48 protein-coding genes, 8 tRNA genes, 3 rRNA genes and 1 pseudogene (2 of these 60 only partly in view) are annotated in these 56,665 nt (G+C 64.5%); 40 read left to right on the top strand and 20 right to left on the bottom strand.

Features of this window, described 5'->3' with window-relative positions; translation table 11 throughout:
- A protein-coding gene (gene yhbY / locus IEJ03_RS00785) for a ribosome assembly RNA-binding protein YhbY (RefSeq protein ID WP_192035873.1) crosses the window boundary here: on the bottom strand, positions 1-221 show its 5' portion. The gene continues 106 nt to the left of window position 1, outside the view; the window shows 221 of its 327 coding nt (coding positions 1-221); the start codon lies at positions 219-221; its stop codon lies off the left edge, out of view.
- Between the two features lie 151 nt (positions 222-372).
- Here yhbY and rlmE point away from each other — a divergent pair, with 151 nt between their 5' ends.
- The 15 genes from rlmE (at position 373) to pnp (ending at position 15,916) form a co-directional block, all read left to right on the top strand.
- Positions 373-1,035: a 23S rRNA (uridine(2552)-2'-O)-methyltransferase RlmE gene (gene rlmE / locus IEJ03_RS00790; protein WP_242458010.1), complete on the top strand. Its 663-nt coding sequence runs from the start codon at positions 373-375 to the stop codon at positions 1,033-1,035.
- Between the two features lie 207 nt (positions 1,036-1,242).
- On the top strand, positions 1,243-3,237 hold the full coding sequence (gene ftsH / locus IEJ03_RS00795; RefSeq protein WP_192035874.1) for an ATP-dependent zinc metalloprotease FtsH: 1,995 nt from the start codon (positions 1,243-1,245) through the stop codon (positions 3,235-3,237).
- Between the two features lie 194 nt (positions 3,238-3,431).
- Positions 3,432-4,223 carry a dihydropteroate synthase gene (folP, locus tag IEJ03_RS00800; protein WP_192037127.1) on the top strand — a complete coding sequence of 264 codons (792 nt, stop codon included), beginning with the start codon at positions 3,432-3,434 and terminating at the stop codon, positions 4,221-4,223.
- On the top strand, positions 4,220-5,566 hold the full coding sequence (gene glmM / locus IEJ03_RS00805; protein ID WP_192035875.1) for a phosphoglucosamine mutase: 1,347 nt from the start codon (positions 4,220-4,222) through the stop codon (positions 5,564-5,566). Before folP ends, glmM begins: the two co-directional genes overlap by 4 nt.
- 99 nt (positions 5,567-5,665) lie before the next feature.
- The gene (gene tpiA, locus IEJ03_RS00810) at positions 5,666-6,415 is read left to right on the top strand and encodes a triose-phosphate isomerase (RefSeq protein WP_192035876.1); all 750 of its coding nucleotides are present in this window, start codon (positions 5,666-5,668) and stop codon (positions 6,413-6,415) included.
- Between the two features lie 5 nt (positions 6,416-6,420).
- Complete coding sequence (secG, locus tag IEJ03_RS00815) at positions 6,421-6,780, top strand: preprotein translocase subunit SecG (protein ID WP_192035877.1); 360 nt, start codon at positions 6,421-6,423, stop codon at positions 6,778-6,780.
- 27 nt (positions 6,781-6,807) lie between these two features.
- Positions 6,808-6,894 (top strand) — tRNA-Leu (locus IEJ03_RS00820).
- Positions 6,895-7,019: 125 nt separating this feature from the next.
- Positions 7,020-7,096: transfer RNA gene (locus tag IEJ03_RS00825), tRNA-Met, on the top strand.
- Positions 7,097-7,298: 202 nt separating this feature from the next.
- Positions 7,299-7,760, top strand: coding sequence for a ribosome maturation factor RimP (rimP, locus tag IEJ03_RS00830; protein ID WP_192035878.1), 462 nt, complete (start codon positions 7,299-7,301; stop codon positions 7,758-7,760).
- Between the two features lie 40 nt (positions 7,761-7,800).
- Entirely contained in the window at positions 7,801-9,294 is a 1,494-nt protein-coding gene (gene nusA, locus IEJ03_RS00835; protein ID WP_192035879.1) for a transcription termination factor NusA, read from the top strand.
- Positions 9,295-9,322: 28 nt separating this feature from the next.
- Entirely contained in the window at positions 9,323-11,821 is a 2,499-nt protein-coding gene (gene infB / locus IEJ03_RS00840; RefSeq protein WP_192035880.1) for a translation initiation factor IF-2, read from the top strand.
- 20 nt (positions 11,822-11,841) lie between these two features.
- Entirely contained in the window at positions 11,842-12,273 is a 432-nt protein-coding gene (gene rbfA / locus IEJ03_RS00845; RefSeq protein WP_192035881.1) for a 30S ribosome-binding factor RbfA, read from the top strand.
- A complete protein-coding gene (gene truB, locus IEJ03_RS00850) occupies positions 12,273-13,208 on the top strand; it encodes a tRNA pseudouridine(55) synthase TruB (RefSeq protein ID WP_192035882.1) in 936 nt (311 codons plus the stop codon). Before rbfA ends, truB begins: the two co-directional genes overlap by 1 nt.
- A 107-nt stretch (positions 13,209-13,315) precedes the next feature.
- Positions 13,316-13,585, top strand: coding sequence for a 30S ribosomal protein S15 (rpsO, locus tag IEJ03_RS00855; RefSeq protein ID WP_192035883.1), 270 nt, complete (start codon positions 13,316-13,318; stop codon positions 13,583-13,585).
- A 201-nt stretch (positions 13,586-13,786) separates the two neighbouring features.
- Positions 13,787-15,916 (top strand): polyribonucleotide nucleotidyltransferase, encoded by a 2,130-nt coding sequence (gene pnp / locus IEJ03_RS00860; RefSeq protein WP_192035884.1) that lies wholly within the window; start codon positions 13,787-13,789, stop codon positions 15,914-15,916.
- Between the two features lie 111 nt (positions 15,917-16,027).
- On the opposite strand, the gene IEJ03_RS00865 is transcribed toward pnp, so the two are convergent.
- The 10 genes and pseudogenes from IEJ03_RS00865 to dksA form a co-directional block, all read right to left on the bottom strand.
- Entirely contained in the window at positions 16,028-17,206 is a 1,179-nt protein-coding gene (locus tag IEJ03_RS00865) for an acetyl-CoA C-acetyltransferase (RefSeq protein ID WP_192035885.1), read from the bottom strand.
- A gap of 271 nt (positions 17,207-17,477) precedes the next feature.
- Entirely contained in the window at positions 17,478-17,858 is a 381-nt protein-coding gene (gene panD / locus IEJ03_RS00870; RefSeq protein WP_192035886.1) for an aspartate 1-decarboxylase, read from the bottom strand.
- Positions 17,859-17,871: 13 nt separating this feature from the next.
- Complete coding sequence (gene panC, locus IEJ03_RS00875; RefSeq protein WP_192035887.1) at positions 17,872-18,732, bottom strand: pantoate--beta-alanine ligase; 861 nt, start codon at positions 18,730-18,732, stop codon at positions 17,872-17,874.
- Positions 18,732-19,523, bottom strand: coding sequence for a 3-methyl-2-oxobutanoate hydroxymethyltransferase (gene panB, locus IEJ03_RS00880; protein ID WP_192035888.1), 792 nt, complete (start codon positions 19,521-19,523; stop codon positions 18,732-18,734). The genes panC and panB overlap by 1 nt, the downstream gene beginning before the upstream one ends.
- A gap of 135 nt (positions 19,524-19,658) precedes the next feature.
- A complete protein-coding gene (folK, locus tag IEJ03_RS00885) occupies positions 19,659-20,150 on the bottom strand; it encodes a 2-amino-4-hydroxy-6-hydroxymethyldihydropteridine diphosphokinase (RefSeq protein ID WP_192035889.1) in 492 nt (163 codons plus the stop codon).
- Positions 20,151-20,154: 4 nt separating this feature from the next.
- Positions 20,155-21,567 carry a polynucleotide adenylyltransferase PcnB gene (gene pcnB / locus IEJ03_RS00890; protein ID WP_192035890.1) on the bottom strand — a complete coding sequence of 471 codons (1,413 nt, stop codon included), beginning with the start codon at positions 21,565-21,567 and terminating at the stop codon, positions 20,155-20,157.
- Between the two features lie 912 nt (positions 21,568-22,479).
- Positions 22,480-23,871 carry a sigma-54 dependent transcriptional regulator gene (locus tag IEJ03_RS00895; protein WP_192035891.1) on the bottom strand — a complete coding sequence of 464 codons (1,392 nt, stop codon included), beginning with the start codon at positions 23,869-23,871 and terminating at the stop codon, positions 22,480-22,482.
- Positions 23,849-24,343 (bottom strand): annotated as a pseudogene (locus IEJ03_RS15985) (HAMP domain-containing sensor histidine kinase). The gene IEJ03_RS00895 and the pseudogene IEJ03_RS15985 overlap by 23 nt, the downstream one beginning before the upstream one ends.
- Before the next feature lie 104 nt (positions 24,344-24,447).
- Entirely contained in the window at positions 24,448-25,341 is an 894-nt protein-coding gene (gluQRS, locus tag IEJ03_RS00905; protein ID WP_192035892.1) for a tRNA glutamyl-Q(34) synthetase GluQRS, read from the bottom strand.
- A gap of 177 nt (positions 25,342-25,518) precedes the next feature.
- Positions 25,519-25,956, bottom strand: a complete 438-nt coding sequence (gene dksA / locus IEJ03_RS00910) for an RNA polymerase-binding protein DksA (protein WP_192035893.1) — start codon at positions 25,954-25,956, stop codon at positions 25,519-25,521.
- Positions 25,957-26,174: 218 nt separating this feature from the next.
- Between dksA and IEJ03_RS00915 the strand changes: the two genes are divergently transcribed.
- Positions 26,175-27,362 (top strand): aminotransferase class I/II-fold pyridoxal phosphate-dependent enzyme, encoded by a 1,188-nt coding sequence (locus IEJ03_RS00915; protein WP_192035894.1) that lies wholly within the window; start codon positions 26,175-26,177, stop codon positions 27,360-27,362.
- Entirely contained in the window at positions 27,362-28,129 is a 768-nt protein-coding gene (gene sfsA, locus IEJ03_RS00920) for a DNA/RNA nuclease SfsA (protein WP_192035895.1), read from the top strand. Before IEJ03_RS00915 ends, sfsA begins: the two co-directional genes overlap by 1 nt.
- Here the strand turns inward: sfsA and IEJ03_RS00925 are convergent.
- Positions 28,082-28,414 (bottom strand): Rieske 2Fe-2S domain-containing protein, encoded by a 333-nt coding sequence (locus tag IEJ03_RS00925; protein WP_192035896.1) that lies wholly within the window; start codon positions 28,412-28,414, stop codon positions 28,082-28,084. The two genes, sfsA and IEJ03_RS00925, sit on opposite strands and share 48 nt — an antisense overlap.
- A gap of 68 nt (positions 28,415-28,482) precedes the next feature.
- On the opposite strand from IEJ03_RS00925, the gene IEJ03_RS00930 reads away from it, so the two are divergent.
- On the top strand, positions 28,483-29,376 hold the full coding sequence (locus IEJ03_RS00930; RefSeq protein WP_192035897.1) for a ChaN family lipoprotein: 894 nt from the start codon (positions 28,483-28,485) through the stop codon (positions 29,374-29,376).
- Positions 29,377-29,412: 36 nt separating this feature from the next.
- Here IEJ03_RS00930 and IEJ03_RS00935 read toward each other — a convergent pair whose 3' ends face one another.
- From IEJ03_RS00935 to IEJ03_RS00960, 6 genes are all read right to left on the bottom strand, one after another.
- A complete protein-coding gene (locus IEJ03_RS00935; RefSeq protein ID WP_192035898.1) occupies positions 29,413-29,892 on the bottom strand; it encodes a DUF4426 domain-containing protein in 480 nt (159 codons plus the stop codon).
- Positions 29,893-29,927: 35 nt separating this feature from the next.
- Positions 29,928-30,530, bottom strand: coding sequence for a methionine biosynthesis protein MetW (gene metW / locus IEJ03_RS00940; protein ID WP_192035899.1), 603 nt, complete (start codon positions 30,528-30,530; stop codon positions 29,928-29,930).
- Positions 30,530-31,681, bottom strand: a complete 1,152-nt coding sequence (locus tag IEJ03_RS00945) for a homoserine O-acetyltransferase (protein WP_192035900.1) — start codon at positions 31,679-31,681, stop codon at positions 30,530-30,532. The genes metW and IEJ03_RS00945 overlap by 1 nt, the downstream gene beginning before the upstream one ends.
- A gap of 87 nt (positions 31,682-31,768) precedes the next feature.
- Positions 31,769-32,359: a YggT family protein gene (locus tag IEJ03_RS00950; protein WP_192035901.1), complete on the bottom strand. Its 591-nt coding sequence runs from the start codon at positions 32,357-32,359 to the stop codon at positions 31,769-31,771.
- Positions 32,360-32,506: 147 nt separating this feature from the next.
- Positions 32,507-33,337, bottom strand: a complete 831-nt coding sequence (gene proC / locus IEJ03_RS00955; RefSeq protein ID WP_192035902.1) for a pyrroline-5-carboxylate reductase — start codon at positions 33,335-33,337, stop codon at positions 32,507-32,509.
- A 70-nt stretch (positions 33,338-33,407) separates the two neighbouring features.
- The gene (locus IEJ03_RS00960) at positions 33,408-34,118 is read right to left on the bottom strand and encodes a YggS family pyridoxal phosphate-dependent enzyme (protein ID WP_192035903.1); all 711 of its coding nucleotides are present in this window, start codon (positions 34,116-34,118) and stop codon (positions 33,408-33,410) included.
- 37 nt (positions 34,119-34,155) lie between these two features.
- Between IEJ03_RS00960 and IEJ03_RS00965 the strand changes: the two genes are divergently transcribed.
- A complete protein-coding gene (locus IEJ03_RS00965) occupies positions 34,156-35,184 on the top strand; it encodes a type IV pilus twitching motility protein PilT (RefSeq protein ID WP_192035904.1) in 1,029 nt (342 codons plus the stop codon).
- A gap of 50 nt (positions 35,185-35,234) precedes the next feature.
- Positions 35,235-36,371, top strand: a complete 1,137-nt coding sequence (locus IEJ03_RS00970) for a PilT/PilU family type 4a pilus ATPase (RefSeq protein ID WP_192035905.1) — start codon at positions 35,235-35,237, stop codon at positions 36,369-36,371.
- A gap of 121 nt (positions 36,372-36,492) precedes the next feature.
- Here IEJ03_RS00970 and IEJ03_RS00975 read toward each other — a convergent pair whose 3' ends face one another.
- Positions 36,493-37,650, bottom strand: coding sequence for an anhydro-N-acetylmuramic acid kinase (locus IEJ03_RS00975; protein ID WP_192035906.1), 1,158 nt, complete (start codon positions 37,648-37,650; stop codon positions 36,493-36,495).
- A gap of 136 nt (positions 37,651-37,786) precedes the next feature.
- Here IEJ03_RS00975 and tyrS point away from each other — a divergent pair, with 136 nt between their 5' ends.
- A complete protein-coding gene (gene tyrS, locus IEJ03_RS00980) occupies positions 37,787-38,986 on the top strand; it encodes a tyrosine--tRNA ligase (protein WP_192035907.1) in 1,200 nt (399 codons plus the stop codon).
- A 111-nt stretch (positions 38,987-39,097) separates the two neighbouring features.
- On the opposite strand, the gene IEJ03_RS00985 is transcribed toward tyrS, so the two are convergent.
- Positions 39,098-39,343: a hypothetical protein gene (locus IEJ03_RS00985; RefSeq protein ID WP_192035908.1), complete on the bottom strand. Its 246-nt coding sequence runs from the start codon at positions 39,341-39,343 to the stop codon at positions 39,098-39,100.
- A 311-nt stretch (positions 39,344-39,654) separates the two neighbouring features.
- Here IEJ03_RS00985 and IEJ03_RS00990 point away from each other — a divergent pair.
- From IEJ03_RS00990 to rpoC, 19 genes are all read left to right on the top strand, one after another.
- Positions 39,655-41,195: ribosomal RNA gene (locus IEJ03_RS00990) — 16S ribosomal RNA — on the top strand.
- Positions 41,196-41,294: 99 nt separating this feature from the next.
- Positions 41,295-41,371, top strand: a tRNA-Ile gene (locus IEJ03_RS00995).
- A 16-nt stretch (positions 41,372-41,387) separates the two neighbouring features.
- A tRNA-Ala gene (locus IEJ03_RS01000) sits at positions 41,388-41,463 on the top strand.
- Positions 41,464-41,675: 212 nt separating this feature from the next.
- Positions 41,676-44,561, top strand: a 23S ribosomal RNA gene (locus IEJ03_RS01005).
- 115 nt (positions 44,562-44,676) lie between these two features.
- Positions 44,677-44,792 (top strand): 5S ribosomal RNA (gene rrf, locus IEJ03_RS01010).
- Together the 16S, 23S and 5S rRNA genes with 2 tRNA genes alongside form the textbook arrangement of a ribosomal RNA operon.
- Positions 44,793-45,242: 450 nt before the next feature.
- Positions 45,243-46,223, top strand: coding sequence for a biotin--[acetyl-CoA-carboxylase] ligase (locus IEJ03_RS01015; protein WP_192035909.1), 981 nt, complete (start codon positions 45,243-45,245; stop codon positions 46,221-46,223).
- Positions 46,220-47,059: a type III pantothenate kinase gene (locus tag IEJ03_RS01020; protein ID WP_192035910.1), complete on the top strand. Its 840-nt coding sequence runs from the start codon at positions 46,220-46,222 to the stop codon at positions 47,057-47,059. The genes IEJ03_RS01015 and IEJ03_RS01020 overlap by 4 nt, the downstream gene beginning before the upstream one ends.
- 108 nt (positions 47,060-47,167) lie before the next feature.
- Positions 47,168-47,251, top strand: a tRNA-Tyr gene (locus IEJ03_RS01025).
- Between the two features lie 47 nt (positions 47,252-47,298).
- Positions 47,299-47,372, top strand: a tRNA-Gly gene (locus IEJ03_RS01030).
- A gap of 21 nt (positions 47,373-47,393) precedes the next feature.
- Positions 47,394-47,468 (top strand) — tRNA-Thr (locus tag IEJ03_RS01035).
- Positions 47,469-47,612: 144 nt separating this feature from the next.
- Positions 47,613-47,688: transfer RNA gene (locus tag IEJ03_RS01040), tRNA-Trp, on the top strand.
- 71 nt (positions 47,689-47,759) lie between these two features.
- On the top strand, positions 47,760-48,128 hold the full coding sequence (secE, locus tag IEJ03_RS01045; RefSeq protein WP_192035911.1) for a preprotein translocase subunit SecE: 369 nt from the start codon (positions 47,760-47,762) through the stop codon (positions 48,126-48,128).
- An 8-nt stretch (positions 48,129-48,136) separates the two neighbouring features.
- Complete coding sequence (gene nusG, locus IEJ03_RS01050; RefSeq protein ID WP_192035912.1) at positions 48,137-48,670, top strand: transcription termination/antitermination protein NusG; 534 nt, start codon at positions 48,137-48,139, stop codon at positions 48,668-48,670.
- Between the two features lie 128 nt (positions 48,671-48,798).
- Positions 48,799-49,230, top strand: a complete 432-nt coding sequence (gene rplK / locus IEJ03_RS01055) for a 50S ribosomal protein L11 (protein ID WP_092845433.1) — start codon at positions 48,799-48,801, stop codon at positions 49,228-49,230.
- 2 nt (positions 49,231-49,232) lie between these two features.
- Positions 49,233-49,925 carry a 50S ribosomal protein L1 gene (gene rplA, locus IEJ03_RS01060; protein ID WP_192035913.1) on the top strand — a complete coding sequence of 231 codons (693 nt, stop codon included), beginning with the start codon at positions 49,233-49,235 and terminating at the stop codon, positions 49,923-49,925.
- Positions 49,926-50,182: 257 nt separating this feature from the next.
- Entirely contained in the window at positions 50,183-50,686 is a 504-nt protein-coding gene (rplJ, locus tag IEJ03_RS01065; RefSeq protein ID WP_192035914.1) for a 50S ribosomal protein L10, read from the top strand.
- Between the two features lie 92 nt (positions 50,687-50,778).
- A complete protein-coding gene (gene rplL / locus IEJ03_RS01070) occupies positions 50,779-51,150 on the top strand; it encodes a 50S ribosomal protein L7/L12 (protein ID WP_192035915.1) in 372 nt (123 codons plus the stop codon).
- Between the two features lie 234 nt (positions 51,151-51,384).
- Positions 51,385-55,461: a DNA-directed RNA polymerase subunit beta gene (gene rpoB / locus IEJ03_RS01075; RefSeq protein ID WP_192035916.1), complete on the top strand. Its 4,077-nt coding sequence runs from the start codon at positions 51,385-51,387 to the stop codon at positions 55,459-55,461.
- A gap of 120 nt (positions 55,462-55,581) precedes the next feature.
- Positions 55,582-56,665 carry the start of a DNA-directed RNA polymerase subunit beta' gene (rpoC, locus tag IEJ03_RS01080; protein ID WP_192035917.1) on the top strand. 3,134 nt of this gene lie beyond the right edge of the window, so 1,084 of the gene's 4,218 nt are visible here — the first part of the coding sequence; it begins with the start codon at positions 55,582-55,584; the stop codon falls past the right edge of the window.

Consider the following 56,665-nt stretch of genomic DNA (forward strand, 5'->3'; position numbering starts at 1 on the left):
TTCTCGGCGCGGGCGGCCTTGACCAGCTCCGCGATGACGGCGGCGCGATCGTCGCGCTCGGGAATCGCCAGCTTGACCTTGATCAGCTCATGGTCGCCCAGGGCGCGGTCGAGTTCCGCCAGCACACCCTCGGAAATGCCGTTCTCGGAGACGGTCACGACGGGATTGAGGTGGTGGCCGATGCTGCGCAGTGCTTTCTTTTGTGCCTGTGACAAGCTCATGATATCTTGATCGTTCCGGTTGTACTGACAAATGGTACTGAACACGTCATGGTACGTGGAAGTTGGCCTGTGCGAAAGCATGGCCGCCACGAAAGGCATGCGACCGGCCTTCCTTTCGGTATTAGATTCCCCAAGCATTTCAGGTGATGTCGTGGCACGCTCCACCAGTTCAAAGAGTGCCGGGTCACGTGGTGGCCAGGCCAGCAAGACCAGTGGCAACTGGCTCAAGGAACACTTCGACGACCAGTACGTGCAACGCTCCTGGCAGGACGGGTATCGCAGCCGTGCGAGTTACAAGCTGCTCGAGCTGGATGCCAAGGACAAGCTGTTCAAGCCGGGCATGACGGTCATCGACCTGGGCGCGGCGCCCGGCGGCTGGAGTCAGGTCGCCGCCGAGAAGGTCGGCGAGCGGGGGCTGGTGATCGCCTCCGATATCCTGGAGATGGATGCCCTGGCCGACGTGACCTTCCATCAGGGCGATTTCACCGAGGAGGCCGTGCTCGAGGCGATCCTCGAGACCCTCGGCGATCGGCGCGTGGACCTTGTGATGTCCGACATGGCCCCCAACATGAGTGGGATGGCCGCCATCGACCAGCCGCAGGCGATGTACCTGGTCGAGCTGGCCCTGGATCTGGCCCGCCAGACGCTGTCCCCGGGCGGACGTTTCCTGGCCAAGGTGTTTCAGGGCGAGGGCTTCGATGCCTACCTCAAGGAGCTGCGCGGCAGCTTCACCAAGGTTGTGACCCGCAAGCCGGAGGCCTCCCGCGCACGTTCCCGGGAAGTCTACCTGCTGGCGGACGGTTTTCGCGGCTGACCCATCGCAGGGTGGCCGCTGCGGGCGGCGGGCCGGGCGGTCCGCCGTCGATCATAGCGATTGGCTATGATTCTCATGTACGGACACGTACTGTCGAGTGTGCGATGCTGGTCGAGGCTTGCGCCGGGTGGTTGAACACGCCGGGCTCCTGTAGTGTCGAACGCAAAACCACCTTGGCAGTTTGATTTCAGCAATGAGGGTATTCCCTTGAATGATATGGCGAAGAACCTGATCCTGTGGTTGGTCATCGCGGCGGTGCTGCTGACGGTGTTCAACAACTTCAGTGTCGAGAACTCACCGCAGACGATGAACTATTCCCAGTTCGTCCAGCAGGTGCAGAATCAGCAGGTCCGTACCGTCACCATCGATGGTTACACCATCTCCGGTGAGCGCACCGACGGCTCGGATTTCCAGACCATCCGGCCATCGGCGGAAGATCCCAAGCTGATGGATGACCTGCTGGCGAACGACGTGACCGTGGTCGGCAAGAAGCCTGAGGAACAGAGCCTGTGGACCCGGCTCCTGATCGCCAGCTTCCCGATCCTGATCATCCTCGCCATCTTCCTGTTCTTCATGCGTCAGATGCAGGGCGGGGCCGGCGGCAAGGGCGGCCCGATGAGCTTCGGCAAGTCCAAGGCCAAGCTGCTCTCCCAGGACCAGATCAAGACCACCTTCGCCGATGTCGCCGGCTGCGACGAGGCGAAGGAGGAGGTCGAGGAGCTGGTCGACTTCCTGCGTGACCCGTCCAAGTTCCAGCGCCTCGGCGGCACCATTCCCCGCGGCGTGCTGATGGTGGGCCCGCCGGGCACCGGCAAGACGCTGCTCGCCAAGTCCATCGCCGGCGAGGCCAAGGTGCCGTTCTTCTCGATCTCCGGCTCAGACTTCGTCGAGATGTTCGTGGGTGTCGGCGCCTCTCGCGTGCGTGACATGTTCGAGCAGGCCAAGAAGCAGGCGCCCTGCATCATCTTCATCGACGAGATCGATGCCGTGGGCCGCTCCCGTGGCGCCGGCATGGGCGGTGGCAACGATGAGCGCGAACAGACCCTGAACCAGCTGCTGGTCGAGATGGACGGCTTCGAGGCCAACGAGGGCGTCATCGTCATCGCCGCCACCAACCGTCCCGACGTGCTCGACCCGGCGCTGCTGCGCCCGGGCCGCTTCGACCGCCAGGTCACCGTCGGCCTGCCGGACATCCGCGGCCGTGAGCACATCCTCGGCGTGCACCTGCGTAAGGTGCCGCTGGCCGATGACGTCAAGCCGTCGCTGATCGCCCGAGGCACTCCGGGCTTCTCCGGCGCCGATCTGGCCAACCTGGTCAACGAGGCGGCCCTGTTCGCCGCGCGGCGCAACAAGCGTCTGGTGGGCATGGAGGAGCTGGACCTCGCCAAGGACAAGATCATGATGGGCGCCGAGCGCAAGTCGATGGTCATGACCGACAAGGAAAAGCTCAATACCGCCTATCACGAGTCCGGCCACGCCATCATCGGCCTGGTGATGCCCGAGCACGACCCGGTCTACAAGGTCACCATCATTCCCCGTGGCCGGGCCCTCGGCGTGACCATGTTCCTCCCCGAGGAGGACCGCTACAGCCTGTCCCGTCAGCAGATCATCAGCCAGATCTGCTCGCTATTCGGCGGCCGGCTGGCCGAGGAGATGACGCTGGGGCCGAACGGTGTCACCACCGGCGCCTCCAACGACATCAAGCGCGCCACCGAGCTGGCTCACAACATGGTGGCCAAGTGGGGCCTGTCCGAGGAAATGGGGCCGATCATGTACGACGAGGACGAGTCGCACCAGTTCCTCGGCGGCCCCGGCCAGGGCGGCGGCAAGTTCAAGTCCGGCGACACCACCACCAAGCTCGACCACGAGGTGCGTCGCATCATCGACGGCTGCTACGAGCAGGCCAAGCAGATCCTCGAGGACAACCGCGACAAGCTGGACGCCATGGCCGAGGCGCTGATGCAGTACGAGACCATCGATGCCGACCAGCTGGCCGATATCATGGACGGGCGTCCGCCGCGCCCGCCCAAGGACTGGGATGACCAGGGCGGCAGCGGTTCGCCGGCCGGCGGCGCGCCCAGCGCAGACGATCAGGCCAGCGGCAAGGCTGACGACCAGGATGCCGCGTCCGACGCCGACGAGGGCGACGACGAGCCCCGCCGCCGTCCCTCCGACCCCCTGGGTGGCCCCGCCGGTCATTGAGGCAGGGTTTTCCCGTCAGGCAAGAGGCGCCCCCGGTGGGCGCCTCTTGCGTTTATTGGGTATCATGCCCGCCAGCATCCCCCACGCGGGGCCAATCGCCAGTCAGCAGGATCGAGCAAGCCATGAATGACGGACAAGGCGCCGGTGCGCTGCAATGCGGCCGGCATCGCCTGGATATCTCCTATCCCCGCGTGATGGGGATTCTCAACGTGACCCCGGATTCGTTCTCCGACGGCGGCCAGCATGTGGCCATCGATGATGCCCTGCGCCATGCCGAGCGCATGCTGGCCGAGGGCGCGGCGATCATCGATGTGGGCGGCGAATCGACCCGTCCCGGAGCGGCCGAGGTCAGCCCGCAGCAGGAGCTCGACCGGGTCGCCCCGGTGGTCGAGCGGCTGGTGCGCGACCTCGATGCGCTGGTGTCGGTGGACACCAGCGCGCCCGAGGTGATGCGCGAGACCGCGGCCCTGGGCGCGGGCATGCTCAACGATGTGCGGGGGCTGCGCCGCGAGGGCGCCCTCGACGCCGCGGCCCGCAGCGGCCTGCCGGTGTGTCTGATGCACATGGCGGGGGAGCCTGTGACCATGCAGGCGGCGCCCGCCTACGAGCAGCCGGTGGAGGAGGTCGTGGCGGCCTTTTTCGAGGAGCGGGTCCGTGCCTGCGAGGCAGCGGGGCTCAGGCGCGAACGGCTGATCCTCGATCCGGGCTTCGGCTTCGGCAAGAGCGTCGAGCATAATCTGCGCCTGCTCAATCGCCTGGCGGATTTCAAGGCGCTGGGTCTGCCGATCCTGGCCGGGATGTCGCGCAAGAGCATGATCGGCAAGGTGCTCGAGCGGCCTGTGGAGGAGCGGTTGTCGGGCAGCCTGGCGCTGGCGGCCCTGGCCGTAGAACGGGGCGCGCGGATTCTGCGCGTCCACGATGTGGGTCCCAGTGTGGATGCCGTGAACATGACATGGGCCGTAATGGAGGAGGGATTCACCCCATGAGCAGACGTTATTTTGGTACCGACGGCATTCGTGGCACCGTCGGCGATTACCCTATCACCCCCGATTTCATGCTCAAGCTCGGCTGGGCGGTCGGCCAGGTGCTGGGGCGCGAGGGGCGCACCAAGGTGCTGATCGGCAAGGACACCCGGATCTCCGGCTACATGTTCGAGTCGGCCCTCGAGTCGGGGCTCTCGGCGGCCGGGGTCGATGTCTCGCTGCTGGGGCCGATGCCCACGCCGGCCATCGCCTACCTGACCCGCACCTTTCGGGCCCAGGCCGGTATCGTCATTTCGGCGTCGCACAACCCCTTCGAGGACAACGGCATCAAGTTCTTCTCCGCCGAGGGCACCAAGCTTCCCGACGAGACCGAGGCGCGCATCGAGGAGATGCTCGAGGCGCCGTTGACCACCGTGGCGCCGGGCCGGCTCGGCAAGGCGGTGCGGATCGATGACGCCCCGGGACGCTATATCGAGTTCTGCAAGTCCACGGTGCCGGACCGGGTCAGCCTGCATGGCCTGAAGATCGTGCTGGACTGCGCTCATGGCGCCACCTATCACATCGCGCCCAACGTCTTCCGCGAGCTCGGCGCCGAAGTCAGCGTGGTCGGCGGTAGTCCCGACGGCCTCAACATCAATCACGAGGTCGGCTCGACGCATCCGGCCAGCCTGCGGGCGGCGGTGATCTCCCGGGGCGCGGATCTGGGCATCGCCTTCGACGGCGACGGCGATCGGGTGCTGCTGGTCGACGCCGACGGCCGCGAGCTCGACGGCGACGACATCCTCTACCTGATCGCCCGCGACCGCCATGCCCGCGGCGAGTTGGGCGGCGGCGTGGTCGGCACCCTGATGTCCAATTTCGGGCTCGCCGCGGCCCTCGAAGCGCTGGATATTCCCTTCGAGCGGGCCAAGGTCGGCGACCGTTACGTGATGGAGCGGCTGGCGGCCAACGGCTGGCAGCTGGGGGGCGAGTCTTCCGGGCACATCGTCTGTGGGCATATCCAGACCACCGGCGACGGCATCGTCTCCGCGCTGCAGGTGCTGGCCATCATGGTGCGCGAGGGGCAGACGCTGGCCCGGCTGCTGGGCGACTTCGAGAAGGCGCCCCAGGCGCTGGTCAATGTGCGCCTGGCCAACGGCACCGATCGCGGTGCCCTGATGGCCAGCGAGTCGCTGAAGCAGGCCGTGTCCAGCGTGGAGGCCGAGCTTGGCGACGAGGGGCGCGTGCTGCTGCGCCCCTCGGGCACCGAGCCGCTGATCCGGGTGATGGTCGAGGGTCGTCCCCACCTGGACGTGGATGGCCTGGCCCGTCGCCTGGCCGGCGAGGTCGAGTCGCTGGCCGATTGACGCGCCCGGCCTTGATGGCCGGCATGCCTTGTGGTGTGCTGGTTGTCATGCTATGAGCGCTCCTATACCATTTCGCCCCACCTTGAAAGAGGACTGTCTATGCGTACGCCGCTGATTGCCGGCAACTGGAAGATGAACGGCTCGTTGTCCCTGGTCGAGACCTTCGCCGATGCGGTTGCCGAGCGCGGCGTGCCCGCGACGGTCGAGGCGGCGCTGATGCTGCCGGCTCCCTTCCTGTCGGTGGCGACCCGAGCCTTCGCCGGCCAGCCGGTCGCGCTGGGGGGGCAGACCCTGTATCACCAGCCGAGTGGCGCCTTCACGGGTGAGGTGAGCGGCGGCATGCTCGTCGATTGCGGTGCGCGCTATGTGCTGGTCGGTCACTCCGAGCGGCGCGAGCTGTTCGGCGAGGACGACGCCGCGGTGCTGGCCCGGGTGCAGGCGGCGCTGACCGCCGGGCTCACGCCGGTGCTGTGTGTCGGCGAGACCCTCGAGGAGCGCGACGCCGGCCGCACCGAGGCGGTGGTGCTCGGCCAGCTGGCGGCGGTCTTCGATGCCCTTTCGCCGGACGAGCGCCCCCGCCTGGTGGTGGCCTACGAGCCGGTATGGGCCATCGGTACCGGGCGGACCGCCACTCCTGAGCAGGCTCAGCAGGTGCATGAGGCGCTGCGCGCGCACCTTGCGACCTATGACCCGACGCTGGCCGAGGGCCTGCGTCTGTTGTACGGCGGCAGCATGAAGGCTGCCAACGCCGCCGAGCTGCTCGCGCAGCCGGACATCGACGGCGGCCTGGTAGGGGGAGCCTCCCTCCAGGTCGACGATTTTCTAGCCATTTGCCAGTCAGCAGGTTGAACCCCATGCAAGTTGCCTTTCTCATGATCCACGTGGCGATCGCCATCGCCCTGGTCGTTCTCGTCCTGCTGCAGCAGGGCAAGGGCGCCGATGCCGGCGCCTCCTTCGGGGGCGGCGCTTCCCAGACCGTGTTCGGGTCCCGCGGCAGCGGCGGCTTCCTGTCCAAGTTCACGGCACTGCTGGCGGCCGGTTTCTTCGCCACCTCCCTGACGCTTGCGTACTTCGCGTCCGAGGCCGGTGAGGCGCCCGAGGCCGGCATCCCGAATGCTGAGGTGGTCGAGCAGCAAAACGGCCTGCCAACCCTTGACGACTCCTCATCCGATATGGATAATACAGCGCCAGTGCTCGAGGAGAACGGCAGCTAAGCCGTCTTCGTCGTGCACTCCCCTGATGCCGAAGTGGTGGAATTGGTAGACACGCTATCTTGAGGGGGTAGTGACCTTACGGTCGTGCGGGTTCAAGTCCCGCCTTCGGCACCATCTGAAACGCCTTGTACGTCGAGGCCTTCAGTAGCAAGATTGGCATTCAGGCGATGGCCACTGCCACGGCAAGGTAAGAGTCCTTGACGTGAACTAGAGTGGCGAGTAACATTGCCGGCCTGTGATGCGGGGTGGAGCAGTCTGGTAGCTCGTCGGGCTCATAACCCGAAGGTCATCGGTTCAAATCCGGTCCCCGCTACCATTTAGGCCGTCAAGCGACGCCAAATGGTTTATAAGGATTCTTGTGAAAGGCCCCTTCCAGTGAAGGGGCTTTTTGTTAGTAGCTCATCTGTTAGCCGTTCCCCTGTTAGCAGCCTTCGCTGGTAACACGCCAATCAGCCACCTCGCTTCCTCTTTATCTCCCGGCCAGGTGCCTGACGCAACGGCTGTAGGAGTCTTCGTCTGTGGCAATCAAGGACGCTGCGCTATACGCGTTAATCGAGCCGGTGGCCTCCGCCATGGGCTTCGAGCTCTGGGGGCTCAACTACCTGTCCCAGGGCAAACACTCCCGTCTGGTGATCTATATCGATGGCCCCGAGGGCGTGACCGTCGACGACTGTGCCGATATCAGTCGTCAGATCAGTGCGGTCATGGATGTCGAGGACCCGATCGCCGGCGAATATCGTCTCGAGGTGTCGTCGCCGGGCATGGATCGGCCGTTGTTCACCCTCGATCATTTCGAACGGTTCAAGGGCCATGTGGTGGCGATCAAGTTGCGCACCTCCTTCGATGGTCGGCGCAAGTTCCAAGGGCTGCTGGCCGGGATCGAGGGCGACGAGGTGTTGTTGCAGGTCGAAGGCGAGGAGTACTGCTTTCCCATCGACAGCATCGATCAGGCGCGTGTCGTGCCCCAGTTCGAGGATTGAGGTCGATGCATAAGGACAGGTTTTCTGGCGAGGCAAAGGCATGAGCAAAGAGATTTTGATGGTCGTGGACGCGATCTCGAATGAGAAGGGCGTGCCCCGTGACGTCATCTTCGAGGCCGTCGAGGCAGCGCTGGCAAGCGCGTCGCGCAAGCGCTTCGAGGGTCAGGAAGTCAACGTGCGGGTGGCGATCGACCGCGTCACCGGCGAATACGACACCTTCCGTCGCTGGGCGGTGATCGAGGACGACGAGTTCGAGAACCCGGATGCCGAGATCAAGCAGTCCTTCGCCGAGCGTCGCGATCCGCCGCTGACCCTGGGCGACGTGGTCGAGGAGCGCATCGAAAATGCCGCCTTCGGCCGTATCGCTGCCCAGACCGCCAAGCAGGTGATCGTGCAGAAGGTCCGTGAGGCGGAGCGTGCCGAGGTGGTGCGCCAGTACGCCGATCGCGAGGGCGAGCTGGTGGCCGGCATCGTCAAGAAGACCACCCGCGAAGGCCTGATCATCGATCTGGGCGACAACGCCGAGGCGTTCCTGCCCCGCAACGAGATGATCCCGGGCGAGCGCTACCGCATGAACGAGCGGGTGCGCGCGCTGCTGGTCAAGGTCGATGCCGAGGCGCGCGGCGCCCAGCTGATCCTGTCGCGGACCTGCCCCGAGCTGATCATCGAACTGTTCAAGATCGAGGTGCCGGAGATCGCCGAGCAGCTGATCGAGATCAAGGGCGCGGCACGGGATCCCGGCTCGCGCGCCAAGATCGCCGTCAAGACCAACGACCGCCGCATCGATCCGGTCGGCGCCTGCGTCGGCATGCGCGGATCGCGGGTGCAGGCGGTGTCCACCGAGCTGCAGAACGAGCGCGTGGATATCATTCTTTGGGACGACAACCCCGCCCAGCTGGTGATCAACGCCATGGCGCCGGCGGATGTCGCCTCGATCCTCGTCGATGAAGACAGCCATGCCATGGATGTCGCCGTCGCCGAGGACAACCTCGCCCAGGCCATCGGTCGCAGCGGCCAGAACGTGCGGCTCGCCTCAGAGCTGACCGGCTGGCGGCTCAACGTGATGACCGAGGAAGAGGCCGAAGGCAAGCGCGAGCAGGAAATCGACAGCCAGGTGGAATTCTTCATCAACCACCTGGAAATCGACGAGGAACTGGCACGTATCATGGTCGAGGAAGGCTTCACTTCCCTGGAAGAAGTGGCCTACGTGCCCCTCGAGGAAATGCTCGAGATCGAGGAATTCGACGAGGATCTCGTCGAGGAGCTGCGTGCACGCGCAAAAGATGAGCTGTTGAACCTGGCGATCGCTTCCGAAGAGGAGCTCGACGGCGCCCAGCCCGCCGACGACCTGCTCGAGATGGAAGGGATGGAACGTCACCTGGCCTTCATTCTGGCCAGCCGGGGCATTGTCACCATGGAGGACCTTGCCGAGCAGTCCGTCGATGATCTGAAAGACATCGAGGACGTGGACGAGGAGCGCGCTGCGGCACTGATCATGACTGCCCGTGCGCCTTGGTTCGAGAGCGAACAGTAAACAGGTCACGGGCTCAGGAGGGTCGTTAATGTCAGACATGACCGTAAAAGATTTTGCCGTAAAAGTGGGGCGCGAAGTGCCCCGCCTGCTGGAACAGATGAAAGAAGCCGGCCTACCCCATAAGGCCGAGAGCGACGCGGTGTCCGAAACGGACAAGAAGCGCCTGCTCGATTACCTGACCAAGAGCCACGGCGGTGCGACCAGCGACGCCGGGGCGAAGAATCGCGTCACCCTGACGCGCAAGACCAAGAGCCGGATCCGTTCCGGTGATCGCGGCAAGACCATCGAGGTCTCGGTGCGCAAGAAGCGCACCTACGTGAAGCGCGAGGAAGAGAAGCCCGCCGAGGAGCCGAAGGCTCAGGATCACGGGCCGCGTCAGCTGGTCGGTGACATGGCCGATTCCCAGGCCGAGCGTGCCGCTCGCGAGGCGGAGGAAGCCAAGGCCGCCAAGGCCAACGCCGAAGCCGCCAAGGCGGCGGAAGCAGCGAAGGCAACGGCCGCCGAGCCGGAGATTCCGGTGCCGGAACTCGAGACCGCCGAGCCTGCCGCTCCCGAGGTCAATGCACCGCCCAAGGAACCCCGTGGCGATACCCGCCGGGCGCCCAAGAAGGCCGGCGCCAAGGCCAAGAAGGGTCGTCATGAGCGGGACGATGACGATCGCGATGACCGCCGTCGCGGCGGCAAGAAGGCCAAGCGGGCCGAGCGTCGCGGCAGCCGTCGTGGCGGTCGCGAAGGTGGCGGCAAGCACGGCTTCCAGAAGCCGACGCAGCCGATCGTGCGCGAAGTGTCGATTCCCGAATCGATCAGCGTCGCCGAGCTGGCCGACAAGATGTCGATCAAGGCCAACGAAGTCATCAAGGCCATGTTCAACATGGGCGCGGCGGTGACCATCAACCAGACCATCGATCAGGACACCGCGGTGATCGTGGTCGAGGAAATGGGCCACAAGCCCAAGCTGGTCAAGGACGATGCCCTCGAGACCGAAGTGCTCGAGAACATCTCCTACGAGGGCGAAGAGATCACCCGCTCGCCGGTGGTCACGGTCATGGGTCACGTCGACCACGGCAAGACCTCGCTGCTCGACTACGTGCGTCGTGCCAAGGTGGCGACCGGCGAAGCCGGCGGCATCACCCAGCACATCGGTGCCTATCACGTCGAGGACAATCACGGCGGTGTGACCTTCCTCGATACCCCGGGCCACGCGGCGTTCACCGCCATGCGTGCTCGCGGTGCCAAGGCCACCGACGTGGTCATCCTGGTGGTCGCGGCGGACGATGGCGTGATGCCGCAGACCATCGAGGCGATCGAGCACTCGAAGGCCGCTGGCGTACCGATGGTCGTGGCGGTCAACAAGATCGACAAGCAGGGCGCCGATCCGGACCGGGTCAAGAATGAGCTGTCCCAGCACGGTGTCATCTCCGAGGAGTGGGGCGGCGACACCCAGTTCGTCCACGTTTCCGCCAAGTCCGGCGAAGGCATCGAAGACCTGCTGGAGTCCATCCAGCTGGTTTCCGAAGTGCTCGAGCTCAAGGCCGTGCCGGAAGCACCCGGCAAGGGCGTGGTGGTCGAGTCCCGTCTCGACAAGGGCCGTGGCCCGGTCGCCACCGTGCTGGTCCAGAACGGCACCCTGAAGAAGGGCGACATCGTGCTCGCCGGTCTGCACCACGGCCGCGTGCGTGCCCTGACCAATGAGCTGGGTCAGCAGGTCGACGAGGTCGGTCCGTCCATGCCGGTGGAGATCCAGGGTCTCGACGGCACGCCGGATGCCGGTGACGACTTCATGGTGCTCGAAGACGAGAAGAAGGCCCGCGAGATCGCCAACTTCCGTCAGGGCAAGTACCGCGAAGTGCGCCTGGCTCGCCAGCAGAAGGCCAAGCTGGAGAACATGTTCAGCCAGATGGGCAAGGAAGAGGTCGCCAAGGTCAATATCGTCCTCAAGGCCGACGTCCAAGGCTCGCTGGAAGCGATCAAGAGCGCTCTCGAAGAGCTCTCCACCGACGAAGTCGAGGTCGCCGTGGTGTCCTCCGGTGTCGGCGGCATCACCGGTACCGACGCCAACCTGGCGCTGGCCAGTGAGGCTATCGTGGTCGGCTTCAACGTCCGTGCCGACGCCGCGGCTCGCGAGATCATCGAGCGTGAAGGCCTGGATCTGCGCTACTACAGCGTGATCTACCAGCTGATCGACGAGGTCAAGCAGGCCATGAGCGGCATGCTGGCACCGGAGTGGAAGGAAGAGATCGTCGGCGTGGCCGAGGTTCGCGACGTCTTCCGCGCGCCGAAGATCGGCGCCGTGGCCGGCTGCATGGTCGTCGAGGGCACCGTGCACCGCAACAAGAAGATCCGTGTGCTGCGCGAAAACGTGGTCATCTACGAAGGCGAGCTGGAGTCCCTGCGTCGCTTCAAGGATGACGTCAACGAAGTGCGCAACGGCATGGAATGCGGTATCGGCGTCAAGAACTACAACGACGTCCAGGCCGGTGACAAGATCGAGGTCTTCGATCAGGTCAAGGTCGAGCGCACCCTGTAACCGACCGAGGAGAGCTGGTCATGCGCGAGTTCAAGCGTACCGACCGGGTAGCCGACCAGCTTCAGCAGGAGCTGGCGGTACTCATCCAGCGCGAGGTCAAGGACCCGCGCCTGGGCATGGTCACCGTCAGCGGGGTCACGGTCAGCCGTGACCTCGGCTATGCCGACGTCTATGTCACCCTGCTCGGCGAGAACGATGCCGAGCGGGTCAAGGACAACCTCAAGGTGCTCAAGCGCGCCGCGGGGTTCCTGCGCAGCCAGATCGCCCGGCGCATCAAGCTGCGTCACGTACCGGAACTGCGCTTCCACTACGACGAGAGCGTGGTGCGTGGGCAAAAGCTGTCCTCGCTGATCGAGGAGGCGGTCGCCAGCGACCGCGCCCAGCATCCTGATGATGACAGCGATGCCGCCGAGCCGGACGGCGAGGCGCGCCGCGACGAGGACGGCCGCTGATGGCGCGAAAGCGTCGCGGCCTGCCGGTCGATGGCGTGCTGTTGTTCGACAAGCCCAAGGGGGCGTCGAGCAACCACGTGCTGCAGCGCGTCCGACGGCTCTATCAGGCTCAGAAGGCAGGGCACACCGGCACCCTGGACCCGATGGCCACCGGCCTGCTGCCGATCTGCTTCGGCGAGGCCACCAAGTTCAGCTCCTTCCTGCTCGAGGCCGACAAGGTCTATGAGACTCGGGTGAAGCTGGGCGAGGTGACCGACACCGGCGATGCCGAGGGCGAGATCGTCGAACGCGCCCCGATACCGTCCTTGAACGAGGCCGATATCGAGGGCGTGTTGTCGCGTTTTCGCGGCGAGATCGATCAGGTGCCGCCGATGTATTCGGCGCTCAAGCACGAGGGGCGCAAGCTCTATGAGCTGGCCCGGGAAGGCAAGACGATCGAGCGTGCAGTCCGGCGCGTGAGCGTTTATGATAGCCGGCTGCTCGAGGCGAGTGCCGAGGGTTTTGACCTGCGGGTGCGGTGCAGCAAGGGCACCTACATCCGTACCCTTGCTGAGGATATCGGTCGCGCGCTCGGGTGCGGTGGCCATATCACGGCGCTGCGCCGGCTCAAGACCGGGCCCTTCGATGGCGACGGCATGCATACCCTGGACGCCCTGGAGGCACTGCCCGATCAGGACGCCCGGGAAGCGCTGTTGATGCCGGTCGACGTGCTGGTGGCGCATCTGCCGGCGCTTGACGTCGACGACGTGGCGGCCTCCCGGATCCAGCATGGCCAGCCGGCCCGCGTCGATACCGGTGAGCTCGCCGTCGACGACACCGCCAGACTCTATCGTGGCGAGGCCTTTCTGGGCCTGGTCACGGTCAGGGCGTCGGGGGAAATCGCTCCCCGTCGCTTGTTGAATACCGCCGCCGCCCAGTCGGGGGGCGATGCGTAACGCAACCCGCACCGCGTGGTACCTGCCACGCGGCGCAGGCGTGGAGACTGCAAATATGCGTGGTCTCCGACATTCATCACCAGGCATATTGCTTACTGGAGAAACAGATGGCACTTACCGCTGAAAAGAAGGCCGAGATCGTCAATGAGTTCGGCCGTGGCGAAAACGACACCGGTTCCCCCGAAGTTCAGGTGGCCCTGCTGAGCGCCAACATCGACGGCCTGCAGGATCACTTCAAGACCAACAAGCAGGATCACCACTCTCGTCGTGGCCTGATCCGCATGGTCAACCAGCGTCGCAAGCTGCTCGACTACCTCAAGCGCAAGGATTTCGAGCGTTACCAGTCGCTGATCCAGCGCCTGGGCCTGCGTCGCTAAGCGGCACCGGCAGCCAGACAGGGACGGGTCCACGGATCCTTCCCGGACCCGCGGCAGCGCCGCAGGGTCCTCGAGCAAGCAACCCCAAGGGGTTGCTTGTTCTTTTATGGGATCTTGGTAGCCCTTGCCCCGACGACCTCCTAAAATGGGCGTCGAGTCAAAAAGACCCAACATGAATTCGACAAGTTGAAGGAAGCCGCCGTGAACCCGGTCAAGAAAACATTCCAGTACGGTCGCAGCACCGTGACTCTCGAGACGGGCCGTATCGCCCGTCAGGCCACCGGTGCCGTGCAGGTCACCATGGGTGATACCGTGGTGCTGTGCACCGTGGTGGGCAAGAAGACCCTCAAACCGGGCCAGGACTTCTTCCCGCTGTCCGTGCACTACCAGGAAAAGACCTATGCCGTGGGCAAGATCCCCGGCGGCTTCTTCAAGCGTGAGGGGCGCCCCACCGAGAAGGAGACCCTCACCTCGCGTCTGATCGACCGTCCGATCCGCCCGCTCTTCCCCAAGGGCTTCATGAATGAAGTCCAGGTGATCTGCAACGTGATGTCCGCCGACCGCAACCAGGACCCGGACATCGCCGCCATGATCGGCACCTCCGCGGCGCTGGCCATCTCCGGTCTGCCGTTCAGTGGCCCGATCGGCGCCGCCCGCGTCGGCTTCGACGAGGAGAAGGGCTACTTCCTCAACCCGACCGTCGAGGAGCTGACCCAGTCCGAGCTCAACATGGTCGTCGCCGGCACCGAGAAGGCCGTGCTGATGGTCGAGTCCGAGGCCAAGGAGCTACTCGAGGACGAGATGCTGGGTGCGGTGCTGTTCGCCCACCAGGAGATGCAGGTCGCCATCACCGCCATCAACGAGCTGGTGGCCGAGGCGGGCAAGCCGAAGTGGGACTGGCAGCCGGCAGAAGAGAACGTGGCCCTCACGGAAGCCCTGGCCAAGGACTTCGAAGCCAAGGTCGGCGAGGCCTACCGCATCACCGACAAGATGGCTCGCCAGGACGCCCTGAGCACCGCCAAGGATGCCGCCATCGCCGCGCTGGCCGGTGAGGAAGAAGGCACCTTCGATGCCGACGAGGTGGCCAAGGCCTTCGCCGCCCTCGAGAAGCGTGTCGTGCGCTCGCGGGTGGTCAAGGGCGAGCCGCGCATCGACGGTCGCGACCTGAAGACCGTGCGTCCGCTGGACATCCAGGTTGGCATGCTGCCCAAGACCCACGGTTCGGCGCTGTTCACCCGCGGCGAGACTCAGGCCATGGTCGTCGCCACCCTCGGCACCCTGCGTGACTCCCAGCTGATCGAATCACTGGAAGGCGAGCGCAAGGATCGCTTCCTGCTGCACTACAACTTCCCCCCGTACTGCGTGGGCGAAGCCGGCTTCATGGGCGGCCCCAAGCGTCGCGAGATCGGTCACGGCCGTCTGGCGCGCCGCGGCGTTCAGGCCATGCTGCCGAGCGATGACGACTTCCCCTACACCATTCGCGTGGTCTCCGAGATCACCGAGTCCAACGGCTCCAGCTCCATGGCCTCGGTGTGCGGTACGTCACTGGCCCTGATGGACGCGGGCGTGCCTCTCAAGGCGCCGGTGGCCGGCATCGCCATGGGCCTGGTCAAGGATCCGGACGGCTTCGCCGTGCTGACCGACATCCTGGGTGACGAGGATCACCTCGGCGACATGGACTTCAAGGTGGCCGGCAGCGCCGAAGGCGTCACGGCACTGCAGATGGACATCAAGATCGAGGGCATCAACGAGGAGATCATGGAGCAGGCGCTGCAGCAGGCTCACGAGGCCCGCCTGACCATCCTCAAGCAGATGAACCAGGTGATCGGCGAGAGCCGCAGCGAAGTGTCCGACAACGCCCCGTCGATGGCCACCATCAAGATCAACCCGGACAAGATCCGCGACGTGATCGGCAAGGGCGGCGCGACCATTCGCAAGATCTGCGATGACACTGGCGCTTCCATCGATCTGGACGACGATGGCACCGTGCGTATCTATGCCGAGGATAAGACGGCCGCCAAGGCAGCGATCGATACTGTGCTTGCCATCACCGCCGAGGCCGAGATCGGCAAGCTCTACATGGGCAAGGTGGTGCGCATCGCCGACTTCGGCGCCTTCGTCAACATCATGCCGGGCACCGACGGCCTGGTGCACATCTCCCAGATCGTGCCCGAGCGGGTCAACGACGTGCGCGAGTTCCTCAACGAGGGGGACGACGTGATCGTCAAGGTGCTGGACATCGACAATCGTAACCGCGTGAAGCTCACCATCAAGGAGATCACGCCGGAAGAGAAGGCCGCCTTCGAGGCCGCCGAGGTGGTCGTCGACTAAGGTGGTCGCCGACGACTAGGCCTCCTGGCACGAGGCCTCAACGACAACGCCCCCGCAGCCTGGCTGCGGGGGCGTTTTTTTTGCGCCTTGCCTATAGGTGTCAGGGGCTCCTCAGCGCTCGATGGCCAGCGCCACGCCCTGACCGCCGCCGATGCACAGCGTCGCCAGGCCCTTCTTGGCGTCCCGGGCGATCATCTCGTGGACCAGGGTCACCAGCACGCGACAGCCGGAGGCACCGATCGGATGGCCGATGGCGATGGCGCCGCCGTTGACGTTGATCTTGTCGGCATCCCAGCCAAGCTCCTTGTTGACCGACAGCGCCTGGGCGGCGAAGGCCTCGTTGGCCTCGACCAGGTCCAGCTCGTCGATGGCCCAACCGGCCTTGTCGAGGCAGCGGCGGGTCGCCGGGGCCGGGCCGATGCCCATGATCGACGGCTCGACGCCGGCGTTGGAGTAGGCCTTGATGCGGGCCAGCGGCTCGAGCCCCAGCGCCTTGGCCTTCTCGGCGGAGCACAGCATGACCACCGCGGCGCCGTCGTTGATCGAGGAGGCGTTGCCGGCGGTCACGGTGCCGTCCTTCTTGAAGGCCGGACGCATGCCGCCGAGCTTCTCGGCGGTCACGCCGGCTCGCGGGCCCTCGTCGGTGTCGAACACCACCGGGTCGCCCTTGCGCTGGGGAATCTCGACCGGGACGATCTGGCTCTTGAACTTGCCGGCCTCGATGGCGGCCGTGGCCTTCTGCTGGGACGCCGCGGCGAAGGCATCCATCTCCTCGCGGGTGATGCCGTATTTCTCGGCCAGATTCTCGGCGGTGATGCCCATGTGATAGTCGTTGAAGGCGTCCCACAGGCCATCGTGGACCATGGTATCGACGGCCTTCCAGTCGCCCATGCGCTGCCCGCTACGGGAATGCGGCAGGACATGCGGGGAGGCGGACATGTTCTCCTGACCGCCGGCGAGGATCAGCTCGGCGTCGCCGCAGCGGATCGCCTGAGTCGCCAGATGCAGGGCCTTGAGGCCGGAGCCGCAGACCTTGTTGATGGTCATGGCCGGCACCGCATCCGGCAGGCCGGCCTTGATGGCTGCCTGACGGGCGGGGTTCTGGCCGACACCGGCGGTGAGGACCTGGCCGAGCAGCACCTCGTCGACCTGGTTGCCCGCGACGCCGGTCTGGGCGAGGATGTCCTTCATGACCAGGGCCCCCAGGTCGCTGGCAGGGATGCCGGCGAGCGAGCCGCCGAAGGTGCCAACGGCTGTGCGGCGGGCCGCGACAATCACCACGTCTTGCATACAGAGACTCCTCGAGAATGTCTTGGGACCTCCTAGCATAGGAGAGTCTTGTGCGCTGCGACAATGGCTAATCGCGTACACGGGACCAAAGCGCAAGGTGGCCAGAGCAGGATCGGGAAGGGCCGTGGACCGGCGTATGGCTAGGGCCCCGTTGAGGGGTGGCAAAGAGGCGCTGGCGAGGTGAGCTCGAGATGACGTCGCGGACGGCCGTCGACAGGGGCCGGCCGCGAGTGAGGTGGGCTCAGTCAGGGTGAGCCCAGTCAAGGTGAGCTTAGGCGAGCTGGACGGGGATGGCGTTGCTGGTGTGGCTGACGGCATTGCCTTCCTGCAGGTAGACCAGCGCCGGCTGGTGCTGCTCCACCTCGCGATCGTCATAGTGGGCATAGCTGCAGATGATGACCCGGTCGCCGACGCTTGCCAGGTGGGCCGCGGCGCCGTTCACCGAGATCACCTTGGTGCCTTCCTCGGCGCGGATGGCGTAGGTGGTGAAGCGCTGGCCGCCCTCGACGTTATAGATCTGGATCTGCTCGTTTTCGCGGATGCCGGCCAGGTCGAGCAGCTCGCCGTCGATGGCGCAGGAGCCTTCGTAATTGAGTACGGCGTGGGTGACGCGAGCCATGTGCAGCTTGGCCTTGAGCATGATGGTGTACATCGAAGAGGCTTCCTTATCCGTCGCGATGCGACAGGCGAATGGTCAGGTTGTCGATCAGGCGGGCCGGCCCGAGCTGGGCCGCGGCGAGAATCACCGCCTCTCGGGTGTTGGCGTCGACCTCGCCGAGATCATCGGCGCGGCGCAGCGCCAGATAGTCGGGCACGAAGCCGCGCGCGATCAGGCGTTGGTGGGCGGCCTCCAGTGCGGCGGCGCGAGGCTCGCCGGCGTCGAGAGCCTCGCGCAGCTCGCACAGGGTGCGGTAGAGCCCCGGCGCCAGTTGGCGCTCTTCCTCGCTGAGATAGCCGTTGCGCGAGGACAGCGCCAGGCCATCGGCGGCCCGCACGATCGGCACGCCGACGATCTCGATGGGGAAGTGCAGGTCGCGGGTCAGCTGGCGAATCACCGCCAGCTGCTGATAGTCCTTCTCGCCGAAGCAGGCCAGGTCGGGTTGCACCAGGTTGAAGAGCAGGCTGACCACGGTGGCCACGCCGTCGAAGTGGCCGGGGCGTGAGCCGCCGCACAGCCCCTCGCTGACGCCGGCCACGTGCACCCGGGTCTGGACGTCGAGGCCCTGGGGGTAGAGCTCCCGGCTCGAGGGCGCGAACACGAGATCGCAGCCGGCGCGCGCGAGGCCGGCCTGATCCTCGGCGAGGGTGCGGGGGTAGGCGTCCAGGTCCTCGTCCTCGCCGAACTGCAGCGGATTGACGAAGATCGTCGCCACCACCAGGTCGGCCCGCGCCCGGGCCTCGGCGACCAGTGCCAGGTGGCCGTCATGCAGGTTGCCCATGGTCGGCACCAGGGCGATGCGCTGCCCGGCCCGTCGCGGGCCGGCCAGGGCCTCACGCAGCGCCGGGATATGATACAAGGTATCCATCAGAAGCAGTGTTCCTCGGCCGGGAAACGGCGTGCCTTGACGTCTTCGTGATAGCGACGGAAGGCGGACGGGATGTCGTCGGCCTCGGCCATGAAGTTCTTGACGAAGCGCGGCGTGCGGCCGTGGGTGATGCCCAGCACGTCGTGCATGACCAGGATCTGGCCGTCGACGTCGGGGCCGGCCCCGATGCCGATCACCGGCACGTCGAGCGCCTCACGCACCGCGCGGCCGAGGCTCGCCGGCACGCACTCGAGCAGGATCACCGAGGCGCCGGCGTCCTGCAGGGCCTTGGCGTCATGGAGAATCTGCTCGGCGCGCTCGGCGTCACGGCCCTGTACCTTGTATCCGCCCAGCTGGTGAACCGACTGGGGCGTCAGGCCCAGGTGGGCGCACACCGGCACGCCGCGACGGGTCAGCTCACGGATGCCCTCGGCCATCCAGGCCTCGCCCTCGACCTTGACCAGCTCGGCGCCCGCGCGCATCAGGGCGCCGGCATCGTCGAGCAGCCTCGGCAGGCTCGAGTTGCTCATGAACGGCAGGTCGACCATTAGCAGGCTGGCGCCCTTGCCACGGGCCGCGCAGCGGGTGTGATAGCAGATATCCTCGAGGGTGACCGGCAGGGTGCTGTCGTGGCCCTGCAGCACCATGCCCAGGGAGTCACCGACCAGCAGCACCTCGATCCCGGCGTCGCTGGCGGCGCGGGCGAAGGAGGCGTCGTAGGCGGTCAGGCAGCTAAAGGTCTCCCCCGCCCGCTTGTGGGCCGAAAGCGTGCTCAAGGTGACGGTTTTCATAGTATTGCGATCTCGTCGATAGCGTCGTGGGGCCGAGTGGCGGCACTCGATCCCCTGGCTGGCGTCGGGGCCTGCCATCACGGTGTTACCCGACAGTCCCCGGAAGGGTGGAATGGTAACAAAAGACGGGCAACTCTACCTTTCGGGTAACAGGGCCCGCAAGTCGCCGGCGGACTGCCAGGCGGGGAGCGCCGCGACGGGGCCGAAGCCCGGCAGCTCGAGTCGAGGGGCCAGTTCATGCAGGGGCACGACCACGAAGGCGCGCGCGGCAAGCTCCGGGTGGGGCAGGCGGAGCCGGGGATGCTCGAGGCGCCGGTCGTCGTAGAGCAGCAGGTCGAGATCCAGGGTGCGTGGCCCCCAGTGGCGCCGGCGCACCCGGGCATGGCGCTGCTCGAGAGCCTGCAGCTGATCGAGCAGTGCGAGCGGCGACAGCCGGGTCTCGACGCGCGCCACGGCGTTGATGAAGTCGGGCTGATCTTGCGGGCCCACCGGTCGACTCGCGTAGCGGCGGGAGGTGGCCGTCAGGCGCGTCAGCGGCAGGCCATCGAGCTCGGCGATCGCCCGCTCGACATGGCCGCGCGGGTCGTCGAGATTGCTGCCAAGGCCGATGTAGGCGAGGGACGGCATCCGCTCAGTCCTGCTGGCTCGACGAAGGCTGGGCACTGCGCCGGCGCTTGCGGGGGCGGCGCTTGCGCTTCTTGCCGCCACCGCTGCCGGCCGGGTCGCTGCCGAGCTTCTGCAGCAGGCGGCGCTGCTCGTGCTCGTCGGCGTCCTGGAAGGCGGTCCACCAGGCGCCGAGGCCGGGCGTGATCTCGCCGGCTTCCTCGCGCAGCAGCAGGAAGTCGTAGGCGGCCCGGAAGCGCGGATGCTCGAGGGTCTGGAAGGCACGCTTGCCGTGACGCCTGGGCAGGTGCATCTGCAGGTCCCAGATCTCGCGCATCGGGATGCTGAAGCGCTTGGGGATCGAGATGTGCTTGAGCTGACGGCTGACCGCCTGCTGGGCGGCGGTATGCAGTGCCGGCACGGCGGGCATGCCGTCATCCATCAGCGCCGCATGGCGCATCGTCACTCCCGGCCACAGCAGGGCGCCGATCAGGAAGGCCGGCGTCACCGGCCGATCGCGACGGATGCGGTCATCGGTGTTTGCAAGGGCCCGTTCCATCAGCGCTTCGGCCCAGGGCAGGGCCTCGAGAGCCTCGTCGGCCTCCGGGAAGAGCATCGGGAAGAGGCCGTGGTGGCGCAGTGCTCGGAAGGTATCCAGGGCATGGCCCGCGAGGAACAGCTTGAGGATCTCGTCGAACAGCCGGGCCGGCGGAATCTGCAGCAGCAACGGTGCCAGCTCCCGGATCGGGGCCTCGGTGGCGGCGTCCATGCTGAAGTCGAGCTTGGCGGCGAAGCGCACCGCGCGCAGCATGCGCACCGGGTCCTCCCGGTAGCGGGTCGCCGGGTCACCGATCAGGCGCAGGGTGCGAGACTCGATGTCGCGTACGCCATTGGCCCAGTCATGGATCGAGAAGTCGGCGATGTTGTAGTAGAGCGCATTGACCGTGAAGTCGCGACGCAGGGCGTCTTCCTCGACGTTGCCCCAGACGTTGTCACGCAGCAGCAGGCCGTCCCGTGATTGCTGGGACTGCTGGCCGCCGTGATCGTCGTTGGGACGTCCGCGGAAGGTGGTGACCTCGATCACCTCGCGACCGAAGCGCACGTGCACGATGCGAAAGCGCCGCCCGATGATCCGCGAGTTGCGGAACAGGTCGCGCAGCTCCTCCGGGGTCGCGTCGGTGGCGACATCGAAGTCCTTGGGCGTCTTGCCGAGCAGGGAATCCCGGATGCTGCCGCCGACCAGGTACGCCTCGAAGCCCGCATTGTGCAGACGATAGAGGACCTTCAGCGCGGCATCGGAGAAGAGCTTGCGGGAAACGTCGTGGTCATCGCGGGGAATCACGCGCAGCGCGGGGGTCTGGCCGGAGCCGTCCTGAGAGCCGAACAGCGACTTCAGATGCTCACCGGGAGCTTGTAGAAAACGGGTAAATCCTTTGAACATGCAGCGAAATCGACTCGCTAAGGCAAAACCCAAGTGTAGCCGACCACCGACACCTTGGGAACCATTGCCTGTTGGAGGGACGTCCAGATAGGCCGGCCATTCGCGGTGGTTTGGCTTCCAGACGCAGAAAGGGGAGGCCAGTCGGCCTCCCCTGTAAGCATGAAGTCAGCATCCCTGCTGTTGGTTCTTCTTCGTGATGGCGCATCGCCTTGAATACGCACCACAGTCACCAAAGATGGTTCAGGCAAGCAAGATTCTTGTTGTTATCGACCTTCCTGATGGCGACCGTCTCGTATTCAAAACAATAGTCCAACCACGACGGCAACGGAGTTGCCTTCCTCCGGTGTCTTGTTGTTGTTACCGGAGGTGCATCGCATGAGGGCTTGTTGTTGTTGTGGCCCGTCGGGATGCGTGTCGTCCTGGTCAGCTTTCCGGACTCTCGACCGCAATTGTTGTTGTGGTGATCGAGTCGCACCGGGATGGCGTGTGGTTGTTCTTGTGAGAGTGATTGCCATCACGGGTGCCGTGTCGTGCCGTCAGCGTTGTTGTTGTTGGGCTGTCGGCGGTGTTCGAGTGCTCGTCGTTGTTGTTGTTGGCGCGAGGGCTCGATGACGTCCGGCTGTTGTTTTTCTTGCTCTAAACAGTGCACTGCTCGTGCCATGTTCAGAAAAGTTAAGTAAAAACAGAGTGTTGTATTTTTTCCAATCGGTTCCGCCTGATATGCACCGCTGTTGTGTTACCCCCTGTGCCGCATCCTGGGGCATTTCTTGTGTGGGATGGTAACAACTGGTGCAGCGCTGGCCGCCATGATGCGCAAAAGCGCCCGCAAAGGGAACTCGCGGGCGCTTAGACCATGGTCGGGTAGGGGCCGTTAAGGGGGCTATTAAGGGGGCCATGTAAGGCGGGAAGGCATCAGTCCCGACGGCCTCGGGCGCTGCGCTTGCGGGGGATGCCCAGGCGCTGTCGCCGCTCCCACAGGCACTTGCGACTGATGCCGAGCTTGTGGGCGAGCTCGGTCTCGCTCATCTGCTCCTGATGCTCGAGCACGAAGTGCTGGAAGTAGTCCTCCAGCGACAGGTCCTCCTCGCTGTCCTCGTCCGCCCGCGGCGTCGCATCATCCGCTGGCGTCGCGCCGCTCGGTGCCGCGGGCGAGGCCGGAGGCACGGCGGTCGGGCGCAGGCCCAGGTCATCGGGATGGATCAGGTGGCCCTCGGCGAGGATGACGCCGCGCTCCAGGGCGTTCTCCAGTTCGCGGACATTACCGGGCCAGAGGTAGTCGCGGATCTCCCGGCGGGCGCTGCGCGAGAGCCTCAGTCCCCGGCGCTCATGGCGTCGGCAGGCGGCCTCGAGCAGCACGTCGGCGAGGGCCAGGATATCGTCCTCGCGATCCCGCAGGGCCGGCAGGTCGATCTGCATCACGTTGAGGCGGTAGTAGAGATCGAGGCGAAACTCGCCGGTCTTCGACAGCGCCTGCAGGTCCCGGTGGGTGGCGGCGATCAGGCGCACGTCCACATGCCGGGTCTCCACCGAGCCGATCTTGCGGATCTCGCCCTCCTGCAGCACCCGCAGCAGCCGCGCCTGGGCATCCAGCGGCAGCTCGCCGATCTCGTCCAGGAACAGGGTGCCGCCGTCGGCGGCCTCCACCAGGCCGGTGCGGGCGGCGCTGGCGCCGGTGAAGGCGCCCTTCTCGTGGCCGAACAGCTCGGACTCGATCAGGGTCTCGGGAATCGCCGCGCAGTTGACGCAGATCAGCGGGGCCTTGGTGCGTTTGCTCTGGTTGTGGATGGCGCGCGCCACCAGCTCCTTGCCGGTGCCCGACTCGCCCTGGATCAGCACCGTGACGTCGGCTGGGGCGGTCTTGCGAATCCGGGTATAGACCACCTGCATGGCGGGGCAGTCGCCGATCATCGTCTGGGATGCAGCGTTCTCGAGGGGGGCGGAGGCAGCCGGTGCATCGTTCCGGGCGTCGAGCACCCGGGCCACCGTCTCGAGCAGCTCGGCATGATCGAAGGGCTTGGCGACGTAATCGACCGCGCCCTGTTTCAGGGCATCGACGGCGGAGCGCATGCTGGCATAGCTGGTCATGATCAGCACCGGCACCGGGGCGGCGCGGGCGATCATGGCGGTGCCGGGCTCACCGGGAAGGCGCAGGTCGCTGATCACCAGCGCGAAGCGCTGCGGGTCCAGGGCCTCGGCCTCGGCCACCGAGGCGGCCTCGCTGACCTCGTGGCCATGGCGTTCCAGCAGCCGCTTCAGGGCGCTGCGGATGATGCTTTCGTCTTCAACGATCAGAATCCGGCTCATGGGGCAGCTCGTCGTCCTCTTGACTCGGGGGCTGCCGTGGGCACGGCAGCCTCATGACGCATCGGGTACCGCGATCGCGCCCGTCGGGGGGCGATTCCACCTCGATGCGCCCCTGATGGTCGGCCAGGATGCCATGGACCAGCGCCAGGCCGAGGCCAGTGCCCTAGCCGGGCGCCTTGGTGGTAGTGAAGGGCTCGAACAGGTGGTCACGCACACGGAGGTCGAGGCCCTGACCAGCATCGGTCACGGACCATTCTATGCCATCTCGCCCCTGGCCATCGGCGCGGCGCCGGGCCTCGATCTCGATGGCGCCACCAAGTGGGCTCGCATCCCGCGCGTTGCCCAGCAGGTTGACCATCACCTGGACCAGACGCTGGGCATCCCCCGTCAGCCGGAGCGCCTCGGGGCAGCGGTTGCGGTAATCGACATCCTGGCCCTTGTGCGCTAGCCGGATCAAGTGAAGTGCCTCCATGGGCCTCTCCTCGTGGATCACTCCCTGGGATCGATAGCCCCCGGACTCTCTCCGTGGCTCGGCACACAAAGTGGCCAGGATTTAGGCGGCCAGGATTCAGGTAGCTAGGCCTCCGGCCAGTCAGGAGCGCGATGAGCGTCATCGGGCGTCAGCCGCATCGGGTCCCAGGCGGCGATGGCGGCGGTCAGCTGGTCCTCGACCGGTGCGGTGGCAAGCGCCGGGTCGGGTGTCTGCTGCAGGGCCGCGAGGGCCTGATGCAGCAGCGGGCGCACCCGTTGGTCCTCGGGCAGCGCCCGAGCCAGGTTCTGCTTGGAGAGCTTCTGGCCGTCGTCGCCGATGATCAGCGGCAGGTGCAGGTAACGGGGTTCGGGCAGCCCCAGGGCGGCCTGCAGCTGGCGCTGCCAGGGGGTGTTGTCGAGCAGATCGACGCCGCGGACCACGTCGCTGATGCCCTGGTCGGCATCGTCGACCACCACCGCCAGCTGATAGGCCCAGAGGGCATCCTTGCGCTTGAGTACCACGTCGCCCAGCGCGGCCGGGTCCAGGCACTGTCGCCCATAGAGCCGGTCCTGCCAGATCACCGGGCGCAGTCCACGGTCGCTGCGCAGCCGCCAGGCGAGGGGAGCGTCGGGGGCACAGGGGCCGTTGTGGCACCAGCCGGGGTAGACGGGGTGATCCCGCCACTGCTTGCGCGAGCAGCTGCAGGGGTAGGCGAGCCCCGCCTCGGCGAGCCGCTCGAGGGCCGCCGCATAGGCATCATCACGTGTCTGCTGGTAGCGCACCGGACCGTCCCAGTGAAGGCCGAAGGCCTCGAGCTGGCGCAGGATAGTGTCGCTTGAGCCGGGCGGGCAGCGGGGCGGATCGATGTCTTCGATGCGCAGTCGCCAGGTGCCGCCGGCGCGGCGGGCATCCAGGTAGCTGCCCAGCGCCGCGACCAGCGACCCGAAGTGCAGAGGGCCGGATGGGGTGGGGGCGAAGCGTCCGCAGTAGTCGATCATGGCTGAGGGCTCATCGGGGCGGTGGGGGCATCGGTGCTCGTGGCGGATGCCGCGCGTCGGGGCGGGGTGGGCTCGGTTCTGGCCTGCTGTTGGCCGGCTGAATACGCCGACGGGCACCCGAGGGTGCCCGTCGAAGATGGCCAATATTGCCGCGCGGGCCTGGCTGGCAAGCCTGTATCAGCCGCCGAGCTGCTTCTCCTTGAGCTCGGCCAGGGTCTTGCAGTCGACGCATTGAGTGGCCGTGGGGCGCGCCTCGAGACGACGGATGCCGATCTCGACGCCGCAGGCCTCGCAAAAGCCGTAGTCGTCCTCATCGATCTTGTCGATGGTTTCGTTGATCTTCTTGAGCAGCTTGCGTTCGCGGTCCCGGGTGCGCAGCTCCAGGTTGAAGCCTTCTTCCTGGGTGGCACGATCCGCCGGATCGGCATAGTTGTTGGCGTCTTCCTGCAGGTGGCGCACGGTGCGGTCCACCTCTTCCATCAGGTCCTTTTTCCAGTCGAGCAGGATCTGCCGGAAGTGCTCCAACTGTTTGTCGTTCATGTACTCTTCACCCGGAGCCGGCTCATACGGGGTGAAGCTCTTGAGGGCTTCCGTGGGTTGTGCTGCTGCTGCCATGTGGCTGCCTCATTACTCGAGTGACTGGGGCCATTACCCGATCGAAGGGGAGCTGTCCATCGCGGGCCCAAAGCCCAGTGTATTTAGCGAAAAAATGCCGCGAACGCAACCGTTGTGTCATCTTCTTTGCTGTAGAAGCGCATCGCCAAGCGGTTACCATACCGTTCTGACCGTACCGCCTGCCGGCGGTGCCCACTCGTTGCTACAGGGAGTCGCCCATGTCGTTCAGCGCCAGGCTGGATCGGGTCCAGCCGTTTCGAGTCATGAGCCTGCTCGAGGTCGCTCAGGCCCGCGAGGCGGCGGGCCACGACGTCATCCACCTGGAGGTCGGTGAGCCCGATTTCGCCACCCCGGAGCCGGTGATCGCCGCCGGGCAGCAGGCGCTGGCCGCGGGCCAGACGCGCTACACCCCTGCCGCCGGGCTGCCGGCGCTGCGGGAGGCCATCGCCGGCCACTATGCCGAGCACTTCGGCGCCCGGGTCGACCCGGGCCGGATCATCGTCACCCCGGGCGCCTCCGGGGCCCTGCTGCTGGCCAGCCAGCTGCTGGTGCAGCGGGGCGACCGGGTGCTGATGGCCGACCCCACCTATCCCTGCAACCGTCACTTCATGGCGCTGGCCGAGGCCGAACTCGATACCGTGGCGGTGGGCCCGGAGAGTGGCTGGCAGCTGGATGCCGGGCTGATCGCGCGCCACTGGCGCGAGGCGACCCGGCTCGCGATGCTGGCCACGCCCTCCAACCCCACCGGCCATACCCTGGACGCGGGCCAGATCGCCGCCGTGGCCGAGACCGTGGCCGCGCGTGGCGGAGCCCTGCTGGTCGACGAGATCTATCAGGGCCTGACCTATGACGTGGCGCCGGTGTCGGCGGCGGCCATGGCCCCCGAGGCTTATGTGGTGAACAGCTTCTCGAAGTACTTCGGCATGACCGGCTGGCGCCTCGGCTGGCTGGTGGCCCCCGAGGATGCCGTGGAACCGCTGACCCGGCTCGCCCAGAACGTCTTCCTGGCGGCGCCGACGCCCTCCCAGCATGCGGCCCTGGCCGCCTTCACGCCGGAATGCCGCGACGAGCTCGAGCGCCGTCGCCGGGAGCTGCATCGCCGCCGCGATGCCCTGCTCGAGGGACTGGCGGGCCTGGAGCTGGCGCCCTCGCTGCCGCCCCAGGGCGCCTTCTATCTATGGCTCGACATCAGCCGTTACAGCCGGGACAGTCAGGCCTTCTGCCGGCGTCTGCTGGAGGAGGAGAACGTCGCCATCACCCCGGGGATCGACTTCGCCGTCAGAGGGGGCGAGCACCATGTGCGCATCGCCTTCACCGCCGAGGTCTCGCGCCTCGAGGAGGCGGTGGCGCGCCTCGGGCGCTTCCTGGCCCGCCAGTCCGGCCCGTCGGTGAAGGCAAGCCCCTGATGGACTATCCCCACCTGGTGCCCGGCATCCTGATCCGTCGCTACAAGCGCTTCCTGGCCGACGTGCGCCTCGACGACGGCCGCGAGGTGGTGGCGCACTGCCCCAACACCGGCTCGATGCGGGCGGTCAACGTGGAGGGGGCTCGGGTCTGGCTGTCGCCGAGCGACAACCCCAAGCGCAAGCTCGCCTGGACCTGGGAGCTGATCGCATTGCCTCAGCCGGAGGGCGGGATGGCCCTGGCCTCGGTGCATACCGGGCGCACCAATGCGATCGTCGAGGAGGCGCTGCGCGCCGGGGCCGTCGCGCCGTTGGCCGGCTACGCCGAGCTCAAGCGCGAGGTGCGTGTCGAGGGCGCGCGGCTCGATTTCCGCCTGAGCGGTGCCCCCGAGGTGCCCGACGCCTATGTCGAGGTCAAGCAGGTCACCCTCAAGGAGCCCGATGGTCACGGCTATTTTCCCGATGCGGTCAGCGAGCGGGGCCGGCGTCATCTCGAGGTATTGAGTCGCCTGGCCGCCGAGGGCCATCGCGCGGTGCTTTTGTTCTGCGTGGCGCATACCGGCATTGCGGATGTCGCCCCGGCGGCGCATCTCGACCCGGCCTATGCCCAGGCGCTAGGCGATGCCATGGCCGCAGGTGTCGAGGTGCTGGCCTACGGCTGCGACGTTACCTGGCAGGGGGCCGTGCCGAGTGACATCCGGCTGGCACGGCCCCTGCCGGTGTCACTCACTCGCCAGGTGGATACCGCCGTGGTCGTCGATGGTCAGTGATAGCGGTTCAAGGGACTGATACTGGCAGGGTCCGGCCACGCACTCGCCGTTCTCCGGCAGGAAGAGGGCGCCGTGATGGGCGCACTGGATCAGCTCGCCGCCCTCGGCCAGGAAGCGGTGCGCCTCGATCTCGAGGCGGCTGTCCCGGTGGGGGCAGCGGTTCTCATAGCCGTGCAGGTGGCCGTGCACCCGCACCAGGAAGCCCGCGCGACCATCGGGCAGGGTGATGGCGAGCGCGCCGGTGGCGTCGAGATCGCCGAGGCGGGCGAGAGGGGAACCGGGCATGGGCGCTCCTGTCGATGAAGGCAGAGGTGGATGAATGCAGCCGCCATGATGCCAAGGGAGCGAGGACGATGCAGCGACGCGATTGCCTGACTGGTCTGCTGGCGCTCTCCGCCCTCGGCGTGATGCCAGCGTGGGCCCGGGGCGCCGCTTCCGCCGAGCCGGCCCTTGGGCGGGTGCGGGATCTCGCCGCGGGCCGCTGGCTCGATGGCGCCGAGCTCGCAGCGCGGCTCGCGGCCTGCGAGGCGCTGATCATCGGCGAGCGCCACGACAACGCCGAACATCATCGCCTGGAGCGCTGGCTGATCGAGCGGCTGGCCGCCGCCGACGCTCTGGGCGGTGTGGCCATGGAGATGCTCGGGCCAACCCAGCAGCAGCGACTCAACGCTCAATCGCCGCGTGCGTTGCTGGCGCTGGAGGATGTCGCCCTGCAGGAGGCGCTGGCCTGGTCGCCCGGCTGGGACTTCGCCGCCTACGGTCCCACCCTGCGTCGTGTCCTCGCGCTTGGCGTGCCGCTCGCCGCGGCCAACCTGTCCGAGCAGGCGCTTGGCGAACGGGTGATGACCAACCGGGCCCCCGAGTTGCCCACTGCGGTAGCCACCGCCCAGCGTCGGGCGATCGTCGAGGGCCACTGCGGCCTGCTGCCCGAGGCGCGTCTGCCCGGTATGCTGGCCGCCCAGGTGGGGCGAGATCGGGCCATGGCCGCCGCCTTGTCTGGGTTGCCCGGCACGGCGGTGCTGATCTGCGGCGCCGGTCATGCGCGCCGGGATCTGGGTGTGGCGCGCTATCTCGAGAGGCCGGAGATGGCGCTGAGTCTGGGGCTGGTCGAGCTGCCCCCTGGCGTCGACTGGCATGACCGACTGCCGGCGAGCGTCGATGCCCGCCCGGCCTTCGACCTGGTCTGGTTCACGAAGGCGATCGAACGAGGAGACCCCTGCCGTGCCTTGCGGGCGCGCTTCGGCTGACGCGCTGACATCGTCGTCGGCCGTGAGGCGTCAGCCTCAGCGGTCGATATAGAAGCGCTGGATGAAGCTCACCTCGGCGGGGGGCGCATTACGGTCATAGCGCACCCGCAGGTCGAAGCGCATCGGCTCGTCTTCCTGGATGCGGAAGGTGGCCAGGTGGTAGATGGCGTTGTCCTCATGCACGGTGCGAAAGGCCAGCGGCTGCGACTGACCGGCGAGATTGCCCACCGTGCCGTCCACCGACGCCGATACCGGGCGGGTGGTCCCGTCGTCCCGTTCCTCGCGCACGCTGACGTTCAGCAGGGCCTGCACCCGGCTGCGCTGAATGTCGTTGGCCGCCGCCACTTCCGGGGTGAGGAAGCTGGTGCTCACCGCGTTGTAGTGGATCTGGTAGCGGCCGATGCGCTCGAATTGCTCGGCCTGAGCCGTTCCCGCGCCCAGCGCGGCCCCGACCAGCAGGGCCAGGCCCAGCAGCCAGGCCGCTCCTCGGCGGCCCTTGCGGATAGCCTTCACCATGATGTCGCCTCCCTGACAGCGAGCCTCGTTGAGGGTCAGGCGTTGTCCGCGCGGGTGACGCGGAAGATCGCCGTTTCACCGAACAGGTTCGGCCACAGTCGCGAGCTCCAGTGCCCCTCGTGCTCGCCGTTGCCCACCGCCTGGTCGGTAATGATCAGACCCTTGTCGCGGCACAGGCGTTCAAAGTCGTTGAAGGTCGAGAGGTGAATGTTGGGGGTGTCGTACCAGGCATGGGGCAGCGACTTGGACACCGGCATGTAGCCCTTGAAGCCCAGGTACAGACGATGACGCCAGTAGGCGAAGTTGGGGAAGGTGATGATGCATTCCCCGGCGACCCGGAGCATCTCGTCGAGCATCCTGTCCGGGCGACGCAGCGCCTGCAGGGCCTGAGTCATGATCACCAGGTCGTAGGCGTTGTCGTCGACGTTGGCCAGGCCCTCGTCGAGGTTCTGCTCGATCACGTTGACGCCCCGGGCGACGCAGGCGGTGATGTTGTCCGGGTCGATCTCCAGGCCGTAGCCGGTTACCTGCTTGTCTCGGGCCAGGGCGTCGAGCAGGGTGCCGTCGCCGCAGCCCAGGTCGAGTACACGGGCACCCTTCGGCACCCAGCCGTGAATCAGTTTCAGATCGGCGCGCATCACAAGCCCTCCAGCTTGAGGTCCCGAGCCACCCGCGCCATGAAGCCCGCGAAGACCGCCTGGTAGCGGGGCTCGGGCAGCAGGAAGGCATCATGGCCATGGGGAGAATCGATATTGGCATAGCTGACCGGCTTGTCGGCGCGCACCAGGGCATCGACCAGTTCCCGGGAGCGCCAGGGGGGGAAGCGCCAGTCGGTGGAGAAACTGACCACCAGGAAGGGGCACTGCGCCGGGGCCAGCGCCGCGGCGAGATCGCCGCCGTGAGCCGCCGCCGGGTCGAAGTAGTCCAGGGCCTTGGTCATCAGCAGGTAGGTGTTGGCGTCGAAGGATTCGGAGAAGGTGTCGCCCTGATGACGCAGGTAGGACTCCACCTGGAACTCGACGTCGAAGCCGAAGCCCAGGTCCTGGCGCAGATCGCGGCCGAACTTGGAGCCCATCGCCCGCTCGGATAGGTAGGTGATGTGGCCGACCATGCGCGCCAGCTTGAGGCCGCGCCGCGGCAGGGTGTCGTGCTCGCCGTACCAGCCATCGAAGAAGTCGGGATCGGAGCGGATCGCCTGGCGCGCGACCTCGTTGAAGGCGATGTTCTGGGCCGACAGCCGCGGGGTGGCGGCGATCACCGCGGCGTAGGCGATGCGCGCCGGGTAGGACAGCGCCCACTGCAGGACCTGCATGCCGCCGAGGCTGCCGCCGACCACCGCGGCGAAGCGTTCGATGCCGAGCCGGTCGGCGAGCCGAGCCTGGCTGTGCACCCAGTCGCTGACCGTCATCATCGGGAAGTCCGGCCCCCAGGGGCGACCGGTGTCGGGGTTCTCGGTCAGCGGTCCGGTGCTGCCGTGGCAGCCGCCCAGATTGTTGAGCGAGATCACGAAGAAACGGTCGGTATCGATGCTCTTGCCCGGGCCGATATGGGCATCCCACCAGCCGGGCTTGCGGTCGTCCTCGTGGTGACGACCGGCGGCATGATGGTGCCCGGACAGGGCGTGGCAGATCAGCACCGCGTTGGTGCCCTCGGCGTTGAGGGTGCCATAGGTCTCGTAGACCAGGGAGTAGCTCGGCAGGGTCTTGCCGCAGGCCAGGGCCAGCGGGTCGTCGAAGTGGGCCGTCTGGGGCGTCACCAGGCCGACCGAGTCGGAGGCGAGCTCGGGCATGGCGGTCTCAGTGTCCTGTCAGATGAAGATGCACGACCGCGGGGCGCGCCGCCCCGCTTGGGGTTTCGCAAGTCACGGTTCTGGCCGTCACAGCCCGACCAGGGCGCCGGAGATGCCGGCGGCACGGGTCAACGAGCCGACCACCAGGCTGTCGAGCAGGCTGATGGAGATGAACACCACGATCGGCGACAGGTCGATCATGCCCAGCGGCGGGATCACCTTGCGCACCGGGGCCATGATCGGCTCGACCAGCTGCATCACCAGCAGGGCGCCCGGATGACTGGCCTGAGGCGCCACCCAGCTCAGGATGATCATCACGATCAGCGCGAAGAAATAGATCTTGAGGATGGCATTGGCGAGCGCCGCGACCCCGGCGATGGCGATGCCGGCAATCGGTGGCATGCCGTAGCCCGCCACCTGCAGGATCAGGATGATGCTGACCACCTTGATCAGCAGGCCCGCCGCCAGGGTGGCCAGGTCGAAGCGGCCCACCGGGCGCAGCATGCCCTGAAAGGGCTTCACCACCGGCTGGGTGACCTTGACCACCGACTGGCTGATCGGATTGTAGTAGTCGGCCCGGGAGGCCTGGAGCAGAAAGCGCATCATCAGCATCAGCAGGTAGATGTTGATCAGCGTATTGACCAGCAGCAGGCCGGCACTTCCCAATTGACTGCCCATGGGGGCTCCTTTTTAACCAATGACGCTAACGAAAGACGGCAACCGAAGACGCAGCGAACGGCGATGACGACGGGGTGGTGAAACGGAAAACGAGGCAGTATCGCGGACAGGCGACCGGGTTGCCGGCCGCCTCGCCCGGGGCCGCGCTTACTGCTTGCCGAGCTCCTCGCCCATCTCCCGGGCACGGGCGGCACAGACCTCGGCGGCCTCGAGGAAGAGCTGGCGCAGGCCGCCCTGCTCGAGGTGGTTCACCGCCCGCTCGGTGGTACCGTTGGGCGACATCACGTTGCGCCGCAGCTGGGCCGGGTCAACCTCGCCCTCGCCCTGCTGCACCATGCGGGCGGCGCCGAGGCCGGTCTGCACGGCCAGGCGACGCGCACTCTCGGCGGGCAGGCCGAGCTTGACGCCCGCTTCTTCCAGGGCCTCGAAGACCAGGTAGAAGTAGGCGGGGGCGCTGCCGGCGACGGCGGTCACCGCCTCGAGCAGCACTTCCTCGTCGACCCATTCCACCAGGCCCACGGCCTCCATCAGGGTGGTGGCCAGCGCCTTCTGATCGTCGTTGACCAGGCGGTTGGCGTAGAGGCCGCTGGCGCCGGTGCCCACCAGGGAGGGCGTGTTGGGCATGCAGCGGATCACCGGCAGGTCACCGCCCAGCCAGCGCTCCAGGGTCTCGGCGGTCAGGCCGGCGGCGACGGAGACGATCAGCGGCTTGCGGCCCTGAACCGCCTCGCGCATGGCCACGCAGACGTCATGCATGATCTGCGGCTTGACCGCCAGCACCACTACATCTGCCTCGGCCACGGCGGCATTGTTGTCGGTCTGGGTCTGGATGCCGAAGCGCTCGCGCAGCGGCGCCAGCATTGCATCGTCGGGGGAGGTGGCGGTGATCGCCTCGCGGGGATAGCCGCTCTCGATCATGCCGCCGAAGATGGCGCTGGCCATGTTGCCGGCGCCGATGAAGGTCACGTTGCTCGCCATGCGGGAATCCTCTTGTGGTGTCTGGTTGGCCGTCGCGCGGGGCTGCCGCCGCGGCGCCTGTCTCTGACTGTCAGGTCGTCGGTCGCGGCCGCGCGCCGAACAGGGCGGTGCCGATGCGTACCAGGGTTGCGCCCTCGGCGATGGCGGCCTCGAGATCGTCGCTCATGCCCATCGACAGGGTGTCGAGCGCGGCCTCGGGGAAGCGGGCCTTGAGCGCCTCGAGAGCCTCGCGCAGCCTCTTGAAGGGGAGGCGCTGTTCGGCGGGATCGGCGCTCGGGGCGGGAATGGCCATCAGGCCGCGCAGCCGCAGCCCGGGCAGCGACATCACGGTTTCCGCCAGGGCATCGAGGTCAGCGAGGGCGACGCCGGCCTTGCTGGCCTCGTCGCTGATGTTGACCTGCAGGCAGACGTTCAGCGGCGCGCGGTCGGCGGGGCGCTGCTCGGCCAGGCGTCGGGCGATCTTCTCACGATCGACGCTGTGAACCCAGTCGAAGTGCTCGGCGACCTGGCGGGTCTTGTTCGATTGCAGCGGGCCGATGAAATGCCAGACGATGTCGTCGAGATCGGCAAGCTCGGCCTGCTTGTCGATGGCCTCCTGCAGGTAGTTTTCACCGAACTGACGCTGGCCGAGGCCATGAGCCTCACGAATCATCAACGCAGGCTTGGTCTTGCTGACCGCGAGCAGGGCGGCATCCTGCGGGTCTCGGCCGGCCGCGGCCAGGGCCGCCGCGAGTCGCGCGCGAGCGGCGGCGAAGGTTTCGGTTAACACAACCTCTGTCATACTGAGGGCGACCTCACCAGGGAGTAGGGGGAATCTAATGGATATTACCGAATTGCTGGCATTCTCGGCAAAGCAGAACGCCTCGGACCTGCATATTTCCGCGGGCCTGCCGCCGATGATCCGGGTCGATGGGGACATTCGCCGGCTCAATGTGCCGGCCATGGACGATCGTGAGGTGCGCGCGCTGATCTACGACATCATGGGCGACAAGCAGCGCCGCGACTTCGAGGAGTTCCTGGAGACGGACTTCTCCTTTGAGGTGCCGGGCGTGTCGCGCTTTCGTGTCAACGCCTTCCATCAGGGGCGCGGGGCGGCCGCGGTGATGCGTACCGTGCCCTCCGAGGTGCTGACCATGGAGGCGCTGGGCCTGGGCGAGGTCTTCCGCCGCATGGCCTCGTTGCCCCGTGGCCTGGTGCTGGTCACCGGCCCCACCGGCTCGGGCAAGAGTACCACCCTGGCCGCGATGATCGACTACATCAACGACACCCGTTATGACCATATCCTCACCATCGAGGACCCGGTGGAGTTCGTGCACCGCAGCAAGCGTTCCCTGATCAACCAGCGCGAGGTGCATCGTGATACCCAGGGCTTCGCCCCGGCGCTGCGCAGCGCCCTGCGCGAGGACCCGGACGTGATCCTGGTCGGCGAGCTCCGTGACCTGGAGACCATCCGCCTGGCCCTGACCGCCGCCGAGACCGGCCACCTGGTGTTCGGTACCCTGCACACCACCTCGGCGGCCAAGACCGTCGACCGCATCATCGATGTCTTCCCCGGGTCGGAGAAGGACATGGTGCGTTCGATGCTCTCGGAGTCGCTGCAGGGGGTGATCTCCCAGGCGCTGCTCAAGCGTCATGGCGGAGGACGGGTGGCGGCGCACGAGATCCTGGTGACGACCTCGGCGATTCGCAACCTTATCCGGGAAGACAAGGTGGCGCAGATCTACTCGGCGATTCAGACCGGGGGCAACCTGGGCATGCAGACCCTGGATGCGTCGCTGGCGAGGCTGGTCAGCGATGGGGTCGTGGTGCGCGAGGAAGCTCAGGCCAAGGCCAAGGGCGCGATCTGAGTCCGCCGCGGTGATATCTCCCCCTTCGAACAGCGAACAGGCAGGACGTCATGAAAGCGAACGAATGGTTGCAGCAGTTGCTCGAGATCATGATCGAGAAGCAAGCCTCGGATCTGCTGATATCGGTAAATGCCCCGCCGTCTCTCAAGACGGCCGGCCAGCTCACGCCGCTGGGGGAGCAGGTGCTCTCGCCGGCCCAGGTCGCCGAGCTGGTCAAGGCCGCCCTGCCGCCGGCCCAGCGCGAGCGCTTCGCGGCCGAGCAGGAGGCCAATTTCGCGCTGAGCCTGCCCGGGCGGGGGCGTTTTCGTGTCAGCGCTTTCCAGCAGCGTAACCAGCCGGCCATGGTGTTGCGGCGGATCTCCTTCGAGATTCCGCGCTTCGAGACCCTGAACCTGCCGCCGAGCCTGGCCGAGCTGGCCAATGCAAAGCGCGGCCTGGTGCTGGTGGTCGGGGGCACCGGCACCGGCAAGTCGACGACCCTGGCCTCGATGATCCAGCAGCGCAACGAGACCCAGTGCGGTCACATCATCAGCATCGAGGATCCGATCGAGTACGTGCATCCGCACAAGAAGTCGATCATCAATCAGCGGGAAGTCGGCATCGACACCGAGTCCTTCGAGGTGGCGCTGAAGAATACCCTGCGCCAGGCTCCGGACGTGATCCTGATCGGCGAGATCCGCAGCCGCAAGACCATGGAGCATGCGCTGACCTTCGCCGAGACCGGGCATTTGTGCCTGGCGACCCTGCATGCCAACAACGCCAACCAGGCGCTGGATCGGATCATCAACTTCTTTCCCGCTGAGCGACATGACCAGGTATGGCTCGACCTGTCGTTGAACCTGAAGGCGATCGTCGCCCAGCAACTGCTGCCGACGGTGGATCGCAGCCGTCGGGCGGCGATCGAGATCCTGCTGCGCTCGCCGCTGATCAGCGACCTGATCCGCAAGGGCGATGTCAGCGAGATCAAGAACATCATGGCGCGCTCCCGGGACATGGGCATGCAGACCTTCGATCAGGCGCTCTTCGATCTGTACAAGGAGGGCGTGATCAGCGAGGACATCGCCATGGTGCATGCCGACTCGGCCAACGATCTGCGCATGATGATCAAGTTTGCCGATGAAGGCGGCGTGGCCGACGCCCAGGGCGCCGGCAAGCACTTCGAGCTGCGAAGCGGCGATGATTTCTAGGCATCATGACTTCCAGGCACTGGCCTCAAGCGTCTGAACTACGGGCGTGATGCCCCTGCATCGGCAAAGGTGCGGGGCGCCTCCTGTCCCGGGGGCTTTGTCCAGGTGCGGCTCGTGCGTCTCAGGCCGAATAGACGCCGCCCAGCACCCGGTGACCGGCGGCGCCGGTCACCGCCGGCAGGTTGCCGGGCAGGCCGTCGAGCCTTCGCCAGGCCAGCCAGGCGAAGGCGCCGGCCTCCAGCCAGTCGGCGCTCCAGCCATCCTGGCCGATGGCGCCGATCTCGGTCTGCGGCAGTCGCCTGGCCAGCCGGGCGAGCAGGTCGACGTTGCGGGCGCCGCCGCCGCAGGGCAGCAGCCGTGCGGGGGGCGGGGTGTTGAATTGAGTCATGGCCTGCGCGATGCCGCCGGCGACGCTGGCGGCGGTCAGCTCGGCTAGGGTGGCCTGCACGTCCTGGGGGGCTTCGTCGCCGGTCAGCCGGGCCTCCAGCCAGGGCAGGTGGAAGGTCTCGCGGCCGGTGCTCTTGGGCGGTGGGTTGGCGAAGAAGGGATCGGCGAGTAGGCGGGCGAGCAGCGGCTCGATGACGCGACCGCCGGCCGCCCAGGCGCCGTCGGCATCGAAGGGCGCATTCCGATGGCGCTGGTGCCATGCATCCAGCAGCACGTTGGCCGGGCCGGTGTCGAAGCCGATCACCGCGGCGTCGCTTGCCGTGGGGGGCAGCAGGGTCAGGTTGGCGAAACCGCCCAGGTTGAGCACCAGCTGCCAGTCGTGGGGATGACGAAACAGGGCGGCATGGAAGGCGGGCGCCAGAGGGGCGGCCTGTCCGCCTGCAGCCAGGTCGCGGCGGCGAAAGTCGGCGACCACCGAACAGCCGGTCAGCTCGGCGAGCAGACTGGGGTTATCCAGCTGCAGAGTATAGGGGGCGCCTGCTTCCTTGCCGGGGTGCCCGAGCGGCGCATGCTCGATGGTCTGGCCATGGCTGCCGATGGCCGCGACGGCGGAGGCCGGCGTCGCGCTCGCCGCCAGCAGCTCGTCCACGGCGTGAGCCTGCAGGCGGCAGAAGGCATCCTCGGCCCGGGCCAGGTCCGCGAAACGCACCGCGTCCGCATGGCACAGGTCGAGTAGCCGGGCGCGCAGCGTCGCCGGCATGGGAACCGCGTGGCTGGCCAGCAGGCGAGGGACGCGTTCGTTGCCATCCGGGCCCGGCTCGCCGCATTCGACCAGGGCCGCGTCGATACCGTCGAGGCTGGTCCCGGACATCAAGCCGATCAACAGTGGCATGCTCGTCTCCCTGATAGATGCGGTGCTCAACCGATTGAGCTGGTCATGCTACCATCTGCCCCCATCATGAGGCCTGCCCCGGATGTAGAAGGGGCTCTATCTGGCGATCCACAGCTTTAAGGGGAGAACGGTAACGATGTCCGACGTCGCTGATGCGCTGGCGCTGCTTGAGCGCGGCACCCACGAGATTCTGCTGGCCGATGAGCTCAAGGAGAAGCTTGCATCCGGTCGCCCCCTGCGCATCAAGGCCGGCTTCGATCCGACCGCGCCGGACCTGCACCTGGGTCACAGCGTGCTGCTGACCAAGATGCGCCAGTTTCAGGATCTCGGTCATCAGGTGATCTTCCTGATCGGCGATTTCACCGGGCGTATCGGTGATCCCACCGGCAAGAACGTCACCCGCAAGCCGCTCACCGAGGAAGAGGTCAAGGCCAACGCCGAGACCTACAAGGCACAGGTCTTCAAGATCCTCGACCCTGAGAAGACCGAGGTACGCTTCAACGCCGAATGGTTCTCCGCCATGAACGCCGCCGACATGATCGAGCTGGCCGGCCAGAGCACCGTGGCGCGCATGCTGGAGCGCGACGACTTCGAGAAGCGCTATCGGGGCGGGCAGGCGATCTCCATCCACGAGTTCCTCTACCCGCTGGTGCAGGGTTACGACTCCGTGGCCCTGGAGGCCGACGTGGAGCTCGGCGGCACCGATCAGAAGTTCAATCTGCTGATGGGGCGCGAGCTGCAGAAACACTTCGGCCAGTCGCCGCAGGTGGTGATCACCATGCCGTTGCTGGAGGGGCTGGATGGCGTGCAGAAGATGTCCAAGTCGCTGGGCAACTATGTCGGCGTCGATGACGCGCCGGGCACCATGTTCAACAAGCTGGTGTCGATGCCCGACAGCCTGATGTGGCGTTACTTCGAGCTCTTGTCGCTGAAGTCCAACGAGGAAATCGAGGCGCTCAAGCGCGATGTCGAGCAAGGGGCCAACCCGCGTGACATCAAGATGGTGCTGGCGCGCGAGCTGGTCGGTCGTTATCACGGCGAAGAGGCGGCGGCCAACGCCCACAAGTCCGCCGGCAATCAGCTGGCCGATGGCGAGCTGCCCGAGGACCTGCCCGAAGTGCACGTCGACTTCGAGGGCAGCGACAAGGCGCCGATCGCCGCGGTGCTCAACCGCTCGGGGCTCGCCAACAATAGCGCCCAGGCTAAGGACATGCTCGGCAACGGGCGGGTCAAGGTCGATGGAGAAGTGGTGGCGCGCGATCATATGCTGGAAACCGGCGCGAGTTATGTGATCCAGGCCGGCAAGAAGCGCTATGCCCGGGTGATCCTCGCCTGACGCGAACCGGTCTCCGGCCTCTACCTTATAAGCTACCGAAACGCCCGCCCCTGTGCGGGCGTTGTCGTCTCTGGCGCTTCTGCTTACCCACACCCGGTTGGTCGCCCTGATCTATCCACAACCCTTCTTCATCTTTTTGAAAGAAAGGGGTTGTACCGCTCCGCGATAATCCGTAAAGTACGCATCCGCTGCCGCCGACGAGCAAACGTCGGATGCGGTGAAGAGTGTTGGAAGTACTTGTTTTTGTTTAGGTTTTTCGAATCGCTCGGCGATATCGGGATTGACAAAAACACCGGAAACGGTAGAATGCTCCTCCACTCGATCGGCGCTCAACTCGCCGCTGGTTCGCTCGGTCATCTAGAGTGAGCAACAACAGCAAGGGTTGACATTCACTGCCGATTCAGTAGAATACGCCTTCCTCGCAGGGCGCCGGCCGAACGGCCAGGCAGATGCGGGATGCTCCACTCTCTAAGAGCTCGGAGCTGCTCTTTAACAATCGATCAGATAATTCATGTGGGCGCTTGTCGATGAAGGGGTGATCAGTCACCGATACTTCAAGGCAAGCGACTCGTCAAAGGAAGCCATTTCGGCTGACTTTTTGAGACGTTTGAACCTTGAGCCAAGTTTGGTCTGCTTCTTTCTTCGGAAAGGTAAGACCGTATGATTTTAAACTGAAGAGTTTGATCATGGCTCAGATTGAACGCTGGCGGCAGGCCTAACACATGCAAGTCGAGCGGAAACGATCCTAGCTTGCTAGGAGGCGTCGAGCGGCGGACGGGTGAGTAATGCATAGGAATCTGCCCGGTAGTGGGGGATAACTTGGGGAAACTCAAGCTAATACCGCATACGCCCCAAGGGGGAAAGCAGGGGATCTTCGGACCTTGCGCTATCGGATGAGCCTATGTCGGATTAGTTAGTTGGTGAGGTAATGGCTCACCAAGACCGCGATCCGTAGCTGGTCTGAGAGGATGATCAGCCACACTGGGACTGAGACACGGCCCAGACTCCTACGGGAGGCAGCAGTGGGGAATATTGGACAATGGGCGAAAGCCTGATCCAGCCATGCCGCGTGTGTGAAGAAGGCCTTCGGGTTGTAAAGCACTTTCAGCGAGGAAGAAGGCCTGACGGTTAATACCTGTCAGGAAGGACATCACTCGCAGAAGAAGCACCGGCTAACTCCGTGCCAGCAGCCGCGGTAATACGGAGGGTGCAAGCGTTAATCGGAATTACTGGGCGTAAAGCGCGCGTAGGTGGCTTGATAAGCCGGTTGTGAAAGCCCCGGGCTCAACCTGGGAACTGCATCCGGAACTGTCAGGCTAGAGTGCAGGAGAGGAAGGTAGAATTCCCGGTGTAGCGGTGAAATGCGTAGAGATCGGGAGGAATACCAGTGGCGAAGGCGGCCTTCTGGACTGACACTGACACTGAGGTGCGAAAGCGTGGGTAGCAAACAGGATTAGATACCCTGGTAGTCCACGCCGTAAACGATGTCGACTAGCCGTTGGGAGCCTCGAGTTCTTAGTGGCGCAGTTAACGCAATAAGTCGACCGCCTGGGGAGTACGGCCGCAAGGTTAAAACTCAAATGAATTGACGGGGGCCCGCACAAGCGGTGGAGCATGTGGTTTAATTCGATGCAACGCGAAGAACCTTACCTACTCTTGACATCGTGCGAACTTTCCAGAGATGGATTGGTGCCTTCGGGAGCGCACAGACAGGTGCTGCATGGCTGTCGTCAGCTCGTGTTGTGAAATGTTGGGTTAAGTCCCGTAACGAGCGCAACCCCTATCCTTATTTGCCAGCGAGTAATGTCGGGAACTCTAAGGAGACTGCCGGTGACAAACCGGAGGAAGGTGGGGATGACGTCAAGTCATCATGGCCCTTACGAGTAGGGCTACACACGTGCTACAATGGCAGGTACAAAGGGTCGCAAGACGGCGACGTGGAGCTAATCCCATAAAGCCTGCCTCAGTCCGGATCGGAGTCTGCAACTCGACTCCGTGAAGTCGGAATCGCTAGTAATCGTGAATCAGAATGTCACGGTGAATACGTTCCCGGGCCTTGTACACACCGCCCGTCACACCATGGGAGTGGACTGCACCAGAAGTGGTTAGCTTAACCTTCGGGGGAGCGATCACCACGGTGTGGTTCATGACTGGGGTGAAGTCGTAACAAGGTAGCCGTAGGGGAACCTGCGGCTGGATCACCTCCTTAATCGACGACTCGCCTCTTCTCGGCAAGTGTCCACAATGAATTATCTGATCGGCCAGAGCATAAGACTGTTTGGGTCGCGGACCCAGTGGTTAGTAAGCCGGGTCTGTAGCTCAGTTGGTTAGAGCGCACCCCTGATAAGGGTGAGGTCGGCAGTTCGAGTCTGCCCAGACCCACCAATGTTTACTTGTCAGAGGGGCCTTAGCTCAGCTGGGAGAGCGCCTGCCTTGCACGCAGGAGGTCAGCGGTTCGATCCCGCTAGGCTCCACCATCCCAACACAGTCACCTGTGAGTCCACAGTCACAAACCTATCATCACAAATGATGATGTCGGGTTTGTGACTGTCGGTTCGACAGTCGCTCTTTAACAATATGAATCATGCTGACAAACGTTTCTTCCGAGAGGAAGAAGCACGAGATACGTCTCAAGCGTATCCGGCAATTGTCGTGACGTCATCGCGGATCAGACCCTTTCGGGTTATATGGTCAAGCGATGAAGCGCATACGGTGGATGCCTAGGCAGTCAGAGGCGATGAAAGACGTGGAAGCCTGCGATAAGGTTCGGCGAGGTGGCAAACAACCTGCGACCCGGACATTTCTGAATGGGGAAACCCACCCAAGGTAACTTGGGTATCCCACACTGAATACATAGGTGTTGGGAGGCGAACCAGGGGAACTGAAACATCTAAGTACCCTGAGGAAAAGAAATCAACCGAGATTCCCCTAGTAGCGGCGAGCGAACGGGGACCAGCCCTTAAGCACCATGACTGATAGACGAAGTGGTTGGGAAACCACGCGATACAGGGTGATAGCCCCGTAGTCGAAATCTGATTGGTGTGAAATCGAGTAGGTCGGGGCACGAGAAACCTTGACTGAAGACGGGGGGACCATCCTCCAAGGCTAAATACTCCTGACTGACCGATAGTGAACCAGTACCGTGAGGGAAAGGCGAAAAGAACCCCGGAGAGGGGAGTGAAATAGATCCTGAAACCGTATGCGTACAAGCAGTGGGAGCAGACTCGTTCTGTGACCGCGTACCTTTTGTATAATGGGTCAGCGACTTATTTTCAGTGGCGAGCTTAACCGTATAGGGGAGGCGTAGGGAAACCGAGTCTTAACTGGGCGACCAGTCGCTGGAAATAGACCCGAAACCGGGCGATCTATCCATGGGCAGGTTGAAGATTGAGTAACATCAATTGGAGGACCGAACTCAAGTATGTTGAAAAATGCTGAGATGACCTGTGGATCGGAGTGAAAGGCTAATCAAGCCCGGAGATAGCTGGTTCTCCTCGAAAGCTATTTAGGTAGCGCCTCACGTATCACCGCCGGGGGTAGAGCACTGTTTCGGCTAGGGGGTCATCCCGACTTACCAACCCGAGGCAAACTCCGAATACCGGTGAGTGCAGCGTGGGAGACACACAGCGGGTGCTAACGTCCGTTGTGAAAAGGGAAACAACCCAGACCGTCAGCTAAGGTCCCCAAATCCTGGTTAAGTGGGAAACGATGTGGGAAGGCTCAGACAGCTAGGAGGTTGGCTTAGAAGCAGCCATCCTTTAAAGAAAGCGTAATAGCTCACTAGTCGAGTCGGCCTGCGCGGAAGATGTAACGGGGCTAAACCAGGTACCGAAGCTACGGGTTCGCCGAATGGCGAGCGGTAGAGGAGCGTCGTGTAAGCCAATGAAGGTGTGTTGAGAAGCATGCTGGAGGTATCACGAGTGCGAATGCTGACATGAGTAACGACAAGGGGAGTGAAAAACTCCCCCGCCGGAAGACCAAGGGTTTCTGTTCGACGCTAATCGGAGCAGAGTGAGTCGGCCCCTAAGGCGAGGCCGAAAGGCGTAGTCGATGGGAAACGGGTCAATATTCCCGTACTTCACAGTATTGCGATGGGGGGACGAAGAAGGCTAGGTGAGCCAGGCGTTGGTTGTCCTGGTGAAAGTCAGTAGGCTGGGGGATCAGGTAAATCCGGTACCCTAAGGCCGAGAGACGAGACGAACAGACTACGGTCTGGAAGTCATCGATGCCACGCTTCCAGGAAAAGCCTCTAAGCTTCAGATACTGTGGAACCGTACCCCAAACCGACACAGGTGGTCAGGTAGAGAATACCAAGGCGCTTGAGAGAACTCGGGTGAAGGAACTAGGCAAAATGGTGCCGTAACTTCGGGAGAAGGCACGCCGCATTAACGTGATGGGACTCGCTCCCTAAGCGTGAAGCGGTCGAAGATACCAGGTGGCTGCAACTGTTTATTAAAAACACAGCACTCTGCCAACGCGTAAGCGGACGTATAGGGTGTGACGCCTGCCCGGTGCCGGAAGGTTAATTGATGGTGTTAGCTTCGGCGAAGCTCCTGATCGAAGCCCCGGTAAACGGCGGCCGTAACTATAACGGTCCTAAGGTAGCGAAATTCCTTGTCGGGTAAGTTCCGACCTGCACGAATGGCGTAATGATGGCCACGCTGTCTCCACCCGAGACTCAGTGAAATTGAAATCGCAGTGAAGATGCTGTGTACCCGCGGCTAGACGGAAAGACCCCGTGAACCTTTACTATAGCTTCACACTGGACGCTGATGTTGCTTGTGTAGGATAGCTGGGAGGCTTGGAAACTGTGGCGCTAGCTGCAGTGGAGCCAACCTTGAAATACCAGCCTGGCATCATTGGCGTTCTAACTCCGGTCCGTTATCCGGATCGAGGACAGTGTGTGGTGGGTAGTTTGACTGGGGCGGTCTCCTCCCAAAGAGTAACGGAGGAGCACGAAGGTACCCTCAGCACGGTTGGAAATCGTGCAGTGAGTGCAAGAGCATAAGGGTGCTTAACTGCGAGACAGACACGTCGAGCAGGTACGAAAGTAGGTTCTAGTGATCCGGTGGTTCTGTATGGAAGGGCCATCGCTCAACGGATAAAAGGTACTCCGGGGATAACAGGCTGATACCGCCCAAGAGTTCACATCGACGGCGGTGTTTGGCACCTCGATGTCGGCTCATCACATCCTGGGGCTGAAGTCGGTCCCAAGGGTATGGCTGTTCGCCATTTAAAGTGGTACGCGAGCTGGGTTTAGAACGTCGTGAGACAGTTCGGTCCCTATCTGCCGTGGGCGTTGGAAGTTTGAGAAGTGCTGCTCCTAGTACGAGAGGACCGGAGTGGACGCACCTCTGGTGTTCCGGTTGTCACGCCAGTGGCATTGCCGGGTAGCTAAGTGCGGACGGGATAACCGCTGAAAGCATCTAAGCGGGAAGCCCCCTTCAAGATGAGACTTCCCCGAGGCGTAAGCCTCCTGAAGGGCCCAGCAAGACGAGCTGGTTGATAGGCACGGTGTGGAAGCGCTGCAAGGCGTTGAGCTAACGTGTACTAATGGCCCGTGAGGCTTGACCATATAACCCCAAGGGGTCTGCGCATGACGCGCACAATTGACGGATACGCGAGACGCATCTCGTCAGCATGATTTCATATTGCGATGAGCCGCCACGGCGACTCATCAACCCGTTTCGCCTGACGACCATAGCGAGCGTGAACCACCCGATCCCATGCCGAACTCGGAAGTGAAACCGCTTAGCGCCGATGGTAGTGTGGAGCTTCTCCATGCGAGAGTAGGTCATCGTCAGGCACTTATTCAGAGAAAACCCCGGTCTCCCAGAGGCCGGGGTTTTTTCATGTCTGGACGGTCGACAACGCTCCTCCAGACCGCTCCCCAGCAGGGCGCCGAGGCATCGCTGTGGTGCGCTGGCCTGATCTTTCCTGACCTTGCTCAGACGATTCTCTTGAACCCCGGCCGCTAACGCGGGCCGGGGTTTTTGGTATCTGCCTACTCATGCATGAGCTGCATGCGCGTGGGCGTCAGGCCTCAAGGCGTAGAAAAGGGCCGTCTGCCGTTTTTCAGCTTGCCTCTGGTGCTGCCTCCGGTTTGGCTGGCAGTGTCAGTCGTCGGATTGTTGTTCGTATGAGCGGCTCGTTCACTCATCGGCTTGAGCAGGGGAGGGCGCAACTTTGGTCGAGAAGATTTCCGGGGGCAGCAGCCATCCGCTAGAATGGCGGTTTTTGCGGCGGGAAGGTGCGCATGACCATCGGTGAACTGATTCGCTTGTTGAGTGACGGTGACTTTCACTCCGGCGAGCAGTTGGGTGAGCGTCTGGGCGTATCCCGTACTGCGGTGTGGAAGCAGCTCAAGAAGCTCGAGGCAATGGATATCCCTCTGGAGGCAGTCAAGGGGTTGGGTTATCGCCTGGCCGATCCCATCGAACTGCTGGACGGGCCGGCGATCGTCGCCGAACTCTCCCGTGATAGTCGCCAGCGACTGACGCGGCTGTTCATCGAAGAGAGCCTGCCCTCGACCAACCGTTACCTGCGAGAGCGGTTCGAGCAGGGCGCCGGTCATGGAGAGGTCTGTCTGAGCGAGGCGCAGAGTGCCGGGCGTGGGCGCCGGGGACGCGCCTGGGCCTGCCCCTGGGGGCGCGGACTGCTGCTGTCGCTGGGCTGGCGGTTCGAGTCCGGCGCCGCGGCCCTGGAGGGCTTGAGTCTGGCTGTGGGGGTCGCGCTTGCCGAGGTGCTTGAGCGCCATGGCGTCGAGGTGGCGCTCAAGTGGCCTAATGATGTCCTGGTGCTAGGCCAGGGCCCGTCCCGGAAGCTCGCCGGCATCCTGCTCGAGGTCAGCGGCGACCTGTCGGGGCCCTGTGAGGTGGTGATCGGACTCGGCATCAATGTCTCTCTCCCCGAGGCCATGCGTCAGGACATCGATCAGCCCGTCGCGGCGGTGCATGATCAGCAGCCCGACGTTACCCGTAACCGTCTGGCGGCGGACCTCATCGATGCCCTGCTGGTCCTGCTGCCGCGTTTCGAGGCTGAGGGCTTCGGGGCCTGGCAGAAAGCCTGGAACGCGCGTCATGCTCACGCCGGCCAGGCCATCGATATCATTCAGGGGTCGCGTCGCCAGTCAGCGGTAGCTGAGGGGGTCGATACTGCCGGTAACCTGATCGTGTGGCAGGACGGAGAGCGCCAGTCCTTGGCGAGCGGTGAAATCAGCGTGCGTGGCCATTCATGATTCTGGACCTGGATATTGGCAACACCCTGTCGAAGTGGCGTCTCAAGGACAGCGTGAACAGCGAGATCCGTTCCCGCGGCGCGGTCTGGACGCGCGAAGAGTGGCGTCCCGGCTCGGATATTCCCGACCTGGATGTGGTGAGGGCGGTGCGGATCTCCAGCGTAGCCCGTCAGAAGGTGCTCAAGGAAACCGTCGAGCTCCTGCGGCATGAGGTCGGCGTGGTGCACGTGGCCAGGCCGGTCCGAGAGGCGCTGGGGGTGGTCAACGGCTACGACGACCCTGGTCGGCTCGGCGTGGACCGTTGGCTGGGAGCCCTGGCCAGCTACCATCTGGCCGGCGCCTGCTGCACGGTGGACTGTGGCAGTGCGATCACAATCGATTTCGTGCTGCCCGGCGGGCGCCATCTGGGTGGCTATATCCTGCCCGGCCTGCGGTTGATGAAGGAGAGTCTCAAGCTCGGGACCCGCAATGTGGCAATCGACCCGGACAGCGAGGCCGATGAGCTCTTGGCGCCGGGGTGCAATACCGTCGAGGCGGTCAATCATGGCATCTACATGGCCGCGGTCAGTGCCGTGAACCGGATCTATGGCGAAGTCTGCGATCGCGAGGGGGTGGCGCTGCCGCTGATTCTGACCGGCGGGGATGCGCGGGTGGTCTCTCGAGGGATCCGGGTGCCTCATGCCTTGTGGCCGGACATGGTCTATGGCGGCCTGGAGGCCTGTTTTCCGCAGACGGCCGCCGAGCGCGCGGGGCGCCTGTCAGGCGCACCTGAGGTGCCGGCGCCAGTAGCGCTGGAAAAAATTCGTGCAAGCCTTGCATTCTCCATGCTGCTTTGACAAAATGCAGCGCGTTCGCAGGGCAAGCGTTACCGGGCCACGGTTCGGAAAAAGTTAGATAAGCGCTTGACATTGTTGCGAAAAGTGGTAGAATTTACCGCGTGATTCGGAGGGGTTCCCGAGTGGCCAAAGGGAGCAGACTGTAAATCTGCCGCGAAAGCTTCGAAGGTTCGAATCCTTCCCCCTCCACCAGATTTAGCCGAAGCGCCTGTAGTCGATTCGGTGGTAAGAGCGGGCAGGCGGGCATAGTTCAATGGTAGAACCTCAGCCTTCCAAGCTGATGATGCGGGTTCGATCCCCGCTGCCCGCTCCAGTTTTTGCTGTAATGTGTTTCGCTCGTGTAGCTCAGGGGTAGAGCACACCCTTGGTAAGGGTGAGGTCGGCGGTTCAAATCCGCCCACGAGCTCCATATTAGAAAAGGCGAGCCACAAGCTCGCCTTTTCTTTTTCCTCCGGCGGCATGCTGGGGGTTGTCAGGCAGGGGTGCTTTCGCTATGATGGCGCCCGCTGTTCACGGGATGCCTGCAAAGGGTATTCGGTGAAAGCGTTGATACAGGCCAGTAGCTCAATTGGCAGAGCAGCGGTCTCCAAAACCGCAGGTTGGGGGTTCGATTCCCTCCTGGCCTGCCAGTCTTCCCCAGGCTGGTGATATCTCATATTTTTCATGTTTCGATTGCTGCACCCTGAGGAGTCTCGTTCGCATGAAACAAAACGCCGAGGTGCAGGAGTCGCGCCACGACGGGCTCAGGTGGGCGGTTGTCGTCTCTCTGGTAGTCGTTGCCGTTGTCGGTAACTCTTATTTCGCCGATCAGGCTCTGCTCTATCGTGTGCTGGGCGTCGTTGCCTTGTGTGCGGGTGCCGCTGGTGTGGCGCTGACCACCACCAAGGGGCGCAATCTCCTGGAGCTGGCCCGCAGTGCGCGCAAGGAAATTCAGCGCGTCGTCTGGCCGACCCGCCAAGAAACCATCCAGACCACCGCGATCGTGATGGTGGCGGTGCTGGTGGTTGGTCTGATGCTGTGGCTGATTGATACCCTTCTTGGCTGGGCGATGTCCGGCGTCATTGGTTAGGAGATTCCATGTCCAAGCGTTGGTATGTCGTGCATGCCTACTCCAGCTTCGAAAAGCATGTCATGCGCTCGCTCATCGAGCGCGTGAAGATGTATGGCATGGAAGATCGCTTCGGCGAGATTCTGGTGCCGACCGAAGAAGTGGTCGAGATGCGCGACGGCAAGCGCCGCAAGAGTGAGCGCAAGTTCTATCCCGGCTATGTGCTGGTCGAGATGGAGATGGACGACGCGACCTGGCATCTGGTTAATGAGACGCCGCGGGTGCTGGGCTTTATCGGCGGCACCAAGGAAAAGCCGGCGCCGATCAGTCAGAAAGAGGCCGATGCCATTCTGCGTCGTGTCCAGGACGGCACCGACAAGCCGCGGCCGAAGACCGTCTTCGAGCCGGGTCAGTCTGTGCGCGTCATCGATGGCCCCTTCGCCGACTTCAATGGGGTGGTCGAAGAGGTCAACTACGAGAAGAGTCGCGTCCAGGTCAGCGTGCTGATCTTCGGTCGGGCGACCCCTGTCGAGCTCGAATTTTCCCAGGTCGAGAAGGACTGATTCTCGGCCTCGGCGCGCGATCGCCTCGGCGTGATCGCGCGCCTGTGTGATCAAGCAGTAACCAGGTCGCTCAGGCGGCCATTCAACCGGGGAGCCGCAAGGCGCTTGCACCCAACTGGAGTCCTATCATGGCCAAGAAAGTACAGGCTTACATCAAGCTGCAGGTCGCAGCTGGTAAAGCTAACCCGAGTCCTCCCGTGGGCCCCGCGCTGGGTCAGCACGGCGTCAATATCATGGAGTTCTGTAAGGCGTTCAACGCCGAGACCCAGGATATCGAGCCGGGCCTGCCGACGCCGGTCGTCATCACCGTCTACTCCGACCGCAGCTTCACCTTCATCACCAAGACGCCGCCCGCCGCCGTCCTGCTGAAGAAGGCCGCTGGCATCAAGTCCGGCTCTGGTGAGCCGAACAAGACCAAGGTCGGTACCGTGACCCGCGAGCAGCTCGAAGAGATCGCCAAGACCAAGGAGCCGGATCTGACGGCTGCTGATCTTGATGCCGCGGTGCGTACCATTGCCGGTAGCGCCCGCAGCATGGGCCTCAACGTGGAGGGTCTCTGATCATGGCTAAACTGTCCAAGCGCGCTCTGAAGATCAAAGAGCAAGTCGACGCTACCAAGGTCTACTCCCTGGAAGACGCCGTGGCACTGCTCAACGAGCTGTCCACCGTCAAGTTCAAGGAATCCCTGGACGTGGCCATCAACCTGGGCGTTGATCCGCGGAAATCCGACCAGGTCGTGCGTGGCGCTACCGTCATGCCCAACGGTACCGGCAAGGATGTTCGCGTCGCCGTGTTCACCCAGGGTGCCAACGTTGATGCCGCCAAGGAAGCCGGTGCCGATATCGTCGGCATGGACGACCTGGCCGAGCAGGTCAAGAAAGGCCAGCTCGACTTCGATGTGGTCATCGCCTCGCCGGACGCCATGCGCGTCGTCGGTCAGCTGGGTCAGATTCTCGGCCCGCGTGGCCTGATGCCGAACCCGAAGGTCGGTACAGTGACCCCTGACGTTGCGACTGCGGTCAAGAACGCCAAGGCCGGTCAGGTGCGTTTCCGTACCGACAAGAACGGCATCATCCACACTACTCTGGGTAAGGTGGATTTCGCGGCTGACGATATCCGCGGCAACCTGGAAGCGCTGGTCGCTGACCTCAAGCGTCTCAAGCCCAGCACTTCCAAGGGTGTGTATTTCAAGAAGCTGACCCTGTCCACCACCATGGGTCCGGGTCTGACCGTCGATCACTCCGCATTCGCGTGATCGACGCAGCCAAAGATACTTTGCGGTCCCCATCCTTCCTCGTGAAGGCCGGGGCGCCGTCAAAGACCGCAGGTGTTGCCCCTCGCATGCGAGGGGCGGCTTAATCTCCCTCCGGGGAAGCCTGCGCAGATGGTGTGGCCGCCAGTCACTGGTGTGCACCATCACCCAAGCCTCCTCGCCATTAGGTGAGGGGAGATGGTAACCCCCGGGACACAGAGGCGTGAGTCTTTGCGTCCCGGCACGAAGGAGTGATCACTGTGCCACTAGCTCTCGAAGGCAAGAAGGCAATTGTTGCCGAGGTCAGTGAGGCCGCTAAGGACGCTCTCTCCGTCGTAGTTGCCGATTCTCGCGGTGTGGCCGTTAGTGCCATGACCGACCTGCGCAAGCAGGCGCGCGAGAATGGCGTGCAGATCCGTGTTGTCCGCAACACCCTGGCACGCCGCGCCCTGTCCGGAACTCCCTGGGAGATTCTGGACGAGACCTTCTCCGGTCCGACCATGCTGGCCTTCTCCTACGAGCATCCGGGCGCAGCCGCCCGCCTGTTCAAGGAGTTCGCCAAGGGTCAGAAGGACTTCGAAGTCAAGGCGCTGGCATACGAAGGCGAGTTCATCCCGGCTTCCGATCTTGACCGTCTGGCCACGCTGCCGACCCGCGATGAGGCGATCGCCAAGCTGATGTCCGTCATGAAGGAAGCTTCTGCCGGTAAGCTGGTTCGTACTCTCGCTGCGCTGCGCGATCAGAAGGAAGAAGCGGCCGCCTGATTGGCGCGCTTCTCCTGATAGCCTGAACCGACCATTGAATCATGAGCACTTGGTCCCCTGGCCGAGGCTCCGCAAAGTCTAGGAAATTGAACATGGCACTGACCAAAGAAGACATCATCAACGCCGTCGCCGACATGTCCGTCATGGAAGTGGCTGAGCTGATCGAAGCGATGGAAGAGAAGTTCGGCGTGAGCGCGGCTGCTGCCGTCGTCGCCGGCCCGGGTGGCGCTGACGCCGCTGCTGAAGAAGAGCAGACTGAATTTGACCTGGTGCTGACCGGCGCTGGCGACAAGAAAGTCAACGTCATCAAGGCCGTCCGCGAGATCACTGGTCTCGGCCTGAAGGAAGCCAAGGGTGCCGTCGACGGCGCGCCGGCGACCATCAAGGAAGCGATGTCCAAGGACGACGCTGAAGAAGCGAAGAAGAAGCTGGAAGAAGCCGGCGCGAGCGTGGAGCTCAAGTAATTCTTGTGCCCACGGCTTCACGCGCTGCGTAAGCTTCCACGGCTGGTGGCGGGCTTCCCGCTACCGGCCTTTTTCTGTTGTTACTAGCCGCCCGCATTCAATGCGCCGCCGCTAGCCGAATTCCGACGGCGAGCTTCCACGAGGGGGCTTGCCGTCAGCGCCTGACGGGACCCATCCCGTCGGGTGGCGCCGACACGCATCGGTCACCCATGGTGAACAAGCTGGGGAATACAGATGGCTTACTCATACACTGAGAAAAAACGCATCCGCAAGGATTTCGGCAAACTGCCCCAAGTGATGGATGTGCCCTACTTGCTGGCCATCCAGCTTGATTCCTACTACGACTTCCTCCAGCAGGATCGCTCGCCGGAAGAGCGGCTCGAGCTCGGCCTGCACGCCGCCTTCAAGTCCGTATTCCCGATCGAGAGCTTCTCGGGCAACGCTGCTCTCGAGTATGTCAGCTACCGTTTCGGCACGCCGGCCTTCGACGTCAAGGAATGTCAGCTGCGCGGGGTCACCTATTCGGCACCGCTGCGCGTCAAGGTACGTCTGATCATCTACGATCGCGAGTCATCCAACAAGGCGATCAAGGATATCAAGGAGCAGGAAGTCTACATGGGGGAGATCCCCCTGATGACCGAGAACGGTACCTTCGTGGTCAACGGTACCGAGCGTGTCATCGTCTCCCAGCTGCATCGCTCGCCGGGTGTGTTCTTCGACCATGACAAGGGCAAGAGCCACTCCTCTGGCAAGCTGCTGTACTCCGCGCGGGTCATTCCCTACCGCGGTTCCTGGCTCGACTTCGAGTTCGATCCCAAGGACAACGTCTTCGTGCGCATCGACCGTCGCCGCAAGCTGCCGGCGTCCGTGCTGCTGCGCGCGCTGGGCATGAGCGCCGAGGAGATCCTCGACAACTTCTTCGAGACCAGCACCTTCCATATCGAGAAGAGCGGGTTCTCGGTGGAGCTGGTGCCGTCGCGCCTGCGCGGCGAGACCGCGACCTTCGACATCAAGGATGCCGATGGCAGCGTGATCGTCGAGGAAGGCCGTCGCATCACCCAGAAGCATATCCGGCAGATGGAAAAGTCGGGCCTCGAGCGTCTCGAGGTGCCGATGGAGTACCTGTACGGCAAGACGCTGGCCAAGGATCAGGTCGATCCGAAGACCGGCGAGCTGATCTGCGAGTGCAACTCCGAGATCACTCCGGAGCTGCTCGAGAAGCTGGCCACCGCCGGCATCACCTCGCTCCAGACGCTCTACACCAATGACCTGGACTGCGGTCCCTTCATCTCCGACACCCTGAAGCTGGACAGCACGCGCAGCCAGCTCGAGGCCCTGGTCGAGATCTACCGCATGATGCGCCCCGGCGAGCCGCCCACCAAGGAAGCCGCCGAGACGCTGTTCCACAACCTGTTCTTCACCGAAGACCGCTACGACCTGTCGGGCGTCGGCCGGATGAAGTTCAACCGTCGCCTGCGTCGCGAGTCCGACACCGGCTCCGGCGTACTCGACAACGGCGACATCCTCGACGTGCTCAAGGAGCTGATTGCGATCCGCAACGGCTTTGGCGACGTCGATGATATCGACCATCTGGGCAACCGCCGCATTCGCTGCGTCGGCGAGATGGCCGAGAACCAGTTCCGCGTCGGCCTGGTGCGCGTCGAGCGTGCGGTCAAGGAACGCCTGTCCATGGCCGAAAGCGAAGGCCTGATGCCGCAGGACCTGATCAACGCCAAGCCGGTCGCGGCGGCGGTGAAGGAGTTCTTCGGCTCCTCCCAGCTCTCGCAGTTCATGGACCAGAACAACCCGCTGTCCGAGGTCACCCACAAGCGTCGCGTCTCGGCCCTCGGCCCGGGCGGCCTGACCCGTGAGCGCGCCGGCTTCGAGGTGCGTGACGTTCACGCGACTCACTACGGTCGCCTGTGCCCGATCGAGACCCCGGAAGGCCCGAACATCGGCCTGATCAACTCGCTGGCCACCTACAGCCACACCAACAGCTACGGCTTCCTCGAGACCCCGTACCGCAAGGTGGTGGACGGACAGATCACCGACGAGGTGGTGCAGCTGTCGGCGATCGAGGAGGGCAACTTCGTCATCGCCCAGGCCTCGGCCACCGTGGACGAGAACGGCCAGCTGGTCGACGACCTGGTGCAGGTGCGTCACCGCGGCGAGACCACCTTCATGGCACCGGACAAGGTCACCATGATGGACGTGTCACCGCGACAGGTGGTGTCCGTGGCCGCGGCCCTGATCCCGTTCCTCGAGCACGATGACGCCAACCGCGCCCTGATGGGTGCCAACATGCAGCGTCAGGCGGTGCCGACCCTGCGCGCCGACAAGCCGCTGGTCGGTACCGGCATGGAGCGCTTCGTCGCCCGTGACTCCGGTGTCTGCGCCGTGGCGCGCCGCGGTGGCGTGATCGATTCGGTCGATGCCCGTCGCGTGGTGGTGCGGGTCAACGAGGACGAGATCATCGGCGGCGAAGCCGGCGTCGATATCTACAACCTCACCAAGTACACCCGTTCGAACCAGAACACCTGCATGAACCAGCGCCCGATCGTGCGCCCGGGGGATCAGGTGTCGAAGGACGACATCCTTGCCGACGGCCCGTCCGTCGACATGGGCGACCTGGCGCTCGGCCAGAACATGCGCATCGCCTTCATGCCCTGGAACGGCTACAACTTCGAGGACTCCATCCTGTTCTCGGAGCGCGTGGTGCAGGAAGATCGCTTCACCACCATCCATATCCAGGAACTGACCTGCGTGTCTCGCGACACCAAGCTGGGCGCCGAGGAGATCACCTCGGACATTCCCAACGTCGGTGAGTCCGCGCTTGGCAAGCTCGATGAGGCCGGCGTGGTCTACATCGGCGCCGAGGTCGGTCCGGGCGACATCCTGGTCGGCAAGGTCACGCCCAAGGGCGAGACCCAGCTCACACCGGAAGAGAAGCTGCTACGTGCGATCTTCGGTGAGAAGGCCTCCGACGTGAAGGATACTTCCCTGCGTGCCCCGACCGGCATGAAGGGGACGGTCATCGACGTCCAGGTCTTCACCCGCGACGGCGTCGAGAAGGATTCCCGCGCCCTGTCCATCGAGCAGATGCAGCTCGACGAGGTGCGCAAGGATCTTCAGGAGACCTACCGCATCGCCGAAGACGCGACCTTCGAGCGCCTGAAGCGCACCCTGTCCGGTCAGCCGGTCAATGGTGGGCCCAAGCTCAAGAAGGACGACGTGCTCTCCGAGGAGTACCTCGAGGAGCTGCCGCGTCAGCAGTGGTTCAAGCTGCGCCTGCAGGACGAGTCGCTCAACGAGCTGCTGGCCCAGGCCGACGAACAGCTCGAGAACCGTCGCAAGGAGATGGACGAGCGCTTCGAGGACAAGAAACGCAAGCTGACCCAGGGCGACGACCTAGCGCCGGGCGTGCTCAAGATCGTCAAGGTCTACATGGCGGTCAAGCGTCGCATCCAGCCGGGCGACAAGATGGCCGGCCGTCACGGTAACAAGGGTGTCATCTCCGCGATCATGCCGATCGAGGACATGCCCTTCGACGGTGGCGGTGAGCCGGTCGACGTGGTCCTGAACCCGCTGGGCGTGCCATCGCGCATGAACGTCGGTCAGATCCTCGAGACTCACCTGGGCATGGCGGCCCGTGGCCTTGGCGTCAAGATCGAGCACATGCTGCGCGAGGCCCGCGAACAGCAGGTCGGCCAGCTGCGCGAGTTCCTCGGCCAGGTCTACAACACCGAGGGGGCGCGGCTCGAGGACATCAGCTCGCTGTCCGACGACGAGGTGATTGCTCTGGCGAAGAACCTCAAGGGTGGCGTGCCGATGGCCACGCCGGTCTTCGACGGTGCCAAGGAGCATGAGATCAAGCATCTGCTGTCCCTGGCCGATCTGCCGGATTCCGGTCAGATGACGCTCTACGACGGGCGTACCGGCGAGTCCTTCGACCGTCCGGTCACGGTGGGCTACATGTACATGCTGAAGCTCAACCACCTGGTCGACGACAAGATGCACGCGCGCTCCACGGGCTCCTACTCCCTGGTCACCCAGCAGCCGCTGGGCGGCAAGGCGCAGTTCGGTGGTCAGCGCTTCGGTGAGATGGAGGTCTGGGCCCTGGAAGCCTACGGTGCTGCCTATACCCTCCAGGAGATGCTCACGGTCAAGTCCGATGACGTGGAAGGTCGTACCAAGATGTACAAGAGCATCGTGGATGGCGATCACACCATGCAGGCGGGCATGCCGGAATCCTTCAACGTATTGGTGAAGGAAATCCGCTCGCTGGGCATCGACATCGAGCTGGAAGGCTAAGCACCCGGGACTTGAGTCAGTACTGGCGACAGTACTCACGACAGTGCTCGAGAAAGATGGTCCGCGGGGGCGGGCAGTACGCCGCCCCCGCCTATGACAACTCCGCAACGGAGCCGACCTATGAAAGATTTGGTTAAAGTTCTCAAGTCGCAGGCACAGTCCGAAGAGTTCGACGCGATCAAGATCACTCTCGCGTCACCGGACCTGATCCGCTCCTGGTCTTACGGCGAGGTGAAGAAGCCCGAGACCATCAACTACCGTACCTTCAAGCCGGAGCGTGACGGCCTGTTCTGCGCCAAGATCTTTGGCCCGGTGAAGGATTACGAGTGCCTGTGCGGCAAGTACAAGCGCATGAAGCACCGCGGCATCATCTGCGAGAAGTGTGGCGTCGAGGTCACCAAGGCCGCGGTTCGCCGCGAGCGCATGGGCCACATCGAACTGGCCAGCCCGGTGGCGCACATCTGGTTCCTGAAATCGCTGCCGTCCCGCATCGGCATGTTCCTGGACATGACCCTGCGCGACATCGAGCGTGTGCTCTACTTCGAAAGCTTCGTGGTCGTCGACCCGGGCATGACCACCCTCGAGCGTGGTCAGCTGCTCAACGACGAGCAGTACTTCGAGGCCCTCGAGGAGTTCGGTGACGACTTCGACGCCCGCATGGGTGCTGAGGCCGTGCAGGCGCTGCTCAAGGACATCGATCTGGAGGAGGAGATCAATCATCTGCGCGAGGAAATCCCGCAGACCAACTCCGAAACCAAGATCAAGAAGCTGTCCAAGCGCCTCAAGCTGCTCGAGGCCTTCTCCAAGTCGGGCAATGCGCCGGCCTGGATGGTCATGGAAGTGCTGCCGGTGCTGCCGCCGGACCTGCGTCCGCTGGTGCCGCTGGACGGTGGTCGTTTCGCGACCTCGGATCTCAACGATCTGTACCGTCGCGTGATCAACCGCAACAACCGCCTCAAGCGCCTGCTTGATCTCAACGCGCCGGACATCATCGTGCGCAACGAGAAGCGCATGCTGCAGGAGTCCGTGGACGCGCTGCTCGACAACGGTCGTCGCGGTCGTGCCATCACCGGCTCCAACAAGCGTCCGCTGAAGTCGCTTGCTGACATGATCAAGGGTAAGCAGGGTCGCTTCCGTCAGAACCTGCTGGGCAAGCGCGTCGACTACTCCGGTCGTTCCGTGATCACCGTGGGTCCGACCCTGC

This window comes from Halomonas sp. YLGW01 (genome assembly GCF_014840935.1).
Lineage (GTDB): Bacteria > Pseudomonadota > Gammaproteobacteria > Pseudomonadales > Halomonadaceae > Onishia.

What these genes read in the sequence shown, in the direction of transcription:
- folP (WP_192037127.1), top strand. Translation starts at nt 3,432, where the DNA reads ATGGGGATTCTCAACGTGACCCCGGATTCGTTCTCCGACGGCGGCCAG.
- glmM (WP_192035875.1), top strand. Translation starts at nt 4,220, where the DNA reads ATGAGCAGACGTTATTTTGGTACCGACGGCATTCGTGGCACCGTCGGC.
- tpiA (WP_192035876.1), top strand. Translation starts at nt 5,666, where the DNA reads ATGCGTACGCCGCTGATTGCCGGCAACTGGAAGATGAACGGCTCGTTG.
- secG (WP_192035877.1), top strand. Translation starts at nt 6,421, where the DNA reads ATGCAAGTTGCCTTTCTCATGATCCACGTGGCGATCGCCATCGCCCTG.
- nusA (WP_192035879.1), top strand. Translation starts at nt 7,801, where the DNA reads ATGAGCAAAGAGATTTTGATGGTCGTGGACGCGATCTCGAATGAGAAG.
- infB (WP_192035880.1), top strand. Translation starts at nt 9,323, where the DNA reads ATGTCAGACATGACCGTAAAAGATTTTGCCGTAAAAGTGGGGCGCGAA.
- rbfA (WP_192035881.1), top strand. Translation starts at nt 11,842, where the DNA reads ATGCGCGAGTTCAAGCGTACCGACCGGGTAGCCGACCAGCTTCAGCAG.
- truB (WP_192035882.1), top strand. Translation starts at nt 12,273, where the DNA reads ATGGCGCGAAAGCGTCGCGGCCTGCCGGTCGATGGCGTGCTGTTGTTC.
- rpsO (WP_192035883.1), top strand. Translation starts at nt 13,316, where the DNA reads ATGGCACTTACCGCTGAAAAGAAGGCCGAGATCGTCAATGAGTTCGGC.
- IEJ03_RS00865 (WP_192035885.1), bottom strand. Translation starts at nt 17,206, where the DNA reads ATGCAAGACGTGGTGATTGTCGCGGCCCGCCGCACAGCCGTTGGCACC.
- panD (WP_192035886.1), bottom strand. Translation starts at nt 17,858, where the DNA reads ATGTACACCATCATGCTCAAGGCCAAGCTGCACATGGCTCGCGTCACC.
- panC (WP_192035887.1), bottom strand. Translation starts at nt 18,732, where the DNA reads ATGGATACCTTGTATCATATCCCGGCGCTGCGTGAGGCCCTGGCCGGC.
- panB (WP_192035888.1), bottom strand. Translation starts at nt 19,523, where the DNA reads ATGAAAACCGTCACCTTGAGCACGCTTTCGGCCCACAAGCGGGCGGGG.
- folK (WP_192035889.1), bottom strand. Translation starts at nt 20,150, where the DNA reads ATGCCGTCCCTCGCCTACATCGGCCTTGGCAGCAATCTCGACGACCCG.
- pcnB (WP_192035890.1), bottom strand. Translation starts at nt 21,567, where the DNA reads ATGTTCAAAGGATTTACCCGTTTTCTACAAGCTCCCGGTGAGCATCTG.
- IEJ03_RS00895 (WP_192035891.1), bottom strand. Translation starts at nt 23,871, where the DNA reads ATGAGCCGGATTCTGATCGTTGAAGACGAAAGCATCATCCGCAGCGCC.
- gluQRS (WP_192035892.1), bottom strand. Translation starts at nt 25,341, where the DNA reads ATGATCGACTACTGCGGACGCTTCGCCCCCACCCCATCCGGCCCTCTG.
- dksA (WP_192035893.1), bottom strand. Translation starts at nt 25,956, where the DNA reads ATGGCAGCAGCAGCACAACCCACGGAAGCCCTCAAGAGCTTCACCCCG.
- IEJ03_RS00915 (WP_192035894.1), top strand. Translation starts at nt 26,175, where the DNA reads ATGTCGTTCAGCGCCAGGCTGGATCGGGTCCAGCCGTTTCGAGTCATG.
- sfsA (WP_192035895.1), top strand. Translation starts at nt 27,362, where the DNA reads ATGGACTATCCCCACCTGGTGCCCGGCATCCTGATCCGTCGCTACAAG.
- IEJ03_RS00925 (WP_192035896.1), bottom strand. Translation starts at nt 28,414, where the DNA reads ATGCCCGGTTCCCCTCTCGCCCGCCTCGGCGATCTCGACGCCACCGGC.
- IEJ03_RS00930 (WP_192035897.1), top strand. Translation starts at nt 28,483, where the DNA reads ATGCAGCGACGCGATTGCCTGACTGGTCTGCTGGCGCTCTCCGCCCTC.
- IEJ03_RS00935 (WP_192035898.1), bottom strand. Translation starts at nt 29,892, where the DNA reads ATGGTGAAGGCTATCCGCAAGGGCCGCCGAGGAGCGGCCTGGCTGCTG.
- metW (WP_192035899.1), bottom strand. Translation starts at nt 30,530, where the DNA reads ATGCGCGCCGATCTGAAACTGATTCACGGCTGGGTGCCGAAGGGTGCC.
- IEJ03_RS00945 (WP_192035900.1), bottom strand. Translation starts at nt 31,681, where the DNA reads ATGCCCGAGCTCGCCTCCGACTCGGTCGGCCTGGTGACGCCCCAGACG.
- IEJ03_RS00950 (WP_192035901.1), bottom strand. Translation starts at nt 32,359, where the DNA reads ATGGGCAGTCAATTGGGAAGTGCCGGCCTGCTGCTGGTCAATACGCTG.
- proC (WP_192035902.1), bottom strand. Translation starts at nt 33,337, where the DNA reads ATGGCGAGCAACGTGACCTTCATCGGCGCCGGCAACATGGCCAGCGCC.
- IEJ03_RS00960 (WP_192035903.1), bottom strand. Translation starts at nt 34,118, where the DNA reads ATGACAGAGGTTGTGTTAACCGAAACCTTCGCCGCCGCTCGCGCGCGA.
- IEJ03_RS00965 (WP_192035904.1), top strand. Translation starts at nt 34,156, where the DNA reads ATGGATATTACCGAATTGCTGGCATTCTCGGCAAAGCAGAACGCCTCG.
- IEJ03_RS00970 (WP_192035905.1), top strand. Translation starts at nt 35,235, where the DNA reads ATGAAAGCGAACGAATGGTTGCAGCAGTTGCTCGAGATCATGATCGAG.
- IEJ03_RS00975 (WP_192035906.1), bottom strand. Translation starts at nt 37,650, where the DNA reads ATGCCACTGTTGATCGGCTTGATGTCCGGGACCAGCCTCGACGGTATC.
- tyrS (WP_192035907.1), top strand. Translation starts at nt 37,787, where the DNA reads ATGTCCGACGTCGCTGATGCGCTGGCGCTGCTTGAGCGCGGCACCCAC.
- IEJ03_RS00985 (WP_192035908.1), bottom strand. Translation starts at nt 39,343, where the DNA reads ATGACCGAGCGAACCAGCGGCGAGTTGAGCGCCGATCGAGTGGAGGAG.
- IEJ03_RS01015 (WP_192035909.1), top strand. Translation starts at nt 45,243, where the DNA reads ATGACCATCGGTGAACTGATTCGCTTGTTGAGTGACGGTGACTTTCAC.
- IEJ03_RS01020 (WP_192035910.1), top strand. Translation starts at nt 46,220, where the DNA reads ATGATTCTGGACCTGGATATTGGCAACACCCTGTCGAAGTGGCGTCTC.
- secE (WP_192035911.1), top strand. Translation starts at nt 47,760, where the DNA reads ATGAAACAAAACGCCGAGGTGCAGGAGTCGCGCCACGACGGGCTCAGG.
- nusG (WP_192035912.1), top strand. Translation starts at nt 48,137, where the DNA reads ATGTCCAAGCGTTGGTATGTCGTGCATGCCTACTCCAGCTTCGAAAAG.
- rplK (WP_092845433.1), top strand. Translation starts at nt 48,799, where the DNA reads ATGGCCAAGAAAGTACAGGCTTACATCAAGCTGCAGGTCGCAGCTGGT.
- rplA (WP_192035913.1), top strand. Translation starts at nt 49,233, where the DNA reads ATGGCTAAACTGTCCAAGCGCGCTCTGAAGATCAAAGAGCAAGTCGAC.
- rplL (WP_192035915.1), top strand. Translation starts at nt 50,779, where the DNA reads ATGGCACTGACCAAAGAAGACATCATCAACGCCGTCGCCGACATGTCC.
- rpoB (WP_192035916.1), top strand. Translation starts at nt 51,385, where the DNA reads ATGGCTTACTCATACACTGAGAAAAAACGCATCCGCAAGGATTTCGGC.